Origin of the sequence: Nevskia sp. (genome assembly GCF_051860985.1) — a bacterium.
In the GTDB taxonomy this organism is placed as follows: Bacteria; Pseudomonadota; Gammaproteobacteria; order Nevskiales; family Nevskiaceae; genus Nevskia.
Genome location: NZ_JBIMKV010000021.1, coordinates 1 through 57,201 on the forward strand (window position 1 = coordinate 1; position 57,201 = coordinate 57,201).

The following is a 57,201-nucleotide window of genomic DNA, read 5'->3' on the forward strand; positions in this document are numbered from 1 at the left end:
ATTGGTGAGAACGCCCCGAACTCATTCATTCAGGGCTGGATTCCGGGCAAGGTGCTGAATTACGTGTTCGGCGCCACCCGGGTGCTGTCGGGCACCGAGAACTGGATCGGCGCCGACCAGATCATCCTGCTCTACGAGGTCGGCGCCACCCAGGTGCTGAACCTGCCGAAGTTCGACCAGCTGCAGATCGAAGGGCCGGGTGCGGCCTACACGCATGCCTCGGCCGGTGCCGACGGCTCGGGCGCCGATGGCTCGCGTCTGGCCTGCTCGACCAACCCGAGCTGCACCGTCGGCCCGGACGGCCTGCGCTTCAACCCGTTCCAGGCCAAGCGCAACCAGTTCGCCCATTCTTTCGCCGGCGGCTACCGCGTGGTCGGCCGCATCAGCTATGAATCGGTGCTGCCGGGCATCAGCGTGCAGCCGCTGTTCATCTTCCAGCACGACGTCTACAACAACTCGCCGGGCCCGGGTGCGAACTATGTCGAAGGCCGCATCCAGCTGAATTCGGTCGTCGAGATCCGCTACGAGAAGTCGGCCTCGTTCTCGATCGCCTACAACATGTACACCCGCGGTGGCGGCAACAACCTGTACCGCGACCGCGACAACATCGGCTTCTTCCTGAAGTACCAGTTCTGACCGAGCTTCCCGCCATGCGCCTTCCGAACGCTTCGCTTTCCGCCCTGCTCCTTGCCTGCGCCCTGGCGCCGCTGTCCCTGCTGGTTCGGGCCCAGGACGAGCCCGCTGCCGAACCTGCGGCGGAGGAAGCGGCGGCAGAAGGCGAGGCGGCCGCCAGCCCCGAGGCCGCTGCACCGGCCGTCACGCCCCGAGCCTCGGAGATGGCGGTGCGGGCGGTCAACAATCCGCTGCTCAAGGTGGTCAGCACCGGCAAGCGCTTCGTGGCTGTCGGCGCGCGCGGCCACATCCTGGTGTCGGCCGATGCCAAGGACTGGAAGCAGGTGGCTGCGCCGGTCGATGCGCTGCTGACCAGCGTCACCTTCGCCGATGCCGAACACGGCTGGGCGGTCGGCCATGACGCCAGCATCCTCGCCACCACCGATGGCGGCAGCACCTGGACCTTGCAGAACTTCCAGCCTGACCTCGGCAAGCCGCTGTTCGACGTGCTGTTCTTCGACCCGCAGAACGGCCTCGCTGTCGGCGCCTACGGGCTGATGCTGGCGACTCACGACGGCGGCGCCAGCTGGGCCCAGGTGGCCGCCAATGCCGTGACCGGCGAAGAGCGCCACATCAACGCGATGGCGCGCCTCGGCGACGGCAGCCTGATGGTGGTCGGCGAAGCCGGCCTGATCGGGGTCAGCCGGGATCGCGGTGAAACCTGGACCAAGGTCGCCGGCCCGTACGAAAGCTCGCTGTTCTGCGTCATCGCCGCCGGCAACAAGGGCGCGCTGATCGGCGGTCTGCGCGGCAACTCGTTCTTCACCGCCGATGTCGAGGGCGGCCACTGGAAGAAGATCGACACCGGCACCGACCAGTCGCTGTTCGGCATCGCCGCGCTGCCGGGCGATCGGATCGCGATGGTCGGCCTCAACGCCACGCTGCTGATCTTCGACGCCGCCGGCAAGACCCGGCAGGTGCCGATCAGCGACCGCAGCGGCAACAAGCAGACCGACACACTGTCGTGGCTGCTGCCGACGCGCGACGGATCGGTGCTGCTGGTCGGCGATGCCGGCGTCCAGCGCCTGGACGCCGCGAAGTTCTGACCGTCATCCGCGCGCGCCAGCGACGGATCGCGCCCGCCTCGGGTGAGGAGCGGCCCGCCGTGAACGCAGCTCGCCTGCCGGCAGCCGGTGCGGCCCTGGCCGCCTGGCTGATGGCATTGCCGCTGCTGGCCTCCGGCCAGCCGCTGCCGGAGCCGGAATCGCTCCGGCAGACGACCGAGCCGGCAACCTCGCTGCCGGCCGAACCGGTGCTGCCATCGTCGCCTGATCCTGCCGCGCCGCCGCCGGCCGAGCCGGTCACGCTGGCCGTGCTGCGCGAACGCCGTTTCCACCAGCTGTGGTCGGCCTTGCCGGTATCGGCGGAACCGGCCGAACGGGTCGAAGTGGCGTTGGCAGATATCCGTCGACTGCTCGCAGCCGGTCAGCCGTGGCTGGCGGCGCTGCAGGCGGCGCGGCTGGAAGCCGACCTCGGCGAGCGGCCTGGGGTCGCCGCCGTGCTGGCGACCGCCGCTGCCCGCTGCGGCCTCACCGGCATCGCGGTGTCGGCGCTGGCGCGCGCCGCCGGTGCCGAGCGCCTGGCGCTGGCAGAGGCGGTGCTGTCGGTGGCCGAACGGCGGCTCGCCGACGGCGAGCCGGATGCCGCGCTGGCAACGCTGCGCGCACTGCCGGTGCGGCTGGAACGCCGGCAACGCCATCGTCTGGCGCTGCTCAAGGCGCGCGCCCATTTCGCCCGCGACCGGCCGCTCGAGGCCGCGCAGGCCTTGCAGGCGGCCGAATTCGATCCGCTGCGGCTGGTCGGCGCGCCGCTCGATGACCGCCTGGAAGCGGCGGTGCTGCAGTACGACCTCGGCATCGCGCTGATCCGCAGCGGGGCCGCCGCCCGCGGCCATGCGCTACTGGAGCGGCTGGGCCGCAGCGACAGCATCGGCGACGAGCCGCCGGCGCAGGCCTTGCGCGATCGCGCCAATCTCGGGCTGGCGGCGGAATTCCTTGCCGCCGGCCAGGGCGCGACGGCGCGCGCGCTGTTCGAGCGGGTGGCGCTGGAAGGGCCGTACTCGAACCGGGCGCTGCTCGGCATGGGCTGGGCGTCGCTGGGCCCGCAGGGTGATCCGCAGTCGGGCGGGCTGAATCTCGACGGCGACGGCACCCGAGCGACGCCGAAGTTCGTGCTGCGGGTGATGCAGCGGCGGCGGCTGATCGATTGCGAGAACTACAACCGGCGGGCGCTGGCGCCGACCGAGCTGTGCCAGCGCCAGCTGCGCTTCGAACGCGCGCAGGTGCCGGAGCGCGCCGAATCGCTGGCCGAGGAAGCGATCGCGGTCTGGCAGGAGCTGAGCGCCCGCGAGCCGCGTGATCCGGCGGTGCGCGAAGCTTGGGGCGCGCTCGGCCATGCCGCAGCCCGCGCCGGCCTGCGCGCCGCCGCGATCGCCGGCTACGAAGCGGCTGCCGAGCGCCTCGAAGCGGCGCTGGCTGACAACCGCGCCGCCGCCAGCCGCTTCGCGGCCGAAGGTCTGGCGGCCGGCTGGGCGGCGCTGTCAGCCGACGGCGCGATGACGGCCGGGCTGGCGCCCGGCGCGCCGTTGCCGGTGGCGGCGCTGATCGGCTTCGAGGCAGCGCTCGGTGTCGACGCCGCCCCGCCGTCGCCGCAGCGCCAGCCGCTGCTCGCCGAGTTGCTGGAGGCGCGCGGCCTGCAGGCAATGTCCGGCGATGACCCGGCGCTGGCCGCATGGCAGGACGCGCAGCAGCAGGCGCTGGCGCGGACCGTTGCCGAATCGCTGGACGCCGAGCAGCGGCAGCTGGGCCGCTGGCTGGCCTCGGTGCGTGCCGGCCTGGCGACGCTGTCTGATCCGAGCTTCGTGCTGCCGTCGCCGGCTGCCGCGCCGCGCTGAGACCGCGCGTCCGTTCCGGCTTACAGGTACGGCGAGAACAGCCAGCAGATCGCGTCGCGGCTGCGCGCCAGGCCGGATGCCCGGTCCAGTTCGGCGAGGCTGCGCGGCCGGCACTGGTCGCGCACGGCATCGAAGTGCTGCAGCAGGTCGCCGGCCAGCTGCTGGCAATAGGTTTCCACCACCAGCTCGAAGTTCAGCCGCAGGCTGCGCGGATCGAGGTTGGCCGAGCCGATGTGGGCGTAGTAGTCGTCGACCACCACCAGCTTGGTGTGCGCGAACGGTGCCGGCCGCAGGTGGATGCGCACGCCGTGCGCCAGCAGCTCGCGCTGCCAGCGGCGGCTGGCCCAGTCGACCCAGCGCAGGTTGCTGCGCGCCGGCAGGATCAGTTCCACCGCCACGCCGCGCAGCGCCGCCGCTTCCAGCCCTCGGGCCAGCTCCGGCATCGGGATGAAGTACGGCGTCATGATGCAGACCCGCTGGTGGGCGTTGGCGAGCGCCGCCAGCAGCACCAGTTCCAGCCGCTCGACTCCTTCGTTGGGCCCGGCGGTGATGACCCGGCAATGACTGCGGCCGGCAGCGGCGATCGGTGGCCCGGAGCTGGTCAGCGCGGCGGCGTCGCGACGGCCATGCCAGTCATCGTCGAACGCCTGCGCCAGCTGGACGGCGATCGGCCCGCGCAGGCGGAAATGCAGGTCGATCAGGCCCTGCTTCGGCTTGCCGAGCACGGTGTGGTCGCTGATGTTCATGCCGCCGGTGAAGGCGAGGCCGTCGTCGACGATCAGCAGCTTGCGGTGGTTGCGCAGGTTGACGTGCGGCAGCGGCAGGAAGCGCCGCGCCAGCTGGAATGGAAGCGCCGGGTCGGCACGCCGGCCTGCAGCAGCAGCGCCGAGGCGCGCGGGAAGTAGTACAGGTCGCCGACGGCGTCGATCAGCACCCGCACCTCGACGCCCCGCTGCTGCGCCGCCACCAGGGCGGCGACGAACTGCGCGCCGACGCCGCGCCCGGAAAAGATGTAGCTGGCCAGCCAGACGCGGCGGCGCGCGCCGGCGATCGCCGCCAGCATCGCCGGATAGGCCCGGTCGCCGTTGTGCAGCAGATCGATGCCGTTGCCGGCGGTCAGCGGCCGGCCGGTCATCGCGCCGCCGATGCGCACCAGCTCGCGCAGTTCCTCGGCGATCACGCCCGGCAGCAGCGCACTGAGGCCGGGCGGCACGGTGTCGTCGCCGGCGCCGTGGACTGGCTGGGCCTTCGGATTGACCCGGTTGGTGCCGAGCAGCAGGTACAGCAGCGGGCCGGCGATCGGCGCCAGCAGGCAGGCGGCGATCCAGCCCCAGGCGGCGCGCGGATCGCGGACATTGAGCAGCGCATGCCGGGTGGTCAGCAGGCCGAGCGTCGAATGCAGCAGGGCCAGCGCCCAGGCGAGCTTGTCGACCGGCAGGCTCATCATGTCGGGCGGATGGAGATTTCCGCCGCCAGCGGCAGATGGTCGGAGCGGGCCTGGGCCAGCGTGTCGAGCCGGTGCAGCTCGATCTGCGGCGACAGCAGGATGTGGTCGATGCTGCGCGTCGGCGCCCAGCTCGGAAAGGTAGCCGGCGTGCGTTCCGGCAGCCAGAAGCCGGCCGCCTGCAGCGCCGGATGGGCGCGCAGCAGCGCCGGCTCGGCATTGAGATCGCCGACGATCACCGACGGTCGGTCGCGGCCGGTCTGCGCCACCAGGTAGTCGAGCTGCCGCTGCTGCGTCTGCCGGCCGAGCGACAGGTGGGTGACAAAGATTTCCAGCGGCCTGAGGCCGCCCGGCAGCTGCAGGGCCAGCTGCAGCGCGCCACGGCCGCGGATCGGGCCCGGCAGCGCGTGCTCGGCGATCACCTGCACCGGCCAGCGGCTCAGGTAGCCGAGCGCATGGCGGGCGAACGGCTTCAGGTTGCGGGTGATCGCCAGGCCGTGCTGCGGGAAACCGGCGGCGGCGGCCAGGTAGGCCATCTGGTCGACGAAGCCGGTGCGCAGGGAGCCGGCATCGGCTTCCTGGATGGCGACGAAGTCGTGGTCGCGGATCAGCACGGCGATGTCGTCGAGCGCGCCATGCGGGTCGCGGCCGGGCAGCGCGTGGCGCCAGGCGCGGGTCAGGTAATGGCGGTACTGCGCCGTGTGCAGGCCGACCTGGATGTTGAAGCTGAGCAGCTTCAGGCGCGGCGGCGCAGGCGGGAGCGAGGTCGGCGGCGTGGTCATCGGCAGCGCGGGTGGCGGTGCCGACACCTTATGCGAATTCGCCGCGGCTGCGGGCTGCTGCTCAGCGCCGCCGCTGGTACAGCAGCAGCGCGTGGCCGGGCGAAGTCGGCAGCACGGTGCCGCTGCCGCGAACGCAGGCGTAGGCCGAGGCCAGTTGCGGCGTGCCGTCGGCGGCGACCGATTCGCTGAAGGCGAGCAGGGTCAGGTCGGCGCCGGGATGGGCGCGCATGAAGCCGACCAGTGCCACGAAGGCCGCGCCGTGGCCCATCGCGAAACGGTGGCGATCCGCTTCCGGCACTCGCGGCCGGCACCAGGCGGCGAGGTCGGGAAAGTTGCTGAACTCCCGCCATTCCAGTCCGGGGTGGGCGGGCAGCCGTTCGGGCGACGGCGGGTTCGGGTATTCGAGGATTCGGGAAGTCGACATGCGCGGCTGCGCTCTCGCTGGAAGTCGTCCGGAATGCACCGGGCCTTCTCATCAAGACGAAATTCCGCGACAAAAACGGTCATCGCTGCCGGCGATTTCCTCGGCCGGCTGCCGAACGGCAGGCCGGAACGACTGGCCAGAACGACGAAACCCGGCACGGGGCCGGGTTTCGCGGTGCTGCCGGTGCCGGTACCGCCTGCGAGCAGGCGGCCGGCAGTTGCCTCAGATGCGCGCCTCGATGCCGAAGGCGGCGAAGCCCTTGGTCTCGAAGTTCTTGCGGAACATGTCGCGCAGCTTGGTCGCCGTGGCGTCGTAATCGGCCGGGTTCGGCCAGGTGTTGCGCGGGTTGAGGATGGCGGCATCCACGCCCGGGCAGGACTTCGGCATCTTCAGGTTCAGGATCGGCTGCACCTCGGTCTCGACGCTGTCCAGCTCGCCGTTCAGCGCGGCGTTCAGCAGCGCGCGGGTGACCTTCAGGCTCATCCGCTTGCCGGTGCCGTACGGGCCACCGCTCCAGCCGGTGTTGAGCAGGATGCAGCGCGACTTGTGCTTCTTCATCTTGTCGGCCAGCAGCTTGGCGTAGACGTTCGGCTTGTGGGCCATGAACGGGCCGCCGAAGCAGGCCGAGAAGGTCGGCTGCGGCTCGGTCACGCCGACTTCGGTGCCGGCCACGCGGGCCGTGAAGCCGGAGACGAAGTGGTACATCACGTCTTCCGGTTCCAGGATCGAGATCGGCGGCAGCACGCCGAAGGCATCGGCGGTCAGCAGCACGATGGTTTCCGGATGCGGGCCCTGGCCGTTCGGCATGGTGTTCGGCACCACGCTCAGCGGATAGCTGAAGCGGGTGTTCTCGGCGATCGAGCCGTCGTTCAGGTCCAGCTCGTCCGGATGGCACTCGGCCATCGTCTTGCCCGGCAGCGGCGGCACGTTCTCGATGATCGTGCCCGGCTTCGACAGCGCTTCGGCGATCACCGGCTCGGCGGCCTTGTCGAGGTTAATGAGTTTGGCGTAGCAGCCGCCTTCGAGGTTGCACAGGCCGTTGTCGGACCAGATCGTCTCGTCGTCGCCGATCAGGCGGCGGCTGGCGTCGGCCGACAGCGTGGTCTTGCCGGTGCCCGAGAGACCAAACAGGATTGCGCCGTCGCCCTTGGCGCCGACGTTCGCCGAGCAATGCATGCTCAGGCGGCCCTGCTTCGGCAGCAGGTAGTTGCCGACCGTGAAGATGGTCTTCTTGTTGACGCCGCAGTAGTCGGCACGGCCGGCGACGATGCAGATCTGGTTGCGGGTGTCGATGATCACCGCCGCTTCGGCGCGGCTGCCGTCACGTTCCGGCTCGCAGACGAAGCTCGGCACGTTGAGCATCGTCCAGCGTCGGGCATCGACATCCTTCACGCCCGGCAGGTTCTTCGGGAACATGTTGTCGCAGAAGAACGCGTGGGTGGCGTACTCACCGACGAAGCGGTACGGCACCGCGAAATCGGCGTCCGAACCCATGAACAGGTCCTTGACGTACAGCGTCGCTTTCTTCTCGTTCAGATGGGCGACGACGCGCTTCAGCAGGCCTTCGTACTTGGCCGGGTCGTAGGGCGTCAGATCGGCCTTGAACCAGATCTCGTCGGCCACTTCCGGCCACTTCACCGCGAAGGTGTCCTTGGTGCGCCGGCCGGTGCAGTCCGGATCGGTGTAGTAGACCAGCGGGCCGTTGACGCCCAGCTTGGTCGCGAACGCCTTCTGGGCATCGGACGGACCATCCCGCGAGACACGGCCGCGATCGTTGGCGATGGCCTCGTGGAAGAGCTGCTCCTTGCTGAGCTCGTACTTGTAAGTGACGGTTTTCAGACCGAACAGCTTTTCCAGATCGGCCTGAAAGCTCGGCGCAGCGCTTGTGTGATCAACCATGGATTTCGTTACCACCATTCGCGAAGGGAGGGGTAGCGGCACCGCGACGGGTACCAGCGAGTGCCGGCATTTTACGGAAACTCGGCTGTCTGGGGGTCGAGGGGGCAAAATTTTTGTGCGAATGCACAAATTAGGGGCCGCTTTTCGCGCCTTCAGCGCCCCGGCAGCGTGAATCCGGCGACCGATTCGCGCAGCTTGCCGGACAGCGTGTTCAGCGCGCCGACCGCCTCGGAGGCCTCGGTCGCCGAATCCGAGGTCTGCAGCGCCAGCTGCTGGATCGACAGCATGGTGTCGGCGATCCGCGTGGCGGCGGCCGATTCGCCGCGGGCGGCGGCGGCGACGCCCTCGATCGAACGCGCCAATTCCAGCGAGGCGGCCTCGATGCGGGTCAGCGCCTGGCCGGCTTCCTCGGCCGACTGGGCGCCGGCGATCACATGGGCGGTCGAGCGTTCCATCGAGGTCACCGCCTCGTTGGTGTCGGCCTGGATGGTCTTGACCCGCGTCTCGATCTGCCGGGTCGACTGCGAGGCATGCTCGGCCAGCTGCTGGATTTCCACCGCCACCTGTTGGAAGCCGCGTCCGGCGTCGCCTGCCCGGGCGGCCTCGATCGAGGCGTTGAGCGCCAGCGTGTTGGTCTGCTCGGCGATGTCGTTGATGGCCTCGACGATGGTGCCGATCTCCTGCGATGACTCGCCGAGCCGCTTGATCCGCTTGGCGGTGTCCTGGATCTGCTCGCGCAAGGTCGCCATGTGGTGGATCGTCTGGCCGACCGTGCCGGCGCCGCTGCGGGCGGTGCGGACGCTAGCATCGGCGTCCAGGGCGATCGTTTCGGCGCGGCCGGCCACCGTGCGCAGCGAGGTGCTGGTGGCGGTGATGGCGGCGGCGGCGTCAGTGATTTCGACCGACTGCTGTCCGGACGCCGTCTGCACCCGGACGGCGATCGCGCGCGTGCCGGCGGCGGCCGCCGTCAGGTCGACTGCCGTGCGTTCGATGGTGCCGACCAGCCGGCGCAGCGTCTGCACCGTGGCGTTGATCGAATCGGCGATCGCGCCGGTGAACTGCTCGGTCACCGTCACCTCGATGCGCAGGTCGCCGTTGGCCAGACCGGTGATCTCGTCGAGCAGCCGCATGATCGCCTGCTGCTGGCGGGCCTCCAGTTCGGCGGCGGCCCGGGCGCGCTCGCGCTCGCCGGCCAGCCGGCTGCGCAGGAACAGGCCGAGCGCCGCCAGGCTCAGCAGCACGCCGGCCATGCCGACCCCGGAGACGAGTCCATCGACCGGCGCCAGCACGCCCAGCAGCGCGGCGCAGGCGATCAGCAGGCCGAGCGTCACCAGTCCCAGCGTCTGGCGGTCGCGGCGGTTCATGCGTAGGCCGGCTCGCCAGGCAGGCCGAGCAGCAGGTGCACCTGCACCAGCAGGTCAGCCGGCCGCAGCGGCTTGCTGAGGTAGCCGCGCGCACCCTGGCGCAGTGCCCAGTGACGGTCGGAGACCTGGTCCTTGCTCGATACCACCAGCACCGGAATCATCGCCGTCAGCGGATCGCGGCTGAGCTGGCGGGTGGCCTCGAAACCGTTGATGCCCGGCATCACCAGGTCCATCACCACGCAGTCCGGCCGGTGACTGCGCACCAGGCGCAGCGCTTCGTCGCCGGAGGTTGCTGCCAGCACCGTATGGCCGACCGCCTGCAGCGCCTGCGTCATCCAGGCCTGATCGGTCGGGGAGTCATCGACCACCAGCACGCGTGCCATCGCCGTCTGCTCATCCGCATGCCCCGCAGCGCAGGGCTTCGGCAGCGTTTTACCCGCGCCACACCCGCGTTGCACGGCCCGGGAAGCGCGTGCCGATGAAAGGCGTATTGCGTCCGACGCTGTTCATCTGCGCGGCTTCCAGGCGCCATTCCTGCGACGGGTCGATCAGGCACAGATCGGCGGGCGCGCCGATCGCCAGACCGCGCGCCGGCAGGCCCAGCACCTGCGCCGGCCCGCGCACCAGCCGGCTGGCCAGGGTCAGCGGGCTCAGCAAGCCCTGCTCGACCAGCTGCAGGCCGAGCGGCAGCAGCGTTTCCAGCGCCGAGATGCCCGGCTCGGTCAGCGGCAGCGGGTTGGTCTTGGCGTCGCGCTCATGTGGCTGGTGATCGGAGCAGATCGCCTCGATCAGGCCGCTGCCGACGGCGTCACGCAGCGCCTCGCGATCGGCTGCCGAACGCAGCGGCGGCAGCACGTGCGCCATCGCGTTGAAGCCTTCCAGTGCGGCATCGGTCAGGAACAGCTGATGGGCCGCGACATCGGCGCTGATCGGCAGGCCGCGCGCCTTGGCGGCGGCCAGCAGTTCGACGCCCCGGGCGCTCGACAGCCGGCCGAAGTGGACCCGCGCGCCGGTGTCCTCGACCAGCGAAATCCACTGGCGCATCGCCACCGCTTCGGCAGCCACCGGGATCGACGCCAGACCGAGCCGGGTGGCGACCGCGCCTTCGTGCGCGCAGCCGTTGTTGGCCAGCGCAGCATCGAGCGGCACCACGTGCACGGTCATGCCGAGACTGGCGGCGTACTCCAGCGCCCGCCGTGCAACCAGCGCGTTGGCGACCGGCGCCAGCCCGTTGGTGACGCCGACGCAGCCGGCCGATTTCAGCGCGCTGATCTCGGCAAGCGCATCGCCTTCCAGGCCCTTGGTCAGCGCGCCCAGCATGTAGACGTAGGCGCCGCCGGCGGCCTTGGCGATGCGGTTGACGCGGATCACCACCGCCGTGTTGTCGATCACCGGCTTGGTGTCCGGCGGCAGGCACAGCGCGGTGATGCCGGCGGCGAACGCGGCATTCGATTCCGAGCGCATCGTGCCTTTCTGCGTGGCACCCGGATCGCGGGTGCGGGCGCAGAGGTCGACGATGCCGGGCATCAGCCACAGGCCGCTGCCGTCGATGACCTCGTCGAACGAGCCGCTGGCGGCATCGACGATGACGCCGTCGCGGAACGCGAGATCGCCGCTGGCATCGGTGCCGGCCTGCGGATCGAGGCGGCGGGCATTGCGGATCAGGACGCTTTTCATGGGTTGGGAATTCCCTGCCATCCCTGGCGCGACGGAGGCGCTCACTGGCCGGCCCCGGCTCGGCCATCCATGGTCGAGCGTTCGGAATCGCCGCGAGCAGTGCCCGCAAAGCGCGTGTCCTCACCCAAGATCATCGCCATCACCGCCATCCGCACGGCAATGCCGTGCTCCACCTGTTCGAGGATCAGCGAGCGCTCGCCGTAGGCGACATCGCCCTCGATTTCCACGCCCCGGTTGATCGGCCCCGGATGCATCACCAGCACCTCCGGCGGCAGCTTGGCCAGCCGCGCGCGGGTCAGGCCGAAGTCGCGGTGGAACTCGCCGGTCGACGGCAGGAAGGCGCCGACCATGCGCTCCTTCTGCAGCCGCAGCAGCATGATCACGTCGGCCCCTTTCAGCCCCGAATCGAGATCGTTGAACACGGTCACGCCCATGTCCTCGATGCCAGCCGGAATCAGCGTGCGCGGGCCGACCACGCGAATCTCCTTGGCGCCGAGCGTGCGCAGCGCATGGATGTCGGAGCGGGCGACGCGCGAATGCAGGATGTCGCCGACGATCGCCACCGTCAGCTTCGAGAAATCGGGCCGGTGGCGGCGGATCGTGAACATGTCGAGCAGCGCCTGCGTCGGATGCGCGTGGCGTCCGTCGCCGGCGTTCAGGATCGCAACCTCGGGGGCGGCGTGCTGGGCAAAGAAATGCGCCGCGCCGCTGGCCTCGTGGCGGATCACGAACATGTCGACCTGCATCGCTTCCATGGTCTTCAGCGTGTCGAGCAGGGTTTCGCCCTTCGACGTCGAACTGGCGGCGATCTGCAGGTTCAGCACGTCGGCCGACAGCCGTTTCGCGGCCAGCTCGAAGGTCATGCGGGTGCGCGTCGAGGCTTCGAAGAACAGGTTGACCACGGTCTTGCCGTGCAGCAGCGGAAACTTGCGGCCGCGGCTGTTGCGGCTGTTGGCGAACTGTTCGGCGGTCTCGAGGATGTCGGTCAGCAGCGGCTTCGACAGTCCTTCGATGCTCAGCAGGTGGCGCAGACGGCCGTCTGCGGTCAGTTGCAGCGTGTCACTCATGTGGGATCGGGCAGGGCGAAAAAGCGGCTGCGATCGCCGCCGAGGAACTGTTCGAGAATCAGGCGCGCGGCCACGCCGTCGCGCTCGCCCTTCTGCACCTTCTTGGCCTTGCGGCCGTCGGCGCGTGCCTGGCGGATTTCGTCGTCGGCGGCGCGCGAACTCAAGCGCTCGTCGACCAGAAAGACCGGCGTGCGGTAGCGGCGGCTCAGCTCGGCAGCGAAGGCGCGGGCCGGCGCGGTGATGCGCTGCTCCTCGCCATCGAGGGTGATCGGCAGGCCGACGATCAGCGCCGCCGGCCGCCAGTCGGTGATGCCGCGGCCGAGCGCGGTCCAGTCCGGCTCGCGGCCGTTGGCGATCGCCGGCAGCGGCCGCGCCAGCTTGGTCAGGTCGTCGCCGACCGCCATGCCGATGCGCTTCAGGCCGTAGTCGAAGGCGAGGTAGACATCGGTGCGGCGGGTGGCAGGCCGGGCGGGTTCGACCGCCGGATCGGGGCTGGAATCGGCTACGGCTTCAGGCATGTCCGGCGCGGCTCGCAAGATGGGAGATATCGACGCCGATCAGCCGCGTTGCGGCGATCCAGCGCTCGGCGGCTGGCGTGTCGAACAGCACCCGCTGTTCGACCGGCGCGTTCAGCCAGGCGTTGTTGAGGATTTCACTTTCCAGCTGGCCTTCGCCCCAGCCGGCATAGCCGAGCAGCACCATGTAGGCGCTCGGGCCTTCGCCGCGGCCGATGGCGCCCAGCACGTCGCGCGAGGTGGTGATGTAAAGGTTGTCGTCGACCCGCAGCGTCGAATCCCAGCCGCCGGGCGCGGTGTGCACGACGAAGCCGCGCTCCGGCTGCACCGGCCCGCCCCAGAACACGATCGGATCGCTCGGCATCGCCTCGTGGTCGACGCCGATCTGGTCGAGCATGTCGGACAGCCGCAGGTCGGTCGGCCGGTTGACCACCAGGCCCAGCGCGCCCTTTTCGGAGTGCTCGCAGAGCAGGGTCACCGACTGCCGGAAGTTGTCGTCCTCGAGGCCCGGCATGGCCACGAGAAACTGGTTGCTGAGGTAGCTGTCGTCGCCCATGGCGGCAGTATCTTGGCAGGTTCGCCGACTGACAAGGCGTTCAGCGGCAGGGTGCGGTCAGCGGTTGGCGAGGCGCCGCTCGATCGCGTCCACCAGCAGGCCGCCGATGTCGGTGCCGAAGGCAGCGTCGATCTCGCGGGCGCAGGTCGGGCTGGTGACATTGATCTCGGTGAGGCTTTCGCCGATCACGTCCAGCCCGACGAACAGCAGGCCGCGGCGCAGCAGTTCCGGGCCCACCGTTTCGGCGATCCGCCGCTGCGCCGCCGTCAGCGGCCGCGGCTCGCCGCGCCCGCCGGCCGCGAGGTTGCCGCGCGTTTCGCCGCCCTGCGGAATGCGCGCCAGCCCGTACGGCACCGGCACGCCATCGACGACCAGCACGCGGGTGTCGCCATCGACGATCGCCGGCAGGTAGCGCTGGGCAACGATGGTGCGGCGGCCGTTGTCCGAGAGTTGCTCGATGACGCTGCCGAGGTTCAGGCCATCGGCGCCGACCCGGAAGATGCCGCTGCCGCCCATGCCGTCGAGCGGCTTGTAGATGACATCGCGATGTTCGGCATGAAAGGCGCGCAGCGTGCGTTCGTCGCGCGAGAACAGCGTCGGCGGGCACAGGTCCGGGAACCAGGCGGTGAACGCCTTCTCGTTGCAGTCGCGCAAGGACGCCGGCCGGTTCACCACCAGCGCGCCCTGCGCCTCGGCGCGCTCCAGCATGTAGGTGGAGGCGACGAATTCCATGTCGAACGGCGGGTCCTTGCGCATCAGGATCGCGTCGAGGCTGCCGAGCTTGATGACTTCCGGCTCGCCGCCGAAGTCGTACCAGTGCTTGCGGTCGTCGAACACCGTGACCGGCCGGGTACGGCCGTAGGCGACGCCGTCGCGCAGCCAGAGATCGCCCTGTTCGAGGTAGCGCAGCGCCCAGCCGCGCTTCTGCGCCGCCAGCATCAGCGCCAGCGTCGTGTCCTTGTACGGTTTGATCGACCCGATCGGGTCCATGACGATGCCGAGGGTTTTCATCGGGGCGCGCGGGATGGGATGGCGGGCGCATGGTACCGGATGGCTCCGGGACAGCCGCGGCGCCGGCCGGCGATACTGGGCGGCGATGTCGCCCGACCCCGAATTCCAGCTGCCGCCCGGCCAGACGCTGACCGACCGTTTCCCGGTGGTCGGCGAAACGCAGCCCGCGCCCGGCTACGGCGAGGACGATGTGGTGATCGAGGTCGCCGGCTGCGTCGATCGGCCGCTGCGGCGCACCCTGGCCGAACTGCGGCAGCAGCCGCAGGCCGAGCGTCGCGCGGCCATCCACTGCGTGACCGGCTGGTCGCGGCGCTCGATCACGCTGCGGGGCTGGCCGCTGGCGACGATCCTGGCGCCGGCCGGCGTGCAGCCGGAGGCGGCGTTCGTGCGCTTCGTGGCGCACAGCACGCGCCGTCACGACACCTCGCTGCCGCTGGCGCTGGCCCTGGCCGACACCTGGCTGGTCACCGAGATCGACGGCCAGCCGCTGAGCGTCGAGCACGGCGGGCCGCTGCGCACCGTCACGCCCGGCCGGTATTTCTACAAGAGCCTGAAATGGCTGGCGAAGATCGAGCTGCTGCAGCACGATCAGCCGGGCTACTGGGAACGCGAAAGTGGCTACGACAATGGAGCGGATTACCTGATGGAAGCGCGTTTCGACGCCCGCCGCGTGAGCCGCCCCGAAGACGTGGCGTCGTTTCGTTCGGCCACCGATTTCTCCGCCTGGCGCGGTCGCGTGCTGCTCAAGGCCCGGCTGGGCGGCTGGCAGCCGAAGACCGTCGACCTGTCCGGCATCCAGGCCAAGGCCTGCTCGCTGCGCAACGCCCGACTCGCGGGTGTCCGCCTGCGCGGGGCCAACCTGAGCCTCAGCAATTGCGAAGGTGCGGACCTGCGCGGTGCCGACTTCACCGGTGCCGATCTGGAAGGCGCGAGCTTCGCCGGTGCCGACCTGCGCGACGCCGTGATGACCGACGTGGCCTTGTCGGCGACCCGCTTCTTCCGCGATTTCGCCAACGGCCGGCGGCTGGCGGCGCGGGTCGAAGGCCTGCGTCTGCTGCGGCCGCAGGGATTGCTGGAAACGCAGGCGGCTTTCCTGCGCGAGGCGGGTGTGGTCGGTGTACCGGCATGAGTGCCTCGCCGCTGCGGTATGCGAGCCTGTCGATTGCCACCGCCGTCGTCGTGCTGGGGCTGAAGCTTGCGGCCTGGAAGGTCAGCGGCTCGGTCGGCTTGCTGTCGGATGCCCTGGAAACCCTGACCAACGTCGGCGGCGCCCTGATGGCGTTCACGATGCTGCGCATCGCGCTGCAGCCGCCGGACGCAGCACATGCCTACGGTCACGGCAAGGCCGAATATTTCTCCTCCGGCTTCGAGGGCATGCTGATCTTCGTGGCGGCGGCGATGATCGCCGTCGAGGCGATTCCCCGGCTGACCGATCCGCAGCCGATCGAAGCGCCGGGGCTCGGCCTCGGCATCGCGGTGCTGGCCAGCTTGATCAATCTGGTCGTTGCCCAGATGCTGCTGCGGGCCGGCCGCCGCCTGCACTCGGTGACCTTGGTCGCCGATGGCCGCCATCTGATGACCGACGTCTGGACCACCGTCGGGGTGCTGGTCGGTCTGGCCATCGTGGTGCTCAGCGGCTGGCTGTGGATGGATGCGGCGATCGCGCTGATGGTCGCCGCCCATGTGCTGTTCGAGGGCTTCAAGCTGATCAGCGAAGCCGCGCACGGACTGATGGACAGCGCCTGGCCGGCCGAGGAGCAGGCCCGGCTGCTGGCCGTGCTCGACCGCTTCCGGGTTGACGGCGAGGTGGACTTCCACGCGATCCGCACACGCCGCGCCGCCGCGCTGCACTTCGCCGATTTCCACGTGCTGGTGCCCGGCCGCTGGACCGTGCAGCGCGGCCACGACCTGATCGAGCAGATCGAGGCGGCGCTGGCGGAGCAGTTCGAGCGGCTGATCGTCAGCACCCACTTGGAGCCGTCCGAAGACCCGCGCTCCTACGAAGGGCGGCCGCTGCACCATTCGTGAGGCCGATCCGCCCCTTGGCGTGACCCCGGATGCCGGCGGCAGGTGGGAACCCCGCGCGGGCGGCTCTTCTACAATGCGGGCCCCGCAATGCCGCTGAAGCTGCCATGACTGTCGTCGATTTCGCCTCGCTGCCCCGTCTGCTCGGTGCCCACTGCACGGTCGACCCCGACCGCCTGAAGCGCTACGAGATTCCCGAGCGCGGCGAGCCGGGCAAGGCCAGCGGCCTGGTCGTGCCGCGATCGGAGGCCGAGGTCGGGCAGCTGCTGGCAACCTGCAGCGCCCACGGCATCCCGCTGGTCATCAGCGCCGGCCGTACCGGCCTGGTGGAGGCGCAGCGGCCGGAAGGCGAATGCGTGCTGAGCCTGGAAAAGCTCAACCGGCCGCTGTCGTTCACGACACCGGACGGCGAGCGCTTCCGTTTCGACGAGAGCGCATCGCCGGAAGCCGCCGCCGATGCGCTCGGCGCCTGGTGGCGCGGCCTCGGCCAGCCGCCGGCCCACGACGGCGTGCTCGAAGTGCAGGCCGGCATGGCGGTCGACGCCGTCAATCTGATCCTTGCGCCGCTCGGCCTGATGTGGCCGATGGAGATGGGCTCGTCGAGCGCGGCCAGCGTCGGCGGCTGCATCGCCAACGCCTCGGCCGGCGCCAACGCGGTCTGCTACGGCACGGCAGCGCATCTGGCGATCCAGGCGTTCGGTTACAGCGGCGACGGCCGCGAGGTCGTCAGCGATGCACCGGCCTGGAAGCCGGTGCCGGCCGATGTGCTGGCGATCAATTCGGCGCAGCCGCGCCCGGAATGGGGATTGATCGGCACCCAGGGCGTGCTCGGCGTGATCACCCGCGCGACGCTTCGCGCCTATGCGATCCCGGTGCAGCGCGAGGCGGCGCTGATCCCGGTCGCCGACATGCCGGCGGCGATGCGCATCCTGGCGGCGGCGCGGGCGCTGTTCGGCGACGATGTCGAGGAATTCGAGTTCATCGGCAAGCCGGCGCTGGAACTGGTGCGCGAGCTGAAGGGCGAGGCGTTCCGCTCGCCGCTGGCCCGTCACGAGGCACCGTACTACCTGCTGCTGCAGGTGAAGTCGCACAAGGCCCATGTCGACCTGGCCGGCATGCTCTACGAATTCTTGGCCGACGATGTCGGCCTCGCCGAGGACGACATCGGCTACGCGCCGCTTAAAGTCCTGAAGGAAATCCGCCACTCGATCACCGAGGCCAGCAACGCGCGGATGCGCAAGCTCGGCGGCGGCCGGCTGAGCTTCGACACCGCCACCCCGGTGGCCGTGTTCGGTGACTACCTGAAGGTGCTGGAGCAGGAGCTGCGCGCCGAATTCCCGCAAGTGGCGCTGATCGCCTTCGGCCATGCCGGCGTCGGCGGCGCCCACCTGCATGTGCTCGGCTCGCCGGAATCGCCGGCGGCGGTCCATGGCAAGGCGCTGACCCGCATCCTGTTCGACGTCACCCAGGATTTCGGCGGCACCTTCAGCGCCGAGCACGGCGTCGGCTCGAAGTGGGGCAGCGAGTTCATCGCCCGCGCGCCGAAGGCGGTGCAGGAGGCGCTGGTCGCCGCCAAGCGCCGCCATGATCCGCAGCTGACCCTGAGTCCGCGCAATTTCGCGCTGGAGCGTCTCTTGCAAGCCTGACGCCCGCGCGGCTGGTCCGCCGGCGCTGCGCCCGTCGATGCGGGAACGGCGTCGGCGGCCGTGCCTGCCTTTCGATCGAACAAACACCTGATTCCATGAGCGCCATCCTGCTGCTCGCGCTGTGCCTGGGCATTGGCCTGGCCATGGCGCGCCACGAACGCCTGCCGCCCGGTGCGCCGCAGGCGCTGAACTTCTGGATCGTCAACATCGCGCTGCCGGCGCTGATCCTGGTCGAGATCCCGAAGCTGCATTTCTCGCGCGAGCTGCTGTTCCCGGCGCTGGCACCATGGCTGGTGTTCCTCGGCGCGGTGCTGATCTTTCCGGTCGTCGGCCGCCGGCGCGGCTGGAGCCGAGGCACCATCGGCGCGATGGTGCTGACCTGCGGCCTCGGCAACACCGCCTACATGGGGCTGGCGATGGTCGAGGCGCTGAAGGGCGCGGCCTTCGTGGGTCCGGCGGTGATCGCCGACCAGTTCGGCTCGTTCGCGGCGCTGTCGATCGGCGGCGTGATCGTCGCGGCGATCTACTCCGGCGCGCCGCCATCGATCGGCGACATCGCCCGCCGCATGCTCGGCTTCACGCCGTTCCTGGCGCTGATGGTGGCGCTGGCGATCTGGCCGCTTGGCGGCCTGCCGGAGGTGCTGCAGACGGTGCTGACCCGCATCGGCCAGACGCTGACGCCGCTGGCGCTGTTCTCGGTTGGCCTGCAGCTCAAGTTCAGCGGCATCGGCGCCCAGTGGAAGACGCTGCTCGGCGGGCTCGGCTGGAAGATGGCGATCGCGCCGGCGATCGTCTTCGGCGCGGCCTGGGCGCTCGGCCTGCAGGGCCCGATTCCGGTCGCCGGCATCCTGCAATGCGCGATGCCGCCGATGGTCACCGCCGGCATCCTGGCCGAGCAGTACAAGCTCGATCCGCTGCTGGCCAACCTGGTGGTCGGCGTCGGCACCTTGCTGTCGCTGGCGACGCTGCCGCTGGCCGCCGCGCTGCTCTGAGCCGCGCGGCGAGGCCAGCGGCGCGGCTTTACTTCGCAGCGACCGGCGCGGCCTGGGCGTCGAGTGCCGTCTTCAGATCGTGCGAGCGCTTGATCAGGTACTGGCGGATCGCCTCGACCTCGTCCAGCGAGAAGCGGCCGGCGAACGACGGCATGCCGCGATCGGCCTTCGCGCCGGCAACGATGCCGGCGAAGATCGCGTGCTTCTCCGGCGTCAGGTAGCGCAGGTCCGGAATCACGCCGCCGCCGACCGCGTTCAGGCCGTGGCAGGGGGCGCAGGCGCCGAGGAACAGCTCGGCACCACGGGCCAGCGTCTTGGCATCAGCCTTCACTTCCTGCAGTTCCGGCAGCGGCACCGCCTCGTGCTTCGGCGCCGGCAGGCTGGCCTTGCCGCCCAGCTTGAAGCTCAGCACCCGCGCTTCCGGCCGCACCTTGGCGTAGTTGGCGATTGCGCCGCCGATCAGCGGGAACACGCCGCCCCAGCCGGCCATCACGCTGATGTACTGCTCGCCGTCGATCTCGTAGCTGACCGGCCCGGCCATGACACCAGAATTGGCTGGCGATTCCCAGAGCTTCTCGCCCTTGTCGGCCGACCAGGCGACGACCCGCCCGTCAGCCGTGCCCTGGAACACCAGATTGCCGGCGGTGGCCAGGGTGCCGCCGTTCCAGATGTTGGCGTGGGTCTGGCTCCAGACCTGCTTCTGGGCGATCGGGTCCCAGGCCACCAGCCGGCCTTTCAGCGAACCGGCGATCTGGGCGACCACCTTGTCGTCATCCGGCAGCGGCAGGTCGCCGCCGATGTTCCAGACGCCTTCGCGATTGTCGAAGCCGGGCGCCTTGTGCGGCGCCATCAGCGAGGCGACATCCTGCACCGGGATGTAGACCAGACCGGTCTTCGGGCTGAACGACATCGGCTGCCAGTTGTGGGCGCCGAACGGCCCCGGCGCGACGATCTTGGCTTCCTTGCTCCAGTCGGCGACCTTCTGGTCGACCACCGGCCGGCCGGTCTTCAGATCGACATGGGTAGCCCAGGTGGTCGGCGCGAATTTCTCCGCCGACAGCAGCTGGCCGGTCTTGCGATCGATGACATAGAAGAAGCCGTTCTTCGGCGCATGCAGCAGCACCTTGCGTGGCTGGCCCTGGAACTCGACATCGGCGAGCACGATGTTGGCGCAGGCGTCGTAGTCCCAGTTGTCGTTCGGCGTTTCCTGGTAGTGCCAGGCGTATTCGCCGGTGGCGGCCTTGACCGCGACGATCGAGGAGATGAACAGGTTGTCGCCGTCCGGCTCGCCGCGTTCCAGCTTGTTCCAGCTGACACCGTTGCCGGTGCCGAAGTACAGCAGGTCGGATTCCGGGTCGTAGGCCATGCCGTTCCAGACCGTGCCGCCGCCGCCCTGCTGCCAGTACTGGTCGCCGGTCCAGGTCTTGCGCGCCATCGTCATCGCGGCGTTCTCGTCCGGCTTCTTCGGATCGCCGGGCACGGTGTAGAAGCGCCAGGCCAGCTTGCCGGTGTCGATATCGAAGGCCGACACATAGCCGCGGGCATTGAATTCGGCGCCGCCGCTGCCGACCAGCACTCGTTTGCCGATCAGCAGCGGCGAGCCGGTCAGCGCGAAGGTGCGGCCCGAGCCATCGCTGGCGTCGGATTCCCAGGCCTTGCTGCCGTCGGCGGCGTTGATCGCGACGATGCGGCCATCGAAGGCGGCGACGAACACCTTGCCGTGGCCGATCGCCACGCCGCGGTTGACCACATCGCAGCAGGCGTTGCCGGACTTCGCGCGATTGACCTGCGGATCGTACTTCCACAGCAGCGCGCCGGTCTTGGCGTTGATCGCGTAGACGATGCTGTAGGCACCGGTGGTGTACATCACGCCATCGGCGACCACCGGCGTGGCTTCGGCGCCCCGGTCGACATCGACCTTGTAGGTCCAGGCCAACCCGAGCCCGCCGACATTGCCGGCGTTGATCTGCTCGAGCGGACTGTAGCGCTGCTCGTTGTAGCCTCGGCCGGTGCTGAGCCAGTTGCCGGGCTCACCATCGGCGGCGGCGATGCGTGCGCTGTCGACCGTCTTGCCGGCCGCCGTGGCGTTGGCGACCGTTGCCTCGGCGGCGGCGGGGGCGGCGGCTTCCCGCTTGCAGCCAGCGGTGAGTGCCGCAAGGCCGGACAGGATCAGCAGGGGCAGGGCAAGCGTCGGTTTCATGGACAGGTTTTCCGGACAGGGCGGGGCAGTCGGCGCGACTGGCGCGAGACAATAGCCGAGCCGCGCCGACAAAGCCCCCACCCAAAAGAGAGGGGTGATGACCGGGCCGCCGACCCCGGCGTTCAGGCGACGCGCAGACGTGCCTCTCCGGCCTCCACCGGTACCGGGCGCGAATGGCCGCGACAGGCCTGGAACGGGTCCCAGTCCGGACCGTGCTCGGGAAGCGCACTGCGGTCCGCAAGCACACGGCCTTCCCGGAACTCCTGCAGCAGGTCGCGGCCGAGGATCGCCGACGCGGTGCCGACGCCGCCGCGCAAGGTGAACGCGACGCCGTACAGGAAGCTGGTCGATGCGCCCGCCAGGTACAGGCCGGCGATCTCGGTCTTCACCGACAGCCGCCGGAACGGGCCGATCTGGTCCTTGGCGTTCTCCGGGCCGTAGGGCATCCGCGACAGCGTGAAGCGCTCGTGGGTCAGCGGCGTCGCGGACTCCTGCAGCAGGATGTGGCCGCGCAACTCCGGCAGCGCGCGCAGGGTGCGCTCCAGCAGCACGCCTTCGATCTCGGCCTTGCGCTGGCGATAGACCGGCGACCACTTGTAGCCGGTGCCGGCCATCGGATCGCCGCCGCCCCAGAACCCGTAGTCCGCCGGCACGGCGCAGAACATCTCGATGGCGCTATAGCCGGGCGGGCCGTAGTGGCGCACGCCGCCGGTCTTGAGCGTCGGCGAGCTGATCGCCAGCCAGCCCTTCGGGTCCCACTGGCCGCGATCGAGCAGGTCGAAGGTGGTCTGGATGTCGTAGCGGTCGTGCAGGATGACGTTGGTCGCCGGCCGCGTCTTCGACAGATCGATGTCGGCGCCGAGATACATCGAAAAGATCGAGTGCGGACGGCGGAAACGTCGAATCCGGTTGCGCGTGCGCGCGCTCAGGTGGCGCGGCTCGATCAGGTCCTGGAAGGTGCGGTGGGCATCGGCGTTGCTGACCACCACGTCGGCGCGCAGGCGCTCGCCATCGACCAGGGTCACGCCCTGCACGCGGCCGGCCTCGATGTCGATCGACCGCACGCGGGTGCGCGTCCGCACCTGGCCGCCGTGGGCGCGGATCACCTCGACCAGGTTGGCGGCCAGCACCTGGCCACCCTGGGTCGGGAAGAAGGCGCCGGACTTGAAGTAGTGCTGCAGCAGTACGGCCACCAGCAGGGCCGGCGTCTTGTTCGGCGGCGTGTTGTGCAGGTGCACGAGCGACAGCAATGCGGCGCGCGCGTGCAGCCCGAGCTTGCAGCGGTCGAACAGGTGCCCGATCGGGAACTCGAGCCCACGCGCGATGGCGAGCGCTTCCAGCGGTCGCTTGAGCAGCGGCAGTATCACGCCAACGGAGTGCGGCACGTCGTTGATCCGGTCCGCGCCCTCACCGATATAGCGCAGCTCCTTGACGCATTGGGCCAGGCCGTCCGCGTCCTTGGGGAAGCACTGCCGCAGATTCTCGGTGAGGCCGTCCCAGCTCGCCGGTACCCGGAACTGGTGCTCGGGGAAGGTCACCGTGTCTACGCCGGTATCGTCGAGGCGCGACCAGGCGATGCGGTCCTCCACACCCAAGCCGCGCAGCACGGTGGCAATGGTGCCGTCGGAACCCGGCAGACAGCCGCCGACGTAGTGGACGCCGCAGTCGAATTCCCAGATGCCCTTGCGCCGGAACGTCTGTGAGCAGCCGCCGACGATCTCGTGCTGCTCCAGCACCAGCACGGACTTGCCGGCGGCGGCCAGGCAGGCTGCGGTCGACAGGCCGCCTAAGCCCGAGCCGACGACGATCGCATCGAGCTTGCGCGGCCGTACCGCCGTGTCGGCGCCGGCCGACAACGCGATGTCGAGCAGCGCCAGCCGATCGGTGAGCTTGACGCGCGGCCGTCCCGCAGCTGTACCCGCCGTCCGTTCGGCGTGGTCGATCCGCTGCCAGTGCGCGTCGCGCACGAGCTGCGGCTGCCGCTCCGCCAGCAGGCCGGCGACCTCGTCACGACCCGGCCTGCGCGCGGTGCCGATCCGCTGCGCGGCGACGTCGTCGAGCAGCGCGCGGACCGTATCGAGCGCGCACTTACGGTTGGAGCCGATGATGCCGCTGGGGCCGCGCTTGGCCCATCCCGCGACATAGAACCCCGGCTTGGCTTGGCCGTGTTCGAGCACCCGTCCATCGAGGTTGGGCACGACGCGCGCCTGATGGTCGAACGGCAGGCCCGGCAGTTCCGTACCGGCGTAGCCGACTGCGCGCAGCACGAGGCCCGCTTCGATGTCGTGGCGGTCATCGGTGGCGGCGGCGTGCCAGCCGCCGCGCGCGTCCCGCACCAGTTCATTGCGGGCGACGCGCACGCCGGTGACCTTCTGCTCACCGAGCACCGCGAGCGGCGATTCGAGAAAGCGCAGGACGATGCGGCGCCGGCCCGGCGTTGCCGGCCGCGCGGCGAAACCCCGCAGCAGTTCGAGCTTGCGCAGCGCGACGGCATCCGCGCCCTGCTGCCGGGCGTCCTCGGCCGACGGCAGCGCATCGGCATCGACGATCACGTCAACGTCCGGCAGGTGGCCGAGTTCTTCGAGCTCGGGCGAATTGAAGGCCGCCTGCAGCGCGCTGCGGCGGCCGAGGATCAGCACTTCCCGGACCTGGCTCGCCCGCAGCGCGGACAGCGCGCGGTCAGCGATGTCGGTCCTGCCGAGGGCGTTCGGATCGGACACGAGGATGCGCGCCACATCGAGCGCGACATTGCCGTTGCCGACCACCACCACGCGTTCGTGGGAGAGGTCGAAGCGCAGGTCTGCGGCGTCGGGGTGGCCGTTGTACCAGGCCACGAATTCTCGCGCCGAGCAGGACCCCGGCAGGTCTTCGCCCGGAATGCCCATCGGGCGGTCGCCAGCCGCGCCCTGCGCGAACAGCACCGCGTCGTACCACTGGCCCAGCTGGGTCACGCTCACCTCGCCGCCGACCTGCAGGTTGCCGAAGAAGCGGAATTCCTCGCGGCTGGCGACGCGCGCGAAGACCTCGGCGATCTGCTTCTTTTCGGGATGGTCCGGCGCCACGCCACCGCGCACCAGGCCCCAGGGCGTCGGCAGACGATCCAGTACGTCGACTTCGATCGGCGGCTTGCTCAGATGGACCATGCGGCCGTCGACCCAGGTGCCGGCAGGACTGCCCAGGAGGTGGGACGCGGCATACATGCCGGCGGGTCCGGAGCCGACGATGGCGATGCGCAGCGTGCGTTGGGTTTCAGCCATGACGGGGCTCCGCGAAGTGGGCGGCGTTCATCTGGACGGCGGCCTGCCAGCGCGCGGGCAGCTGGTCGGCAGCGAAGACCGCGCCGACCGGGCAGGCCTCGACGCAGGCTTCGCAGTCGATGCAGCGCGCCGGATCGATGTACAGCTGTTCGGCCTTCAGGAACGCCGGATCGTCCGGCGTCGGCCCGATCGCGCCGACCGGGCAGACCTCCACGCAGGAGTAGTCGGCGATGCAGGGTGATGCGATCACAAAGGTCATGCGGTGACTCCTCCAGGCGAACGGGTGAGCCGGAGGGTCCTGGCCGTCCGGTCTTTGCATAACAGTGTTATGAACCGTATAACGCTGTTATGAAACCTGTCAACCCACCGCTGGGCCGCAGCCGACTGCTCGACATCGCCGCCCATATCCTGGCCACCGAGGGCGCCGGCGCGCTGACCGTCCGCCGTCTGGCCAGCGAAATCGGCAGCTCGACGATGTCGCTGTACAGCCACTTCGCCGGCAAGAACGAACTGATCGAGGCGATCGCCGACGAGTTCGTGATCCGCTTCGGCGAGGCGTTGAAGTCCGTGCCGGTCACCGATGACCCGCTGTACGACTTCGTCTGCATGTCCCATCGCTACCGGTCGATTTCGCTGGAGAACCGCGACCTGTACCGGGTCGCGCTGGTCAGCGGCCGGCTGTCGATCGAGCGCGATGCGCCGCGCGGCATGAAGGGCATGTTCGACTACTGCGTCGGCGCGGTGGCGCGCTGCATCGCGGCCGGCGCGCTGACCATCGACGACCCACGCGCCGGGCTGCTGGTCATCTGGACCGGCGTGCACGGCCAGGTGGCGCTGGAGATGGAGCAGGTGTTCCCGGACGCCGCCGCAGCGGCGGGCGCATGGCTGAACTGCTTCAGGGCGATGCTGCTGGGTCTGGGAGCGGTGCCGGCCCGTGCGGATCGGGTGTTCCGCAGCGCCCGGCCGTATCTCGATGCCGGCAGCGGGCCAACTGCGGCGGCCGTCGACCCGGCAATCGCGCCGCAGCTTGCGCGCAAGCGTCAGCGCGGCGGCTGAGCGGCTCGCACAGCACGGCGCGCAGGGTCAGCGGGCCGGAAGAGGTTCCGGGCCAGTTGAGCGGTGAAGGAAGGGAATGGTGCCGGCAGCAGGGCTCGAACCCGCGACCTTCGCATTACAAATGCACTGCTCTACCAACTGAGCTATGCCGGCACGTTGCGGGCGAAAGTTTAGCCGAGTCCGTCCGCCGGTTTCTCTGATGAGCCGGACGCAGGCCGCGCCTGGGTGGCCGCCGGGCGCGCGCTGTCCGGGCCTTCGTCCGGCGATTTCGCGCATTGATCGATCCACGACTGGGCGAGGTAGCGAATTCCGGCGCGCTGTCATTAGAGTGCAACGCTTTTCTGACAGGCGCTGCGCGCCAGGACCTTCCGTTGAAACTGACCTGGGCCGCTCTGGCCATGACCCTGGCCGTTGGCGCCGTGGCGGCGACGCCGAAACCACCGGCTGCGCCTGCCATCGAACAGCCGGCACCGACTGCGTCGCGATTGGCGGTGCCGGTCGCAGTGCCCGTCCATCAGCAGCTGCGTCATCAGGGCGGCTGGATGGTCGACCGCGACGGGCGGGTGGTGATCCTGCACGGCGTCAATGCGGTCTGGAAACGGGCGCCGTACGCGCCGCCGGATTCGGTCGATGGCTTCACGGCCGCCGATGCCGACTGGCTGGCCGAGCACGGCTTCAACGCCGTCCGACTCGGGGTGCTGTTCGCCGGTGTGATGCCGCAGCGCGGCGTGATCGATCACGACTACCTCGACCGCATGGATCGGGTCGTAAAGCTGCTAGCGGCGCGGCAGATCTACGTGATGATCGATTTCCATCAGGACCTGTTCGGCGAAAGCTATTCCGGCGAAGGCTTCCCGGCTTGGGCGCAGCCGGCGCGCACCGATGGCCTGCTGCGGGCCGGCTTCCCGCTCGGCTATGTGACGCCGCGCGTCAGCCGCGCCTTCGATGGCTTCTGGAACGATCCGCAGGGCCTGCAGGCGGCGTATGCGCAGGCCTGGGTGGCGGTCGCCAAGCGCTGGCGCGATGCCGACTACCTGATGGGCTACGACCTGATCAACGAGCCTTGGGGCGGCAGCCACTGGCCGGTTTGCGCGCGGCCCGGCGGCTGTGCGCGCTTCGAGCTGGACAAGCTGCAACCGCTCTACGAGCAGGTGCTGGCCGGCATCCGCGCGGTCGATCCCGACAACATCGTCTGGCTGGAGCCGCAGGTGCTGTTCGAATTCGGTGCTGATTCGCACCTCGGCAGCCGGCCGATCGCCGATCCCCAGCTGGGCCTGTCCTGGCACAACTACTGTATTGCCGCGCCGCTGGTGAAGGCGACCGGCGCGGCCGAGTCGCAGACCTGCAGCAAGCTGTCGCGGCGCGTCTACCGCAATGCCGACACCGTGGCGCGGCGGCTCGGCTCGGCATCGGTGCTGAGCGAATTCGGCGCCAGCGACGACGCCCCGGACATCGCCCGGGTGGCGGGCCGGGCGGACGAGCATCGGGTCGGCTGGATGTACTGGTCGTACAAGGACTGGGGCGATCCGACCACGCAGGGGCAGGGCACCGGCGCGCAGAGCATGTTTCAGCGCGACACCGACCTGGCCTCGGTGAAGCGCGCCAAGCTGATGGCGCTGGAACGGCCGTTCCCGCAGGCGATCGCCGGCGTGCCGCTGGACTACGGTTTCGATGCCGCCAGCCGCCGCTTCACGCTGCGCTATTCGACGACGCTGGCCTCCGGCCGCAAGGCGCCCCGCGATGCCGTCACGCTGATCCACGTGCCGGCGCTGCACTACCCGGACGGCTACACGGTGCAGGTGCAGGGCGGCCGCGTGGTGTCGGCGGCCAATGCGCGCCAGCTGCGGGTGATCGCCGACGAGCGCGCCACGGAGGTGACGATCCGGGTCACCGAGCGCCTCGACGGCCACGCCAGCTTCTAGGCCTCCATCGGCAGCGGCGGCGGCGTGCGCTTCTGCAGACGCCGCGCCAGCGGCCGTTCTCATCGCGCTGCACCAAGACAGTGATCGCTCGTCGCACCGGTGTGCGCTGAGGCCGGCTGGCTGCCGTCCTGCGTACGGTGGCTCGGACGAGGCGCGCTGACAGCAGCTGATCGTTCGTCATCGCGGATTCTTCAAGCGATTGAATCGGAGAAGAAAAAGGCGAATCAAAATGCGTCTTCAAGTGCCTGACACAGCCGATTCCTGCGTCATAACCGGCTGGCATATCGTTTGCTACACCTGTTTTCATCAAGCCGCGACGAGACGGCCAGTGGTTCGGGTTGGATGAATTTGCAGGCCGTGAACGGGGCGAACTGACATGGGTACTTTTACGCTGCTGGCGTCGTCGACGGCGTTTGCGCCGGAAGAACTTGAGGCAACGCGTCCACCGCTGTCGGTTGACGCAGTGATCCGCGAAAACCATGGGGCCCTGCTGAACTTCCTGCGTCGCCGCATGCGGACGCCGGAAGATGCCCACGACGTGGCGCAGGAAGCCTATGTGCGGATGATGCAGTACGAGGGTGCGCGCAACATCCATTCGCCGTCCTCGCTGCTGTTCCGGATCGCGACCAACGTCGCCAACGATTTCGCGCGCGCCGATCAGTCCCGGCGGGTTCAGGACCAGTGCAACATCGATGACCACGAACTGGCCTCGCGCGAGCCCACGGCCGAGCAGCACATCGCCGGCGCCGAGGATCTGGCTACCTTGCTGTCGGCGATCCGCCAGCTGCCGCAGAAGTGCCAGCAGGTGTTCCTGCTGAGCCGCGTGAAGCACATGACCTATCCGGAGATCGCCCGGCACTGCGGTATCAGCGTCAAGATGGTGGAGAAGCACATCAGCCACGCGCTGGCGGTGTGCATGAAAAAGGTAGGTGACAACGACCGTCACCCGTCTTTCAGGAAGTAGCCCGAATGCGCTGTTGATGCCGGCGGCCTGATTCCCCGCCCCGGCGTTCACCGCAGCGGCCGGCGCAGCCTGCCTGCGTCACCGCCGCGTCTCGTCGGCCGGTGGCTACAGGCCCTGCGCCAGGCCCCGTGCCTGGCCGGGAATGCGCCATGGACGGCGCGAGCAATGCTGGCCTGCATCGCCGTTGTCTGCAGGCGATGGCAGAATTGGAAGATGAACAGCCCGACCTCCACGCAGTTGCGCGACGAAGCCGCCCAGTGGGCCGCGCGTCTGGCGTCCCCCGCCTGCACGGCCGAGGAACGTCGCGCGGCGGAGCTGTGGCGTGCCCGCAGCCCCGCGCATGCCGAGGCCTGGACGCTGGCCACGCGGGTCGAGGACGGCCTGTCGCAGCTGGCACGCGATCATGCCGACCTGCTGGCGATGGCCGATGCCGCGCTGCTCGACAGCGCCGCGCCGCGCGCCGGCCGGCCGCGCTGGCAGGCGGTGGCGCTGGCCGCCGGCGTGGCCGCTGCCGGCGTGTTCCTGACCACGCTGCTGGTCGGCCGCCATGGCGCCGACGACACGGCAACCTACGAAAGCGCGAATACCGTCGACGGCCGCCAGAGCCTGGTGCTGGCCGATGGTTCGAAGGTCGAGCTCGACGTCGGCAGCGCCATCGAAGTCGAACTGCGCAGCGATGCGCGTCGCGTCGCGCTGCTGCGCGGGCGCGCGCTGTTCCAGGTGGCGCACGACAGCAGCCGGCCGTTCTCGGTCGCGGCAGGCGAAGGCCGCACGGTGGCGCTCGGCACCCGCTTCCAGGTCGATCTGCGCGGCGATGCCGTGGCGGTGACGCTCGCCGAAGGCGCGGTGTCGGTGACCGGCACCGGTGATCTCGAAGGGCGGACCGAGCAGCTGCAGCCGGGCGAGGAACTGCGCTACGGCAGCCGCCCGCAGGCCTGGACCAAGCGCAGCGTCGACCTTCAGGCCGCCACCGGCTGGGAGCGCGGGCGGCTGGTGTTCCACGGCGCGCCGCTGGCCGAGGTGCTGGCCGAAGTGAATCGCTATGTCGATCAGCCGCTGCGCATCGCCGATCCGCTGCTGGCCGGCCTGCCGGTCAGCGGCAACTTCATCGCGGGCGACAGCCACCTGGTGGCGTCCGCGCTGGTGCAGACCTTGCCGATCAGCGCCGAAGAACAGGGTCGCGAGATCGTGCTGAGCCGCCGTCCCGACTGATCCGCCGCGCTGCGCAACGCAGGCCCGGCCGCCATGCCACGCATGGCATGAAGTGTGCGTTTGTTCACTCCGTCACGTTATTGCATCGTCCCCACGCGCCATCGCTGCGGCGGTTAGCCGGCGGCGGCGCCGTGGGGCGGGCGTGACATCGCGCCTGACCGGCGCGAATCCAGGGATGGCGCAACGCTGATCCCGTCTGCAAGTCGGTACAGGGTAAAGCGACGCGCATCCGTCCAGAGTTGATCGACGAAGGATTCGGATACCGGGTGTCGCGCATGTGCAGCAGGACGGATCGACGGGAGGGCTGGCGTTTGGTGTTTCGCGCGTCGCTGACCGCATCGCTGCTGGTCTGCTCGGGCACCACGCTCGCGGTGGACGACATCGCGCCGATCGCCTCGGCGCGGGCGGAGACGCGCAGCTACGACATCGGTGCGACCTCGCTGGCCGAGGCGCTGGACCGCTTCGGCGAGCAGAGCGGCCTGCAGGTGGTCTATCCCGACGGCATCACCGACGGCCATGACAGCGCCGCGCTGAGTGGCCGCTACAGCGCCGCAGAGGCGCTGGGCCGGCTGCTGGCCGGCAGTGGCCTGCGGGTGCTGTTCGCCAACCCGCAGACCGTGGTGATCCTGACGGCCGCTGCCGCCGATGCCGCCACGGCTGCCGGCAGCGACGACGAGGGCGGCCGCCGCGTGCAGACCGTGCAGCTCGGCACCGTGCATGTCCGCGACGTGCGCCGCACGCTGCCGCAGGAGGCCAGCCGCTCGGCGTTCGGCTTCGACAAGCCGCTGCTGGAGACGCCGCGCTCGGTGTCGTTCATCAGCAAGGAAACCATCGAGCTGTTCGGCCTCGCCTCGGTCGAGGACCTGGTGCGCGTGGTGCCGGGCGCGTTCACGCCGTCGCGCTTCGGCATTCAGGGCGGCATCGACGTCCGCTCGGTGCCTGCCGATACCTTCTTCCGCGGCATGAAGCGCGTCTACCTGCAGGGCCACGTCAACAGCGTGCTGTCGGCGAATGACTCCATCGAGGTGGTGCGCGGTCCGCCATCGCCGATCTACGGCATGGGCAAGGTCGGCGGCTACACCAACGTGGTGCCGCGCACGGCGCGCGCCAGCGATGGCCGGCTGGTCACCGAGGACCAGGGCTTCGTGCAGCTGGTGGCCGGCAGCTACGACCTGCGTGAAGTCAGCTTCGGCATCGACGGCCCGTTCAAGATCGGCCAGCGCGCCGGCGGCTATTCGGTCTACGGCGCGCTGTCGACCGCCAACGCCTACGCGCGCGGCGTGCCGAACGATGCCCAGCTGCTGCAGCTGTCGTCGAGCCTCGATCGCGTCGCTGGCCGCTTCCGCATCGAATCCGGTCTGGCGCTGCAGCGCTCGATGACCGCCGGCGCATTGATCGGCCGCTTCACGCAGGCGGTGGCCGACAGCGGCCGCTACGTGAAGGGCTCGCCACTGGTGAATCTCGATGCCAACGGCAACGGCCGCATCGGCTTTCTGGAAATGCATCGCGGCTCGCCGGTCGCCGGCACGGTCAGCGTCGTCAACCAGCCGCTGGTGCAGATCTTCCCGTGGCAGTACGACGGCAACGGCCAGCCGCTGCGGCTGGACCAGTTCGCCAGGGTCGCCGGCATTCCGCAGACGCTGTACGACTATCTGGTCGCCCATCCGGAAGCTGATCCCGGCGGCCTGCTGCGCGCGCAAGGCGTGGGCGGGCCGCTGCCGATCTCCGGCTCGGTGCCGATCGGCATGGCGCTCGATCCGCGCACCACCGGCTACGGCAAGCTGGACATCCGCCGCTTCGCAGCCTACGAGCGGCGGCTGGAAGCCGATCTGGCCACTGCTTATGTCGATCTCGTCGACGACGCCGATCCCGACTTCACGATCAAGAACCAGCTGTTCTTCGATTCGATGAACCAGTTCAAGGAGTCCGAGCAGCCGTTCGGCACCGACCAGAATCCGCGCATCTGGGAAGACAAGCTGACCGTCACCCGCCGCCTGAAGGCGCTGCCGTCCTGGCTCGGCATCAACATGCTGGGCTCGCTGAACTACCGCAGCACCTATGCGCCGATTTCCCAGTGCTTCGGCGACTACAGCAACAACCGCAGCGATGCCACCGCCCGCGACTGGCGCGACGACAACGCCGGCATGACACCGAACACGACGTTTTCGGTCTGCACCGCCAATGCCGATCTGCAGGACGACGGCCTGCCGTATACCGTGCACGGCAAGTCGAAGCTCTCAGAGATGGGCGCCGCCGCCTTGTTCGACATCGACTTCGCCAGCGGCACCCACCTGCTGGCCGGCTACCGCATCGATGGCTCCACTGCACGCAATGTGGAGTACGCCGGCACGCTCAACACCACGGCCGGCACCTCGGCGAATCCCGGCGTCTTCGCCAGCCGCGACATGACGGCCAAGGGCTGGGACGACGGCACCTCGTGGAGCATCAGCCTGTCGCAGCATCTGCCGGGGCCGGTGGTGCCGTACGCGACCTATGCGCGATCGAGCCTGATGCTCGACAACAACATCAACCGGGTCAGCAATACCCAGATCGAGCTGGGCCACATCGGTGCCTCGCGGTTCATCGAGTTCGGCGTCAAGACCAGCCTGTTCGACGGCCGGCTGTTCATCAGTTCGGCTGCGTACGAGCAGCGCCGTGTCAGCGTCAACAGCGTCGGCGATCCGAGCCTGGCCAACACCGAGGTCGCCGGCACCCGCACGCGCGGCTGGGAAAGCGAGCTGAAGTGGGTGCCGACGCGCAACTTCCTGATGACGCTCTACGCGCTGAACCAGAAGACCTATTACACGCCGAACCGCGGCGGCAACATCCAGGTCGATGCGCGGGCGCTCGGTTTCCAGGATGTCGTCGATCCGGCGACTGGAGAGGTCATCTATCCGGCCGAGGCCTTCCTGTACGGCGGCCGTGCGTTCGTGGCGCTGCCACCGGGGCTCGATGCCTATCGCGAGAAGCAGGGCAATCCGAACACCCAGCTCGGTTTCACCAGCCAGCTGCTGCTGCGGCCCGGGCTTGGCATCACGCTGAGCGGCAACTATCTGTCCAGTGTTTCGGCCGGCCGTCTGCAGCTGACCGAACTGCCGGAAGCGCGCGTCTTCAATGCCGGGCTGTTTGCCGAATGGCGCAAGTGGAGACTGAAGGCCGACGTCTTCAATCTCACGCATCAACGCTACTTCCGCGCCCGCAATGGCGACACCCTGGCCGACGTGCCGGTGTCGGCGCTGCCGGGCCGACGATTCCAGTTCACCGTTCGCCGCGAGCTGTAGTTCCGCGCCACCCTCCGCAGCACATGCGGGGTAGGGTGGCCCGCCGCATTCCCGTCAGATGAGCAGGGACGCCACACACGAATCGCACGTGTGCGGCGCCCGCCAGACATCCACGGGGAACGCCATGCGCAGCCGCAGAAAGCTACGGAAATCCGGCCACACCCTTCGTGCCGCCACGAAGGACCTCACCGCCGCTCTCGCCATCCTGGTCCCGACCGGCATGGCCTACGCCCAGTCCACCACGCCGCCGGAAGCGCCGGTGACGCAGGAAACCGCACCGCCCGGCGAAGCCTCGGTGCTCAGCGACATGGTGGTCAACGCCAGCGCCATTCCGTCGATCGCCAGCGAGGCGGTCGGCGGCGCCGGCTTCGCCAAGCCGCTGCTGGAAACGCCACGCGCGGTGTCGCTGATCAACGAGGACACGCTGAACCTGCTCGGCATCAACGCGATCGAGGACATCGTCCGCGCCGTGCCCGGCACCTACACGACCACGCGCTACGGCCTGCAGGGCGGCATCAACGTGCGCGGCATTCCGGCCGACGTCTACTGGCGCGGCATGAAGCGCATCACCGCGCAGGGCCATTACCGCACCGATCTGTCGTCACTGTCGTCGATGGAAATCGTCAAGGGTGCGGCGCCGCCGATCTTCGGCCTCGGCCGCATCGGCGGTTACGTCAACCAGCAGCCGCGTTCCGGCGGCAAGGCGCAGACCGGCTCCTACCTCACCGATCTCGCCGGCTTCGTGCAGGGCGTGGTCGGCTCCTGGGACAAGCTGGAAGCGACCACCGGCGTCGGCGGTCCGGTCGATGTCGCTGGCAAGCAGGGCGGTTTCTATACCTACGGCCTGGTGGAGAACTCCGGCTCCTGGGTGCGCCAGGTCAATGTCCGGCAGCGCCTGCTGCAGTCGGCACTGAGCCTGAACAACATCGGCATGTTCCGCGTCGAAAGCGGCTTCCAGGCGCAGAACTCGCAGACATCCGGCGGCTACATGAACCGCGTCACCCAGAGCCTGCTCGACAACGGCCAGTACGTGCGCGGCAGCCCGCTGGTGAATCTCGACGCCGGTGCTGGCGCCAATCTCGATGGTCTCGGCGACGGCTTCATCGGCCAGCGCGAACTGCACGCGAACTCGCCGGTGGCGGGTGCCGTGTCGGCGGCCAACCGGCCGCTCGACCAGCGCTTCGCATGGCCGAAGTGCACCGGCGCGAACGCCCAGTTCGCCGGCCCCGGCGGCTACTGTCTGCCCGGGCATTTCCCGGTGCAGCCCGGCATTCCGGATTCGCTGTTCGCCTATCTGGAAGCCAATCCGAACAAGGACCCGACCGGGCAGGTGCGCGCGGCACGCTCGCTTGGTGCCGGCGTGACGCCGGTGTCCGGCACGCTGCCGGTCGGCTTCTTCCTCGATCCGACCACCACCGGCTTTGCCGACGTCGACTATCGCCGCAACGGCTCCTACGAGCGTTTGCAGAACGCCAATGTCGGTCTGGCCTGGTTCGATCTGGTGTACGACACCGATCCGGACTTCACGATGAAGATCCAGACCTTCACCGACAACCTCGACACCTTCAAGGATTCCTACCTGCCGTACGGCGAGAAGCAGGGCATCCATCGCTTCGAGGAAAAGTTCACCGTCACCCGGCGGCTGCCGGAGAAGTGGATGCCAGGCTGGGTCGACGTCAACACGCTGACCTCGATCAACTACCGGCGTACCGCTGGCTACATCCGCAACTCCAATGGCGACTACGACTATCGCCAGGACGTGCTGCGCGGCGACCCGCAGTACGGCGACGGCCAGCACTATCCGAACACCAAGTTCGCCAACCAGCTCAATGATCCGTCGTGGCGCACCGGTGCGCCGGCGGAAGGCGAGCGGCGCAGCGTCTACGACGAATTCGGCGCTGGCCTCATGTTCGACGTCACGCTGTTCAAGAACACCAGCCTGACCTTCGGCGGCCGCTGGGACGGTTCCACGGCGCGTGACATCGAATACGCCCACAACAACCAGCAGAAGCCGGGCCTGGCCAACTCCTGCAACCTGCCGGGCAATGCCCTGGCCGCACCGACCTCCGCGCAGATCGCCGCATCGGAGCAGCAGCTGCTGGTGCTGACCTCCGGCCGCTGCGACTACGGCCCGAGCTGGGACGATGGCAAGACCTGGAGCATCAGCCTGTCGCAACAGCTGCCGTACGGCTTCCGGCCGTACTTCACGATCGCCGATGCCTCGGTGATCCTCGATGCCTCCAACAACATCGTCGCCAACACCGTCGTCACCGCGCCGGGCGGCCATATCGGCCGCTCCAAGCTGTCGGAAGGCGGCATCAAGGGCAACTGGTTCGGCGGCAAGCTGTTCGCATCGGTGGCGATGTACCGGCAGCTGCGCAGCGATGTCTCCAATCCGGCCGATCCGACCGCCGGTGCCGATTCCTCGGCCACCAAGACCCGCGGCCTGGAACTGCAGATCGATGGCAACCCGACGCGCAAGTTCCACATCGGCATGTACTTCGTCGGCCAGCATCAGAAGTACGTGTTCAACACCAACTCCCAGCTGCAGCTGAACGGCCGCCAGCTCGGCTTCCAGGACATCCTCAACGCCGACGGCTCGGTGCTCTATCCGGCCGAAGCCTTCCTGTACGGCGGTCGCGTGCAGCTGGTGATGCCGGCGGAAATCGGTGCCCTGTATCTGGACCGTGTCGGCGAACCGCGTTACCAGACCGGCATCAACATGGACTACAAGCTCGGCTACGGCTTCGCCTTCCACGTCGACGGCCAACGCTTCTCGTCGTTCTATCTCGATCGCACCAAGCTGGTGAAGCTGCCGCAGTCGTTCACGATGAACACCGGCATCACCTTCGACCGCAACCGGCTGCACCTGAAGCTCAGCGGCTTCAACGTGCTGGATCAGCGCTACTTCCGTGCCGGCACCGGCGATACCAACGTCAACCTCGTCTCGGTGATGCCGGGGGCGGCGGTGCAGCTCCAGGCCAAGCTCGACTACTGAACGCAAGCCGGTGTCCCGCCGGCCGGCGGGACACCGGTCCATCGAAACCCCGCCTGCAGCGGCTGCGCTGCAGGTCCAGGACACGACAGGCAGGTGAAACCATGACTCTCAAGTTGAAGACACTGAGCGGCGCGACCGCAGCCGCCTTGCTGTGCGGCCTCCACTTCGGCGACATCGCCCAGGCAGCCGATACCCCAGTCAAGGCCGCGATCGGCGAGCAGGCGAAGGCGGAGGAATCCGGCCGCAGCTCGCAGAAGCGGATCGACGAAATGGACGATGCGGTGGTCGGCATCGTCGCCAGCTACCGGCAGGCGCTGACCGAGACCAGCAGCCTGAAGGACTACAACGACCAGCTGGCGGTGCAGACCGCTTCGCAGGACCAGGAGATCGCGGCGCTCAACCAGCAGCTGTCGGAGATCGACAAGACCGCCCGCGAAGTGACGCCGCTGATGTCGAACATGCTGGCCACGCTGGACAGCTTCGTGAAGCTCGACACGCCGTTCCTTCCCGACGAGCGCAGCAAGCGCATCAAGGGCCTGAAGGAAATGATGGCGCGCGCGGACATCTCGGTATCGGAGAAGTACCGCCGCATCGTCGAGGGCTATCAGATCGAGATGGAGTACGGCCGCACCCTTGAGGCCTACCAGGGCAAGGTCGGCGACAAGACCGTCGACTTCGTGCGCGCCGGCCGCGTGGCGCTCTTGTACCAGACGCTCGACGGCAAGGAGACCGGTTACTGGGACGCCGATGCCAAGTCCTGGGTGGTCGACAACCGCTACGAACTGGATGCCAAGACCGGGCTGAAGATCGCCAAGAAGCAGTCGGCGCCCGACTTCCTCGTTGTTCCCGTGCACGCCCCCGTGGAGGCCAAGTAATGTCCCGCAAGAACGTCAACGGTCGCGTGCTCGCGACCGCGCTGGTCACTGCCGCGCTGGGTCTGGGCGCGCTGATGTCGCTGAACGCCCAGGCAGCACCGGCCACGCTCGATGAACTGCTCGAGCAGACCAAGACCGTGCGCCAGCGCGAAGAGCAGCTGAATGCCGAGCGCGAAGCCAAGTTCAAGGCCGAGGTCGACAGGCAGTCGGCGCTGATGGCCGAGGCGCAGGCGGAGCTGGGCAAGCAGCGCAAGCGCGGCACCGATCTGGCCGCCGCCTTCGACGCCAACGAGAAGAAGATCGGCGAACTGCAGGCGCAGCTGGAAGCCCGCAGCGGCAACCTGGGCGAGCTGTTCGGCGTGGTCCGCCAGGTGTCGAACGATTTTTCCTCGGTGGTCCGCACCTCGATGATCTCCGCGCAGTTCCCGGAGCGCGAAGCGTTCATGAACGAGCTGGCGGCCACCAAGGCGGTGCCGTCGATCGCAACACTCGAGCGCTTCTGGTTCGAGCTGCAGCGGGAGATGACCGAGAGCGGCAAGGTGGTGCGCTTCAACACCCAGGTGGTCACGCCGGGCGGCGCGCCGAAGGACGCCACGGTGGTGCGCGTCGGGCCGTTCAACGCGATGGCCGATGGCAAGTTCCTCGCCTATCTGCCATCCGAGAAGTCGCTGGCGGTCATGGCCCGGCAGCCGGACGAGAAGTTCCAGGACGCTGCCAAGGCGCTGCAGGACAGCACCAGCGGCTACGCCAAGACGGTGGTCGATCCGACGCGCGGCGTGCTGCTGACCATCTACTCGCTGCGGCCTGACCTGATGGAGCGCATCGAGAAGGGCGAGTCGATCGGCTACGTGATCCTGCTGGTCGGCTTCATTGGCGCCGCCCTGGCGATCTTCCAGTTCGGCTACCTGCTGAAGGTCCGCGCCAAGGTGCTGGCGCAGCTGAAGAACGTGCAGCTGCCGAAGCTCGACAACCCGCTGGGCCGGGTGCTGGCCTCGTTCACCGGCAGCAGCGCCAAGAAGATCGAGGAAGACGCCGAGATCGTCGAGCTTCGCATTTCCGAAGCGGTGCTCAAGGAAGTGCCGAAGCTGGAACGCTTCCAGGCCTTCCTGCGGCTGGCGGTCGCTGCCGGCCCACTGCTGGGCCTGATCGGCACGGTGGTCGGCATGATCATCACCTTCCAGTCGATCACCGAATCCGGCTCCAGCGATCCCAAGCTGATGGCCGCCGGCATCTCGCAGGCAATGATCGCCACGGTGCTCGGCCTCGGCATCGCCATTCCGCTGCTGTTCGCCAACGCCTGGCTGACCTCGATGTCCAAGGCCATCCTGCAGGTGCTCGACGAGCAGAGCACCGGCCTGCTGGCCGGCATCCTCGAGAAGGAGGAAGCCCGCCGTGCTTGAACTGATCCTGGCGCCGATTTCCGCTTTCACCGAGATGATGAGTCTGGGCGGCGAAGTCGTCGCCCTGATCTTCGCGGCCTGCGTGGTGATGTGGTCGATTGTGATCGAACGCTGGTGGTACTTCTTCGGCGTGCTGCCGAAGCAGTCGAAGAGCCTGCTGGCCAGCTGGAATGCGCGCAGCGAGCGCTCCAGCTGGCGGGCCCACCAGATCCGCAAGGCGATGATCTCCCGGCTCAACGCCGGGATGTCGACCAACCTGCTGCTGCTCCGGGTGCTGGTGCCGCTGTGCCCGCTGCTCGGCCTGCTCGGCACGGTGACCGGCATGCTCGCGGTGTTCGACGTGATGGCGGCCCGCGGCTCGGCCGACGCCCGCTCGATGGCCAACGGCGTCTCCGAAGCCATGATCTGCACGCTGACCGGCCTCGCCGTGAGCATCACCGGCCTGTATCCGAGCTTCTACTTCCGTCGCCGCGTGGCGATGGAGACCGAGCGGCTGTCGGACCAGTTCCAGTTCTGAAATCTACTGACCGAAAGCGGGGAACCAGCTCATGCGCCAGCGCAAGCGCGGCATCGTTCACATGGAGGAGAGCACCGGCATCGATCTCGCGCCGATGCTCGACTTTGTCCTCAACCTGCTGATCTTTTTCATCATCACGGCCGTGTTCCTGAAGGAAGTCGGCATCACCGTGAGCCGGCCGAATTCTTCCACGTCGGCCGAGAAGAGCGAGAGCAGCAGCATCGTCATCCTGATCGCCGCCAATGGCGAGATCACGGTCGATCGCAAGGTCGTCGACCAGCGTTCGGTGCGCGCCAAGATCGAAAGCCTGCACGCCCAGAAGCCGGATGACCCGGTGGTGGTCGCCGCCGACCCGGGTGCCGCCACCGGCATCCTCGTCGACGTCATCGACCAGGTCCGCCAGGGCGGCGTGCAGGCCGTGTCGATCGCGCCCACCAAGAGCTGACGCCGCACCGCGCTTCCTCCACCACGCGTTACCGGGAGTTCCGTCGCCATGATGTCCAGACGCCACGCCGAAGAATCCGAGGAGACCGGCATCGATCTCGCGCCGATGCTCGACTTCGTGCTCAACCTGCTGATCTTTTTCATCATCACCACGTCCTTCGTGAAGGAGTCCGGCATCCAGGTCACGCGCCCGCAGGCGCTGACCGCCGAACACAAGGACAGCGGCAACATCCTGATCGCCATCCGCCCCAACGGCGACATCTGGATGGACAAGCGCCGCATGGGCATCGGCGAGATTCGCGGTGCCATCGAACGGCTCCACATCGAGCGCCCGGACGACACCGTGGTGATCATCGCCGACAAGGAATCGCAGACCGGCGTGCTGACCAAGGTGATGGACCAGGTCAAGCTCGGCGGCATCGGCGATGTCTCCATTGCCGCCGCTCCCCCGGCCTGAAGGAGAACGCCATGGCACCCGCAACCACGACCGCGACCGAGTTCGAGCTGAACCTGCCGAAGGCCAGCTTCGGCACCCGCTGGATGACCGCACTGTGCACGTCCATCGTCACGTCGCTGCTGTTCTTCTGGCTGATGTACGCGGTGATCCACGTCAGCGGTCACGGCGTCAACAAGGTGGAGAACCTGCCGACCATCGATTTCGTGCGCCTGAAGCGCGACAGCGCGCCGGAAGCCACCGAGCGGCGCAAGCCGCCACCGCCACCACCGGCGAAATCGCCGGCACCGCCGTCGAAGATGAAGATCGATGTCGACGTCGCCGCACCATCCGCCGGCATCGGCATTCCGACCAACCTCGGCCTGCCGAGCAGCATGTCCGCCGGCACCGGCGGCGGCACCGGCAGCCTGGCCGGCGCGATGGACAGCGATCTGGTGCCGCTGCAGCGCATTCCGCCGACCTATCCGGCAGATGCGCGGCGCGGCGGCATCAATGGCTACGTGCTGATCGATGTCACCGTCAACCCGGACGGCAGCGTCCGCAAGGCGAGAGTCGTCGAGGCCAAGCCGAAGGGCCTGTTCGAGGCGGCCGCCGTGACCGCCGTGCAGAAGTGGCGCTTCAAGCCGAAGACCGTCGACGGCAAGGCCGTCGAGTTCCACGGCGTGCAGCGCATCGAGTTCAACCTGAGCGCCGCGGAGTGATGACCATGAGCTACCAGCATCCAGCCACTGCAATTGCCGTCGCCACCCGCGTCCAGGGCTGGCACCGGCTGATGGCCCTTGCCGCCGTCGGCCTGGCCACCAGCGGCGCGGCCCTGGCGCAGAGCCCGAATCCGCAGCCGGTCCGGCAGACACCGGCCCAGATCGCTGCCGCCAAGGAAGCGGCGATGATCGCGGCCGGCGTGCGCGCCGAGTGCCTGCCGTCGAAGCAGAAGGCAACCGCCAACATCAGCGAGGATCTCGTCGAGGACCTGCGGGAAGCGTCCGTACTGCTCGGCGAGAAGAAGACCGATCTGGCGATCGACAAGCTCAAGAAGCTGGTGACCAAGGGCGAGGACTACGACAAGGCGGTGGTCCACTACAACCTCGGCATCGGCTACTCCGAGAAGAACGACCTCGCCGCGTCGGCCTCGTACTTCGCCAAGGCGCTGTCCTACAACGCGCTGTCGCTGCAGCAGAGCGAGCAGCTGCGCTTCAACCTCGGCCAGCTCTATGTCGCCAGCGGTCAGTTCGACGCCGGCATCGAAGCGCTGCGTGACTACATGGCCAAGGCCTGCAATCCGGTGTCGCCGGATGCCCACGTGTTCCTGGCCAGCGCGCTAGCCGAGCGCAAGCGCTACCCGGAAGCCCTGGCCGAGGTCGACATCGCGCTGGCGGCCAGCAAGGTCGTCAAGGAGTCCTGGGTGCAGTTCAAGCTCGGCCTGCTCTACGAGGCCAAGGACTACAAGGGCTCGGCGGAAACGCTGCTGCAGCTGATCGCGGTGAACACCGGCAAGGCCGACTACTGGAAGCAGCTGGCCGGCGTGCTGCTGCAGATGGAAGACAGCACCCAGGCGGCGGCGGTGCTGGCGCTGGCCGAGCGGCAGGGGATGCTGGCCAGCGCCGACGACATCCGCAATCTCTACAACACCTACATGATCATCGGCGAGCCGCAGAAGGCCGCGCAGCTGATGGATCAGGCGATCGCCGACAACAAGCTGCCGCTCGACGAGAAGAACCTGGAGTCGGTGTCGAACGCCTGGATCAACGCCCGCGAGACCGCCAAGGCCGAAGCCACGCTGAAGCAGCTGGCGGCGATGGCCGAGCGCGGCGAGTACTACTTCCGCCTCGGTGCGATGTACGGCGATCAGGAGCGCTGGAAGGATTCCCGCGAAATGCTGGAGCGGGCGCTGGAGAAAGGCGGTCTGAAGAAGCCCGGCGAAGCCTGGTTCCGCATTGCTGTTGCCCACTACGGCGCCAACGACCTGAAGGGCGCGATCGCGGCGCTGCAGAAATCGGTGGCCTATGACGACACCCGGGCGCAGGCCAGCGAATGGCTGCGTTCGCTGTCGACCCAGCCCGCACCGGGCGCGGCGCCGGATGCCTCGGCAGCGCGCGATGCGGGGGCGGCCACCGTGGCCAGTCGCGCCGACTGAGCCTTTCGGCCGCTGCGGTGGCCGTCAGCCCGCCACGGCTGACGGCCACCCGGCGGGCCATCCCGCCTGAATCCCTTTGACCGGCGCGCCCCGTGGCGTGCCGCAGGGCCCGGCTGTGCCCGGGTCACCCGCCGCTGCACGCCTCACCGGAGCCATCGCGATGAAAGCCGCATCCAAGCTCAAACCCCTGTCGCTGGCGCTGGCGACCTGCGCTGCTCTGGCCGCCGGATGGACCGCCACACCGGCGGCGGCGCTGGAACTGGAGTCGGCGTCCATCGCCGACCTGCAGGCGGCCATGGCATCCGGTGCGCTCAGTGCCGAAAAGCTCGCCGGCCTCTATCTCGCCCGCATCGAGGCCTACGACCAGAAAGGCCCGGTGCTGAATACCGTGATCACGCTCAACCCGAAGGCGCTGGAACTGGCACGGGCGCTGGATGCCGAGCGCAAGGCCGGCAAGCTGCGCGGCCCGCTGCACGGCATTCCGATCGTGCTGAAGGACAACTTCGACACCGTCGACCTGCCCACCACCGGCGGCAGCCAGCTGCTGAAGGGCTCGCTGCCGCCGGACGATGCCTTTGTGGTCAAGAAGCTGCGCGCGGCCGGCGCCATCGTGCTGGCCAAGGTCAACCTGTCGGAATGGGCCGGGGGCGGCGGCAGCGTCAGCGGCGCCACCGATCCGGAAGTGATCAAGGCCGGCACGGTGCCGAACGGCAGCAGCTCGATGGGCGGCCAGACCCGCAATCCGCACGATCTGGCGCGCGGCCCGTCCGGCTCCAGCGGCGGCACCGGCGCGGCGATCGCCGCTGCCTTCGCGCAGTTCGGCCTCGGCACCGACACCGGCGGCTCGGTACGCGGGCCGTCGTCGGCCAATGGCATCGTCGGCCTGAAGCCGACGCTCGGCCTGTTGAGCCGCGACGGCATCATCCCGCTGGCGCTTTCCTTTGACACTGGCGGGCCGATGGCGCGCAGCGTCGAGGATCTGGCGGTCGCGCTCGGCGTGATGACCGGCGTCGATCCGGCCGACCCGGCCACCGCGAAGAGCGCCGGCCGCGCCGAGCAGGACTACCTGAAGTACCTGAAGCGCGGCGCGCTCAAGGGCGCGCGGATCGGCATCGCGCGGGACTTCATGGGCAAGGACGCCGGCACCGATCTGGTGATGGCGCGCGCCATCGAGATGCTGCGGCTGAAGGGCGCGACGGTCGTCGACATCAAGTACCCGGAGTACCTGCTGGCCGCCAAGCAGCCGCTGCTGACGCTGATGATGTCGTCGGAGTTCAAGGCCCAGATCACCGACTACCTGAAGACCACCGGCCCGGCCTATCCGAAGACCTTCGAGCAGGTGGTGGCGCTGTCCAACGATCCTAAGACCGGCTACCGCGCGCCGGAAAAGGCCTACGCGCTGAAGTACACGGCGTCGATCGCCCTGCCGCTCGACGACCCGCGCTATCTCGCCGCCAAGAACCAGGGCCTGCCGGCGATCAAGGCCGGCATCGATGCGCTGTTCGCGGCCGACAAGCTCGACGCCATCGTTTACCCCACATCGCCGAAGCCGGCGACCCTGATCGGCGAACCGTCGGCCGGCGGCCTGTCGGCAACCAGCTTCGCCAACGAAACCGGCTACCCGGATCTGATCGTGCCGGCCGGCATCACCCCGAACGGCCTGCCGGTGACGATCTCGTTCTTTGGCCCGGCCTGGAGCGAGCCGAAGCTGCTCGGCTACGGCTACGACTTCGAGCAGGCCACCAAAGCCCGGGTGCTGCCGAAGACCACGCCACCGCTGCCGGGCGACAGCCTGGCGATGCGCAACTGACGCGGGGGCCGGCCGATGACCCGCATCCCGATGTCCTGTCTGACGGCCCGCCTGACGCGCCGTCCGCTGGCTGCGCTGGCGGTTGCTGCAGCGCTGGCCTGCGTGAGCCCGGCACAGGCCTCGCTCGACCTGGCCACCGCCAGCATCACCGAGCTGCAGGCGCTGATGACCGGCGGCAGCCTGAGTTCCGAGCAGCTGGTGCGGCTTTACCTGGCCCGCATCGAAGCCTACGACGGCAAGGGGCCGGCACTGAACAGCGTCATCACGCTGAACCCGCGCGCGCTGGCCGAAGCGAAGGCGCTGGACAAGGAGCGCCGCGAAAAGGGTCCGCGCTCGCCGCTGCACGGCATCGTGCTGCTGGCCAAGGATGTCTTCGACACCCGCGATCTGCCGACCTCCGGCGGCTTCAAGCCGATGGCCACCTCGCAGCCGGATCGCGATGCCTTCGTCATCGATCGCCTGCGCAAGGCCGGCGTGGTGATCCTCGCCAAGCTCAACCAGTCGGACTGGTACGGCGTCGCCGCGCCCGGCGGCAGCTCGCTGAAGGGGCCGGTGCTGAGCCCTTACAACGCGAAGAAATCGACCGGGGGTTCGAGCAGCGGCACCGGCTCGGCGATCGCCGCCTGGTTCGGCACCGTCGGCCTCGGCAGCGATACCACGGGCTCGATCGTCATCCCCAGCACGCTGGCCAATCTGGTCGGCATCTCGGCGACCCACGGCCTCGTCAGCCGCACCGGCATGATGTGGAGCAGTCCGTCGCAGGAAAGCGGCGGGCCGATGTGCCGCAGCGTCGCCGACTGCGCCGCCGTGCTCGATGTCATCGCCGGTTATGACGCGGCCGATCTCGCCACCCAGACCGGCATCGGCAAGCTGCCCGAGCGGTCTTACGCCAGCTTCGTGTCGAAGACCGGCCTGAAGGGCGCGCGCCTCGGCGTGCTGCGCGAGATGGTGCGCAGCGGCCCGGTGCACGAGGAGGGCCGGGCGCTGTTCGAGCAGGCGATCGCCGATTTCAAGGCGGCCGGCGCGGTGATCGTCGATCCGGTCGACACCGGCCTTGGGCTGGCCGACAGCCAGACGCTGGCCGATGCGCCGCGCTACGAGGTCGCCACCGCGATCGACGCCTACCTGGCCCGGCTGCCGGCCAGCGCGCCGATCCGCAGCGTTGCCGAGATGATCGCCAAGGGCGGGGCGCTGGTGAAGCCGCGCATCGTCGAGTCCTACCAGTACGGGCCGATCGACCACAGCCCGGAACTGCTGGCCGCGATGAAGCACCAGACGGTGATGCGCGAGGCGCTGACCGGGCTGATCGACCGGTACCAGCTCGACGGCCTGATCCTGCCGTACCGCACCGCGCTCGCCGACGACTTCAAGGCCACGCCGAACCCGCCGGCCGCACCGGGCGCGCGCAGCGAGAACCGCAACGCCATCGCCTCCTATACCGGCCTGCCGACCATCGTCGTGCCGGGCGGCTTCTTCGCCTCCGACGGCATGCCGTTCGCCGTGCAGTTCCTCGGCAAGCCGTTCACCGAGCCGACGCTGATCCGGCTCGCCAGCGGCTACGAGGCCGCCACCCATCACCGCCGGGCACCCGCCGCGACGCCGCCACTGGCCGGCGAAACGCTGCTGCCCTGATCGCCTGCATCCACCGCCGCTCCCCTTCGAGGAACCGCTTCCCATGACGCCGCTCAAGCAGTCCGCCCTCGCGTTCGCCTTCGCGATCGGCAGCCTCACCCATCCCGCCCAGGCCGCCAGCCTGAATCTCGCCACCGCCACCATCGCCGACCTCCAGGCCGCCTACGGCAGCGGCAAGCTCAGCGCCGTGCAGGTCACCCAGGCGTACCTCGCGCGTATCGAGGCCTACGACCAGAAAGGCCCGGTGATCAACAGCGTGATCACGCTGAACCCGAAGGCGCTCGACGTCGCCAAGGCGCTCGATGCCGAGCGCAAGGCCGGCAAGGTGCGCGGCCCGCTGCACGGCGTACCGATCGTGCTGAAGGACAATTTCGACACCTTCGATCTGCCGACCACGGCCGGCTCGCAGCTGCTGAAGGGCTCGATCCCGCCGGACGATGCCTACGTGGTCAAGAAGCTCCGGGACGCCGGCGCGATCATCGTCGCCAAGGTGAATCTGTCCGAGTGGGCCGGCAGCGGCGGCAGCGTCAGCGGCGCCACCGATCCGGCGGTGCTGAAGGCTGGCGCGGTGCCCAATGGCAGCAGCTCGATGGGCGGCCAGACCCGCAATCCGCATGACCTCACGCGCGGCCCGGCCGGCTCCAGCGGCGGCACCGGTGCGGCGATCGCGGCGGTGTTCGGCCAGTTCGGCCTGGGTTCCGATACCGGCGGCTCGGTGCGCGGCCCGTCGACCGCCAACGGCATCGTCGGCCTGAAGCCGACTCACGGCCTGATGAGCCGCGACGGCATCGTGCCGCTGGCGCTGTCCTTCGACACCGGCGGCCCGATGGCGCGCAGCGTCTACGACATCGCCGCTTCTCTGACCGTGATGACCGGCGTCGATCCCGCCGATCCGGCCACCGCCAAGAGTGCCGGCCACATCGAGCCCGACTACACGAAATTCCTGAAGACCGGCTCGCTGAAGGGCGCGCGGATTGGCTTTGCCCGCGACTTCACCGGCAAGGACGCCGGCACCGATGCGGTGATGACCGCCGCCGTCGCCAAGCTCAAGGCGCTGGGCGCGACGGTGGTCGACGTCAAGTACCCGGACTACCTGATCGCCGCCAAGCAGCCGATCTACAACCAGCTGGTGTCGACCGAGTTCAAGGCCCAGGTCACCCAGTACCTGAAAACCACCAAGCCCGGCTATCCGAAGAGTTTCGACGAGGTGGTGGCACTGTCGAACGATCCGAAGACCCAATTCAAGTCGCCCGGCAAGGCGTACGCGCTGAAGTACACGGCGTCGATCGCCCAGACGCTGGATGACCCGGCCTATCTCGCAGTGAAGAACGAGCAGCTGGCGGCGGTGAAGTCGGGCATCGATGCGATCTTTAGCAAGTACAAGGTCGACGCCATCGTCTATCCGACCTCGCCGAAGCCGGCGACGCTGATCGTGCCGGACAAGCCGCCGCAGCCGACCGCCGGCACCGACAGCGCCACCAGCTTCGCCAACGAGACCGGCTATCCGGATCTGATCGTGCCGGCCGGCATGACGCCGGACGGTCTGCCGGTGGCGATCTCGTTCTTCGGCCCGGCCTGGAGCGAGCCGAAGCTGCTCGGCTACGGCTACGACTTCGAGCAGGCCACGCACGCGCTGGTGGAACCGAAGCACACGCCGGCGCTGCCCGGCGATGTCCTGACCTACTGATCCGGGAGCCCTGACATGAAGACCATTCCCGCGCATCGCGCGCTGCTCTGTGGCATCGCGCTCGCCTTCGGCCTGTCGAGTGTCGCCGAGGCCAAGACCTTCGAGCTGCAGAACGCCGGCATCGAAGACATCCAGGCCGCCGTCGATGCCGGCGCGCTGAGCTACGAAAAGCTGACCCGCCTGTACCTGGCGCGGATCGCCGCCTACGACAAGAAGGGGCCGTCGCTGAACACGGTCATCACGCTCAATGCCAAGGCCATCGAGACCGCCAAGGCGCTCGATGCCGAGTACAAGAAGAAGGGCCGGCGCTCGCCGCTGCACGGCATTCCGGTGCTCGCGAAGGACAACTACGACACCGCCGACATGCCGACCAGCGGCGGCGTGTTCCTGCTGGCCAAGTCGGTGCCGTATCAGGACGCGCCATCGATCAAGCAGCTGCGCGAGGCCGGCGCGATCATCCTCGCCAAGGTCAACATGGACGAGTTCGCGCACGGCGGCATCGGCTTCAGTTCGCGTCTCGGCCAGACCCGCAATCCGCATGATCCGCGCCGCCATCCGGCCGGCTCCAGCGGCGGCACCGGGGCCGGCCTGGCCGCCTGGTTCGCGCCGGTGGGGCTGGGTTCGGATACCGGCGGCTCGATCCGCGGGCCGTCGTCGGCCAACGGCGTGGTCGGCATCAAGCCGACCAATGGCCTGATTTCGCGCACCGGCATCATGCCCTGCGTGCTCAGCTTCGATACCGGCGGGCCGATGGCGCGCACGGTCTACGACGCGGCGGTGACGCTGGGCTTCATGACCGGTGTCGATCCCAAGGACCCGCTGACCAGCGGCAGCGCCGGGCTCGGCTACAAGGACTACACGACGTTCCTGAAGAAGGACGCGCTGAAGGGCGTCCGCGTCGGCGTGATCCGCGATCTGGCCGGCACCGATCCGGAAGTCGACCGGGTGTTCGACGAAAGCCTCGCCGAGCTGGAAAAGCTCGGCGCGGTGCTGGTCGAGGACGTCCACTACCCGGCGATCGTCATGCAGAACCGCGCCGTGGTCATGGAGCCGATGCGCGCCGAGGTGAAGGACAACTACCTCGACTATCTGGCGACCTTGCGGCCGGGCTTTCCGAAGACCGTCACCGAACTGGCCGAGAAGGGCATCAAGCTGACCGCGCCGCAGGGCGAGTTCCAGCCGCATCCCAGCGTCTACACGCGCTTCAAGGCGCTGGGCGAACGGCCGCCGCTGACCGCGCTGAGCTACACCTCGGCCAAGCAGTACGCGATGCCGGCGGTGCGCGGCGCGGTGCTCGGCCTGATGGAGGAAAAGAAGGTCGACGTGCTGGTCTATCCGACGCGCTCGCGGCAGCCGGAAATCATCGACCCGCTGACGCCCTACATCGTCGACCGGCCGCCGACGCCGTCGCTGACCAGCATCGCCAATGTCACGCAGTTCCCGGACGTCATCGTTCCTGCCGGCATCACCCGCGACAAGATGCCGGTGACGATCTCGTTCTTCGGCCCGGCCTGGAGCGAACCGAAGCTGCTGGCCTACGCCTACAGCTACGAGCAGGCGACCCGGCACCGGGTGGCGCCGGCCACCACGCCGCCGCTGCCCGGCGAGCGTTTCGAGTACTGAGGTTGAGATCCCGGCATCCGGTCATCACGGCGGGAAATGGCCCCGCGCGGATCGGATGCCGGCTTTTTGTTGCCGATCGTCGTGCACGCCGGCCACTGCGTGGATGACGCCGATACGAGGCTCGCCATGACCGGCCAGATGACACGTCACGTCACACGCCACATCTCACGCCCACTCCGCCGTCCGATCGCAGCAGGCCTGCTGTTGCTGGTTACCGGCGCCGCACAGGCGGCGACCCACACCTACGTTGCCAAGGACTACTACACGACGTTCTCCGGCGCCCATCCGGTGGCGCTGAGGATCAAGCCGGGCGACCGGGTGATCACCAAGACCATCGATGCCGGCGGTGCCGACTGGAATGGCGTCACCGTGGCCGGTCGCGGCAATCCGGAAACCGGGCCGTTCTTCATCGAGGGCGCGGAGCCGGGCGACATGCTGGTGGTGCGGCTGGAGAAGATCGAGCCGAACCGCGGCACCGCGTTTTCCGGCTCGCTGCTGGCGCCGTACACGGTCGATCCGGCGGCGATCGCCGAGCGCGTCGACCGCGAGCCGAAGCGGGTGATCTGGCTGATCGACAAGGACAAGGGGCGGGCGCGGCTCGAGGACGCCGCGATCCAGCCGGGCAATCTCGAGCTGCCGCTGAATCCGATGCTCGGCTGCGTCGGCGTCGCCCCCGAGCGCAAGCAGGCGATCGCCACCAGCACGCCCGGCAACTTCGGCGGCAACATGGACGTGGGTCTGCTGACACTTGCTTGGGTCGCTGCGGCGGAGGTCGTTTGGGCCCAGTGCAATGAGCGAGGAGCGGCCATGGTGGTTCCATGGTCGTGACGAATCGAAGCAGCAATGGGCCCAAACGGCCCCGTCCCGAAGGGCTGCGGCCAAAAAATCGCCAGGACTTCGTTGCGAACCTTGGCCATAGGTTGCTATGGCCTGCGGTTCGCGCCTCGCCTGGCGATTTTTTGACCTGCAGCGCAGCGACCCAAACAAGCGTCAGCAGACCCTTAGCCGGTGTCGTGGCCGGTGCCACGGTGATGCTGCCGGTATTCGAGCCGGGCGCATTGCTCTACATCGGCGATGGCCACGCCCGGCAGGGCCACGGCGAGCTGGTCGGCAGCGGTCTGGAAACCTCGATGGATGTGCAGTTCTCGGTCGAGCTGGTCAAGCAGAAGCCCATCGCCTGCCCCCGGCTGGAGAACGACGACTACATCATGGTGCTGGGCAGCGCCCGGCCGCTGGGCGAAGCGCTGCAGCACGCCAACAGCGAGCTGCAACGCTGGCTGATGGCCGACTACGGCTATACCGAGCGCGGCGCCCAGCTGCTGATGGGGCAGGCGGCCGAACTGGAGATCGCCAACGTCGTCGATCCGGCGTTCACGGCGGTGGCCAAGATGCGCAAGTCGCTGCTGGTCAGGCACTGATGCGCGACGCCTGCTCCGCGTCGCACCCGCAGCGCTGAGCTTGGGGAGCCGATGACGGCGCCGCGGTCGCCCATTGCGGCCGCCGCCTGCGGATAATCGGCGTTCCACTCGTTCATCCGGTGCCTGCCGATGTCGTCCGTCAAACCGCCGCTCGGTCCCGCCACCCGCCTGTGCATGTCGCTGGCGGCGCGGCCCGGCCGCTTCGGCACCCGCTTCCACAACCGGCTCTACGAGCTGCTCGGGCTGGACTACGTCTACAAGGCCTTCACCACCACCGACCTGCCGGCGGCGATCGGCGGCGTGCGGGCGCTGGGCATCCGCGGCTGCGCGATCTCGATGCCGTTCAAGGAAGCGGTGATCCCGCTGCTCGACGGCCTCGACAGCTCGGCGGCGGCGATCGACAGCGTCAACACCATCGTCAACGACGACGGCCGCCTGACCGGCCACAACACCGACTACACGGCGATCGTCAGCCTGCTGGCGCAGGCCGGCATCGGGCCGGACACGCCATTCCTGCTGCACGGCGCCGGCGGCATGGCCAAGGCGGTGGCGGCGGCGCTGCGCGATCGCGGCCACCGCCACGGCACCATCGTCGCCCGCAACGCGGCGCGCGGCCGGCCGCTGGCCGACAGCTATGGCTACCGCTGGACGCCGGACTTCGACGGGGAAACGGCGTCGCTGCTGATCAACGCCACGCCGCTGGGCATGGCCGGCAGCGCCGACGCCACGCGGCTGGCCTTTCCGGATGCCCTGATCGCCGCTGCCGACACGGTGTTCGATGTCGTGGCGCTGCCGGTCGACACGCCGCTGATGCAGGCCGCGCAGCGCCACGGCCGGCGCTGCATCTGCGGTGCCGAGGTCGCGGTGCTGCAGGCGCTTGCGCAGTTCGTGCTGTATACGGGCGTGCAGCCTTCGGCCGCCCAGGTGGAAGCCGCCGCCGCCTTTGCCCGCGCGGCCTGAGCAGGAGCAGCGGCACGCTGATCCGCACGGCGCTGGCCGGCCGGCACGGGCCGTGCTTGACTGGCGCTCATGAACAGGCCTGCCACCGACGCGATCGCCCACAACTGGCTTGACGATGCCCAGGCGCTGGTCACCGGCGCGCTGTTCGTCGCGCTGGGCATGACCATGTTTGCCCATGCCGGCCTGCTGACCGGTGGCGTCGCCGGCATCGCCTTCCTGATCAGCTATGCCAGCGGCGGCAGCGTGGCGCTGTTCTTCTTCGTGCTGAACCTGCCGTTCTTCGGCCTGGCCTGGTACCGGCTCGGGCCGCTGTTCACCGCCAAGAGCTTCATCGCCGTGGCGCTGGTGGCGGTCTGCACGGCGCTGGCGCCGAAGGTGGTGCGCTTCGAATTCCTGGACCCCTGGCTGGCCTCGGTGCTCGGCGGCTTCCTGATCGGCTTCGGCCTGCTGGCGCTGCTGCGCCACGGCGCCAGCGTCGGCGGCGTCAACATCGTCGCCCAGTGGCTGCAGCAGTCGCGCGGCTACAGCGCCGGCAAGGTGCAGATGACCGTCGACGTGCTGGTGGTGCTGGCCGCGCTGCGGCTGGTGCCGCCGGAGCGGGTGCTGCAGTCGGTGGTCGGCGCGCTGGCGATCGGCGCGATCCTGGCGCTGAACCACCGGCCGGGGCGCTATCTCGGCGTCTGAGCCGCCAACGCAGGCGGGCTGCGCGATGCACCGGGGGGATCGGGCGGCAGCCGCGTCTTGCAGATCAGGCCCGTCACTGCCCGAGTCGCCCGCCATGTCCGCATCGTCTTGCCGCCGCCGGCTGTTCCGCAGTCCTGTGCCGCTGAAATCGGCATGGCGATGGCGACTATTGCGATCGCTGCTGACCACCGTGCTGCTGCTGGCCGGCAGCAGAGCGTCGGCCGCCGCCGCACCGCGCGTGGCGGTGACCTGCCTGCCGCCGGGCGCGGCGGCCACCTTCGTGCTGCTTGATCCCCAGCACGGTCGCCTGCAGGTCGACGGCGGCGCGCGCGCCGACCGCCGCTACAGCCCGGCCTCGACCTTCAAGCTCGTCAACACGCTAATCGGCCTGGAAACCGGCGCGGTCGACAGCGTCGACCAGGTGCTGCCTTATGGCGGCCAGCCGCAGCCGCGACCTGAATGGCAGCACGACATGTCGCTGCGCGAGGCGATCCGGGTCTCGGCGGTGCCGATCTATCAGGAACTGGCGCGCCGCATCGGCCTGGCGCGGATGACGGCGATGCTCCGGCGGCTCGACTACGGCAACGGCGAGATCGGCAGCGTCGTCGACCGCTTCTGGCTGCAGGGGCCGCTGGCGATCTCGGCGGTCGAGCAGGTGCAGTTCCTGGATCGCCTGCTGCGGCAGGCGCTGCCGCTGCGCCCGGCGCATGTCGAGGCGCTGGAAGCGATCACGCTGCAGGCGGAAAGTGCCGACCACGCGCTGCACTACAAGACCGGCTGGTCGACGGCGACCCGGCCGCAGATCGGCTGGGTGGTGGGCTGGCTGCGGCGCGGCGATCAGCGCCAGCCGTTCGCACTGAACATGGATATCGCCGGTGAGGAGCAGCTGCCGCAGCGCTGGGCGCTGGCCCGGAGGTGCCTGGTCGCGCTGGGCGCGCTGCCGGACGGCGACTGAGCGGGCCGCAACGCACGAGGGCCGCATGTTGCGGCCCTCGTGGCGGATGCGGCTGGATGGCGCGCGGTGGCGCGTTCAGCGGTTCCAGCAGTTGCCCGGCTGGTCGTTGATCGCGACCCAGAAATGCTGGTTGCTGCGCAGGTTGCCGTAGCCGCGGAAGCCCCAGCCGCCCGACGGGTTGTCGTGGAATTCGGCCATCCGCCAGCCGCTGCCGAACGAGGTGCTGCACAGCTGATCGCCGGTCGCGCGGGAGCGCAGAGCATCGCCGTAGATCGGCAAGGTGGCCGACAGATGGCCGCCCAGCCAGCCGTCGTAGAACTCCCCCGGCGTGGCTGTGTACGGCGGGCGCGGCGAGCCGTCGTTCTTTACGCACAGCACCGGCAGGATCGCCTTGCAGCTCATGTCGCCCTGGTAGGGATTGCAGCCGTCGGGGGCGCCGCCGTTGCAGTTCACCGAGTCGATGCCGAGCGTGCTGTCGTGCGAGCGCTTGGTCCAGGTCATGCCCTTGCCGCCGGCGGCGTCAGCGGTTGCCGCCACGCACAGCGCGGCCAGCAGGATGTAGCGAATGCTTTGCATGGTGTTCTCCTTGATCGGGGTGGATTCGGTGCTGCGGACCGAACATTGACAGGAGTTTAACTTTGCGGCGACACCGCCCGTGGTTTTCACCACAGGGGCGAACGCGGGGGCGGCTCAGCGCAGCGGGCCGAAGGCCGGCGGCGGCAGGCGATGCCGGGTCGCCGATTCGTAGGCGGTGGCGACGCGGATCAGCACGGGTTCCTCGCCCTGGCCGGCGAAGAAGGTGATCGACACCGGCAGCGGATGCTTCAGCGGCTTTGGCTTGGCATTCGGCGGCAACACCGCGAGGTAATCGCTGCGGTCCTCGTTGAGCGCATAGACCGGTTCGACGATCGTGCGGGTGACGCCGGCCGGCACCACCACGCGCGGGATCTGGAAGAACGGCGTGATGCCGTCGAGGCTGATCGCGCCGACGTTCGGGCCTTGGATCTTCGGCGTCGGCACGATGTTCTCGGGATGCACGAAGACATCGATCCTGTTCTCGTACATGACCCGCAGCAGGGCCAGCCGCGCGATGTGGCTGCGCGCCAGCGCATCGGCCTTGCCGGCCTGCTGGTGGCCCTGCCACTGCGCCCAGTTGCGGGCGCCGGCCAGCGACTTGTCTTCGCGGAACATCGCGTGCTCGACCCAGTCGGCCCAGGTCCTGATCCGCGCATCGCCGCGCTGCTGAAGGTAGCGGTCGATGTCGAACGCGAAGTCCGCGCACAGCGCGGGCTGGCAGGGGAGCGCGCCGAAGCTCGCGAAGTTGGCGATGTTCACCGCATCGGTCAGCGGCGCCGCGCGGCGGGCCAGCTTCAGCAGGTAGTCGTAGGACGTCACGTCGTGGCCGGGCACCGCGAACAGCGGCTGGCCGTCCTTGCCGCGCCGCTGGAAGATTTCCGGCATCGCCCAGGGCAGCAGTTCCGACAGCGCGTCGCCGAAGTGGTAGGCGACATCCGGCACCGCTGGATCATCCGGATAGCCGCTGGCGCGCAGCTCGACCAGCTCGGCACCGAGCTGGTCACGCAGCACGCGCTTGATCTCGCCGTCGATCTGGTCGGAGATCGCCACATGGTTGGCGGTCTTCTTGACCATGTGCTCGCGCACGATGGCGATGCGCAGCCCGCGCAGCGGCGCGGCCGCCGGCGTCGCGGCCACGGCGTTGACGATGGCGGCAGCGTACGGCTGCGCCGGCACCAGCGCCTTCGGCACGGCGGTGAAGGCGTCGCGGCGGTCGTAGTAGCCGTCGACCGGATCGCGCAGCGCATCGAACACTTTCACGGCATCGACCAGCGTCCGCGCGTGGATGCCGGCGCGATCGTTGAACCACTGGTAGCCGATGCCGCCGTTGTCCGGCAGCAGGCCCTTGGTGGTCAGCAGGCTGGCGATGCCGTTGCGCGACGCCGGCCCCTGGCAGGACGCACCCGACTGCTCGCAGATGCCGATCGCAACGAGATTCGCCGCCACCGCGACGCCGGAGCCACCGCTGGAGCCGCGCGAAACGCGCTCGGTGTCATAGGGATTGCAGCTCTGGCCGCCCCAGCTGCCCATCGTCTGGCCGCCGGCGACCAGGTTCTTCGTGGCCTTGTTCGGGCCGCCCGGATCGCCCGGGCCGCCGTTGAATTCGTGGGCCACCGATTTCGCGTAGATGATCGCGCCGCGCGCCCGCAGCCGGGCGACGATGGTCGCGTCGGCCGGCGGTGCGTCCATCGCGAAGTGCACGTCGTTGTTGGCCGTGGTGCGCATGTCGCGGGTGTCGTAGACATCTTTCACGGCGACCGTGATGCAGTACATCGGCAGCTGCGCCAGATCCGGCTGGCGGCCGTACTGGGCATCGAGTTCGGCGGCCCGCTCCAGCGCATCCGGCTGCTGGCGGAACGCTTCGCAGACCGCCGGTGCATCCTTCGGCAGCGGGCCTTTTGACGGATGGCGATCGAAGTCGCCCTTGCAGGTCACCGAGCGTTCGCCGCGCAGGTTCAGCGTTTCCAGCGCATTGAGCTGACCGGCGTCCGGCAGGCCGACGCGCATGCCGGTCTGCGTCATCGCCGCCGGGTCCGACACCGTGTGCGCCATCTGCCCGTACTCGAGCGGCAGGCCCTGGTAACGGCCGAGGTCCGGAAAGATCGACGAGGCCTTGACCGTCGCGGTCGGGAACGCCAGCGCCTTGCCAGCGCGGACATAGCCGCTGGCGGCGGCGATCTTCCGGCCATCCGGCGTCACCAGCGCTGTGCAGACACCGTTGTAGGCGCGGGCGCGATCGAGATAGGCCTGCACGATGTCGCGGCAGCTTGTCTTGCCGCTGCTGATCGCGGCCTGGGTGTCGGCGATCGTCGCTTCGACGACCTCGAAATCGGCGGCGCCGCTCGCCGTGCTGGTAGCCGCCAACGCCAGCAGCAGCGCAGTGCCGATGCCGGCGAGACGGCGGGCGGGCGTGGGGCGGGTTGCTGCGCGAGACCTGTTCAAGACGGCGCTCCGGCATGCGCTGGCCGAAGCGGCCATGACCCTGGCTCAGACGGCTGGCATCAGCCGGCCCCCACCATCAATCGCATTGTCCGGAGCGATCCGCGCCGTCCAACCGGCGCGCGTCCCGGCCCGCCAGCGGTCAGGGCAGCGGGATCGGCTCGATGCTGAGGTCGTAACCGATGGTGTGGCTGGCCAGCCCGACGCCGAGCGGCAACGGCATCGGCAGGAAGCCGCCGGCAGCCTGCAGCACGGTGCCGGTGCCGACCTTGGCGGTCTGCGCCGTGTAGCGGCCTTCGATTGCGTGCGTGACCACCTGGTTCTCGACCCGGAACAGGCGCGCCGCCGCCGCTGGAAACTTCAACAGCGGGCCGGTTGCCACGGTCGTCGTGGTCAGCCGAGTGCGCGGACCGATCGCCCGGGTCTTGCCGTTGCGGGTGCCGAGCAGCGTCTTCACGCTGACCTCCACCATGCCCAGTTCGACCCGATCGCCGAAGCCGAGCGTCGTGAAGCCGGCCACGGTGGCCGGGCTTTCGGTGATCGCGCCCAGAAAGATGCCGTAGGCCTCGATGCCCGTCGCCTGCAACGCCACCGGTGGCACCACCTCGACGAAGGCGATCAGCTCGTTGCTCGGCCGCCCTTCGCTGCCCACGGCGCATGACGAGCCGGAGACATGCACCGACGCCCGCCGGCCGTTGCCGGGAAACGCGAAGCCCGGCGGCAGCAGGCCGGCGAACTGCGACGCCGAATAGTTCAGCAGCACCGTCTGCTCCTCGCAGTCGCCGAAATAGAGAAAGCCGGCAGGTACCTGCAGCGGGGGCCGGGCGTGAGCGCCCGGAGCGGCGAACGCAAGGACAGCGACAGCGAGCAATCGGATTTTCACGGCAAGGCTCCGGGCGGCGGGGAGTCGTTTGCGGTCGCCGATTCCGGCATTGCGCCGGCGCATCCACGGCCGCGTTCGTCGATCGCCTGCTTCGGCGGTCGGCGGAAGCAAAGGGAGTGCGAAAGCCTGGAACATTCCGCTCCCGCAGGCCAGCGAGGGCCGCGCTCAATCCTGCCGGCACCGTTGCAGGTCGGCGGCATCGGGCGCGGACGCCCACCGTCGAGAACCGTCCCGACAGGCAGGATCACCACCGGCTGCCGAGCGCACGCGAAAGACCCTAGTCCAGGAACGATTTCTTCACGGTCAGCCCGCCGGAGGTCTGGTCGCCCAGGCGGGCGCGCGACAGGGTGCGGCCGATGCTCAGGCTCAGCCAGGTGCCGCGCCCCAGATGCAGATCGCCGCCGATGGCGAGCTTCAGGTAGTTGTCGCGGTCGCCGTTGCGGAAGGCGTCGAGCAGCAGCGCGGCTTCCAGGTTGGCGCTCCACGGCGCGGTGCCGCCGCGCAGGCGGGTCGACACGGCGAGCTGGTCGGCCGTCACATAGCGGCCGCCGGCCTGCGGGTCTGGCAGCGGTTCGCCGTGCCGCCACAGCAGCTGGCCGAGCACCTGCGCGTGGCGGCCGAGGAACGACGGCGTCCAGTCCGGCTGCGTGCCCAGCGCATCGAAGCCGTAGGCGGTGGTCGCGAAGGCGACGAAGCCGCGCGGTTCCAGCGCGCCGACGCCATTGGCCAGCGTGCGGAAGGTCGGCGACAGGCCGATCGCATGGCCGGTGGCGTTCCAGGTGTAGGCGGCCACTTCCGGATCGTCGCGGCAGTCGCGCATGCCCTGCCGCGCCAGCACATGCAGTTCGGCGCG

The 57,201-nt window shown here is 69.1% G+C and carries 48 protein-coding genes and 1 tRNA gene (1 of these 49 only partly in view); 29 read left to right on the plus strand and 20 right to left on the minus strand.

The genetic code is table 11. From position 1 onward, the window contains the following. The 3 genes from ACTIGJ_RS17025 to ACTIGJ_RS17035 all read left to right on the plus strand — a co-directional run. A partial coding sequence (locus ACTIGJ_RS17025; protein ID WP_439641519.1) for a DUF1302 family protein occupies positions 1–636 on the plus strand: 636 nt, incomplete at its 5' end. 14 nt (positions 637–650) lie between these two features. Continuing rightward, positions 651–1,718, plus strand: a complete 1,068-nt coding sequence (locus ACTIGJ_RS17030) for a WD40/YVTN/BNR-like repeat-containing protein (RefSeq protein WP_439641520.1) — start codon at positions 651–653, stop codon at positions 1,716–1,718. Between the two features lie 59 nt (positions 1,719–1,777). After that, positions 1,778–3,565 (plus strand): hypothetical protein, encoded by a 1,788-nt coding sequence (locus ACTIGJ_RS17035; protein ID WP_439641521.1) that lies wholly within the window; start codon positions 1,778–1,780, stop codon positions 3,563–3,565. 20 nt (positions 3,566–3,585) lie between these two features. On the opposite strand, the gene ACTIGJ_RS17040 is transcribed toward ACTIGJ_RS17035, so the two are convergent. The 12 genes from ACTIGJ_RS17040 to gshB form a co-directional block, all read right to left on the minus strand. Next, entirely contained in the window at positions 3,586–4,311 is a 726-nt protein-coding gene (locus ACTIGJ_RS17040; protein WP_439641568.1) for a phospholipase D-like domain-containing protein, read from the minus strand. A 32-nt stretch (positions 4,312–4,343) separates the two neighbouring features. Further along, entirely contained in the window at positions 4,344–5,012 is a 669-nt protein-coding gene (locus ACTIGJ_RS17045; RefSeq protein ID WP_439641522.1) for a PLDc N-terminal domain-containing protein, read from the minus strand. Next, entirely contained in the window at positions 5,009–5,791 is a 783-nt protein-coding gene (locus tag ACTIGJ_RS17050; RefSeq protein ID WP_439641523.1) for an endonuclease/exonuclease/phosphatase family protein, read from the minus strand. The genes ACTIGJ_RS17045 and ACTIGJ_RS17050 overlap by 4 nt, the downstream gene beginning before the upstream one ends. A 61-nt stretch (positions 5,792–5,852) precedes the next feature. Continuing rightward, on the minus strand, positions 5,853–6,215 hold the full coding sequence (locus tag ACTIGJ_RS17055; protein WP_439641524.1) for a hypothetical protein: 363 nt from the start codon (positions 6,213–6,215) through the stop codon (positions 5,853–5,855). Positions 6,216–6,437: 222 nt separating this feature from the next. Then, positions 6,438–8,114 (minus strand): phosphoenolpyruvate carboxykinase (ATP), encoded by a 1,677-nt coding sequence (locus ACTIGJ_RS17060; RefSeq protein ID WP_439641525.1) that lies wholly within the window; start codon positions 8,112–8,114, stop codon positions 6,438–6,440. Positions 8,115–8,266: 152 nt separating this feature from the next. Further along, on the minus strand, positions 8,267–9,478 hold the full coding sequence (locus ACTIGJ_RS17065) for a methyl-accepting chemotaxis protein (protein ID WP_439641526.1): 1,212 nt from the start codon (positions 9,476–9,478) through the stop codon (positions 8,267–8,269). After that, positions 9,475–9,861: a response regulator gene (locus tag ACTIGJ_RS17070; RefSeq protein ID WP_439641527.1), complete on the minus strand. Its 387-nt coding sequence runs from the start codon at positions 9,859–9,861 to the stop codon at positions 9,475–9,477. The genes ACTIGJ_RS17065 and ACTIGJ_RS17070 overlap by 4 nt, the downstream gene beginning before the upstream one ends. Positions 9,862–9,910: 49 nt before the next feature. Further along, positions 9,911–11,155 (minus strand): dihydroorotase, encoded by a 1,245-nt coding sequence (locus tag ACTIGJ_RS17075; RefSeq protein ID WP_439641528.1) that lies wholly within the window; start codon positions 11,153–11,155, stop codon positions 9,911–9,913. 41 nt (positions 11,156–11,196) lie between these two features. After that, positions 11,197–12,222 (minus strand): aspartate carbamoyltransferase catalytic subunit, encoded by a 1,026-nt coding sequence (locus tag ACTIGJ_RS17080; RefSeq protein ID WP_439641529.1) that lies wholly within the window; start codon positions 12,220–12,222, stop codon positions 11,197–11,199. Further along, positions 12,219–12,740 (minus strand): Holliday junction resolvase RuvX, encoded by a 522-nt coding sequence (gene ruvX / locus ACTIGJ_RS17085; protein WP_439641530.1) that lies wholly within the window; start codon positions 12,738–12,740, stop codon positions 12,219–12,221. Before ruvX ends, ACTIGJ_RS17080 begins: the two co-directional genes overlap by 4 nt. Continuing rightward, on the minus strand, positions 12,733–13,293 hold the full coding sequence (locus ACTIGJ_RS17090; protein ID WP_439641531.1) for a YqgE/AlgH family protein: 561 nt from the start codon (positions 13,291–13,293) through the stop codon (positions 12,733–12,735). The genes ruvX and ACTIGJ_RS17090 overlap by 8 nt, the downstream gene beginning before the upstream one ends. A 57-nt stretch (positions 13,294–13,350) precedes the next feature. Next, positions 13,351–14,304 (minus strand): glutathione synthase, encoded by a 954-nt coding sequence (gene gshB, locus ACTIGJ_RS17095; protein WP_439641532.1) that lies wholly within the window; start codon positions 14,302–14,304, stop codon positions 13,351–13,353. Between the two features lie 85 nt (positions 14,305–14,389). Here gshB and ACTIGJ_RS17100 point away from each other — a divergent pair, with 85 nt between their 5' ends. The 4 genes from ACTIGJ_RS17100 (at position 14,390) to ACTIGJ_RS17115 (ending at position 18,967) form a co-directional block, all read left to right on the plus strand. Continuing rightward, entirely contained in the window at positions 14,390–15,433 is a 1,044-nt protein-coding gene (locus tag ACTIGJ_RS17100; protein WP_439641533.1) for a molybdopterin-dependent oxidoreductase, read from the plus strand. Further along, positions 15,430–16,332: a cation diffusion facilitator family transporter gene (locus ACTIGJ_RS17105; protein ID WP_439641534.1), complete on the plus strand. Its 903-nt coding sequence runs from the start codon at positions 15,430–15,432 to the stop codon at positions 16,330–16,332. Before ACTIGJ_RS17100 ends, ACTIGJ_RS17105 begins: the two co-directional genes overlap by 4 nt. A 104-nt stretch (positions 16,333–16,436) precedes the next feature. After that, the gene (locus tag ACTIGJ_RS17110) at positions 16,437–17,975 is read left to right on the plus strand and encodes an FAD-binding oxidoreductase (protein ID WP_439641535.1); all 1,539 of its coding nucleotides are present in this window, start codon (positions 16,437–16,439) and stop codon (positions 17,973–17,975) included. A 95-nt stretch (positions 17,976–18,070) separates the two neighbouring features. After that, entirely contained in the window at positions 18,071–18,967 is an 897-nt protein-coding gene (locus ACTIGJ_RS17115; protein WP_439641536.1) for an AEC family transporter, read from the plus strand. A 28-nt stretch (positions 18,968–18,995) separates the two neighbouring features. Here ACTIGJ_RS17115 and ACTIGJ_RS17120 read toward each other — a convergent pair whose 3' ends face one another. The 3 genes from ACTIGJ_RS17120 to ACTIGJ_RS17130 form a co-directional block, all read right to left on the minus strand. After that, positions 18,996–21,167 carry a PQQ-dependent dehydrogenase, methanol/ethanol family gene (locus tag ACTIGJ_RS17120; protein WP_439641537.1) on the minus strand — a complete coding sequence of 724 codons (2,172 nt, stop codon included), beginning with the start codon at positions 21,165–21,167 and terminating at the stop codon, positions 18,996–18,998. Positions 21,168–21,289: 122 nt separating this feature from the next. Next, on the minus strand, positions 21,290–24,424 hold the full coding sequence (locus ACTIGJ_RS17125) for an FAD-dependent oxidoreductase (protein WP_439641538.1): 3,135 nt from the start codon (positions 24,422–24,424) through the stop codon (positions 21,290–21,292). Next, positions 24,417–24,683 carry a 4Fe-4S dicluster domain-containing protein gene (locus ACTIGJ_RS17130; RefSeq protein ID WP_439641539.1) on the minus strand — a complete coding sequence of 89 codons (267 nt, stop codon included), beginning with the start codon at positions 24,681–24,683 and terminating at the stop codon, positions 24,417–24,419. The genes ACTIGJ_RS17125 and ACTIGJ_RS17130 overlap by 8 nt, the downstream gene beginning before the upstream one ends. Positions 24,684–24,772: 89 nt before the next feature. Here ACTIGJ_RS17130 and ACTIGJ_RS17135 point away from each other — a divergent pair, with 89 nt between their 5' ends. Continuing rightward, complete coding sequence (locus tag ACTIGJ_RS17135) at positions 24,773–25,480, plus strand: TetR/AcrR family transcriptional regulator (RefSeq protein WP_439641540.1); 708 nt, start codon at positions 24,773–24,775, stop codon at positions 25,478–25,480. A 77-nt stretch (positions 25,481–25,557) separates the two neighbouring features. On the opposite strand, the gene ACTIGJ_RS17140 is transcribed toward ACTIGJ_RS17135, so the two are convergent. Continuing rightward, positions 25,558–25,633 (minus strand) — tRNA-Thr (locus tag ACTIGJ_RS17140). 218 nt (positions 25,634–25,851) lie between these two features. Between ACTIGJ_RS17140 and ACTIGJ_RS17145 the strand changes: the two genes are divergently transcribed. The 21 genes from ACTIGJ_RS17145 to ACTIGJ_RS17245 all read left to right on the plus strand — a co-directional run bounded on the left by ACTIGJ_RS17145 (position 25,852) and on the right by ACTIGJ_RS17245 (position 52,450). Continuing rightward, complete coding sequence (locus ACTIGJ_RS17145; protein ID WP_439641541.1) at positions 25,852–27,402, plus strand: cellulase family glycosylhydrolase; 1,551 nt, start codon at positions 25,852–25,854, stop codon at positions 27,400–27,402. A 376-nt stretch (positions 27,403–27,778) separates the two neighbouring features. Continuing rightward, positions 27,779–28,366: an RNA polymerase sigma factor gene (locus ACTIGJ_RS17150; protein ID WP_439641542.1), complete on the plus strand. Its 588-nt coding sequence runs from the start codon at positions 27,779–27,781 to the stop codon at positions 28,364–28,366. Positions 28,367–28,579: 213 nt separating this feature from the next. After that, positions 28,580–29,578 (plus strand): FecR family protein, encoded by a 999-nt coding sequence (locus ACTIGJ_RS17155; RefSeq protein WP_439641543.1) that lies wholly within the window; start codon positions 28,580–28,582, stop codon positions 29,576–29,578. A 314-nt stretch (positions 29,579–29,892) separates the two neighbouring features. Next, positions 29,893–32,859, plus strand: coding sequence for a TonB-dependent receptor plug domain-containing protein (locus ACTIGJ_RS17160; RefSeq protein WP_439641569.1), 2,967 nt, complete (start codon positions 29,893–29,895; stop codon positions 32,857–32,859). A 124-nt stretch (positions 32,860–32,983) separates the two neighbouring features. Beyond that, on the plus strand, positions 32,984–35,857 hold the full coding sequence (locus ACTIGJ_RS17165) for a TonB-dependent receptor plug domain-containing protein (RefSeq protein ID WP_439641544.1): 2,874 nt from the start codon (positions 32,984–32,986) through the stop codon (positions 35,855–35,857). 101 nt (positions 35,858–35,958) lie between these two features. Then, complete coding sequence (locus ACTIGJ_RS17170; protein WP_439641545.1) at positions 35,959–36,732, plus strand: DUF3450 domain-containing protein; 774 nt, start codon at positions 35,959–35,961, stop codon at positions 36,730–36,732. Further along, positions 36,732–38,132: a MotA/TolQ/ExbB proton channel family protein gene (locus ACTIGJ_RS17175; protein WP_439641546.1), complete on the plus strand. Its 1,401-nt coding sequence runs from the start codon at positions 36,732–36,734 to the stop codon at positions 38,130–38,132. The genes ACTIGJ_RS17170 and ACTIGJ_RS17175 overlap by 1 nt, the downstream gene beginning before the upstream one ends. Further along, entirely contained in the window at positions 38,125–38,649 is a 525-nt protein-coding gene (locus ACTIGJ_RS17180) for a MotA/TolQ/ExbB proton channel family protein (RefSeq protein WP_439641547.1), read from the plus strand. The genes ACTIGJ_RS17175 and ACTIGJ_RS17180 overlap by 8 nt, the downstream gene beginning before the upstream one ends. Positions 38,650–38,680: 31 nt before the next feature. Continuing rightward, positions 38,681–39,094, plus strand: coding sequence for an ExbD/TolR family protein (locus tag ACTIGJ_RS17185; RefSeq protein ID WP_439641548.1), 414 nt, complete (start codon positions 38,681–38,683; stop codon positions 39,092–39,094). Positions 39,095–39,145: 51 nt separating this feature from the next. Next, on the plus strand, positions 39,146–39,550 hold the full coding sequence (locus tag ACTIGJ_RS17190) for an ExbD/TolR family protein (RefSeq protein WP_439641570.1): 405 nt from the start codon (positions 39,146–39,148) through the stop codon (positions 39,548–39,550). An 11-nt stretch (positions 39,551–39,561) separates the two neighbouring features. Continuing rightward, positions 39,562–40,248 (plus strand): energy transducer TonB, encoded by a 687-nt coding sequence (locus tag ACTIGJ_RS17195; RefSeq protein ID WP_439641549.1) that lies wholly within the window; start codon positions 39,562–39,564, stop codon positions 40,246–40,248. Between the two features lie 5 nt (positions 40,249–40,253). Beyond that, the gene (locus ACTIGJ_RS17200; protein ID WP_439641550.1) at positions 40,254–41,681 is read left to right on the plus strand and encodes a tetratricopeptide repeat protein; all 1,428 of its coding nucleotides are present in this window, start codon (positions 40,254–40,256) and stop codon (positions 41,679–41,681) included. Positions 41,682–41,841: 160 nt separating this feature from the next. After that, the gene (locus ACTIGJ_RS17205) at positions 41,842–43,491 is read left to right on the plus strand and encodes an amidase family protein (RefSeq protein WP_439641551.1); all 1,650 of its coding nucleotides are present in this window, start codon (positions 41,842–41,844) and stop codon (positions 43,489–43,491) included. A 15-nt stretch (positions 43,492–43,506) separates the two neighbouring features. Continuing rightward, positions 43,507–45,123, plus strand: a complete 1,617-nt coding sequence (locus ACTIGJ_RS17210) for an amidase family protein (protein WP_439641552.1) — start codon at positions 43,507–43,509, stop codon at positions 45,121–45,123. A gap of 43 nt (positions 45,124–45,166) precedes the next feature. Further along, the gene (locus tag ACTIGJ_RS17215) at positions 45,167–46,810 is read left to right on the plus strand and encodes an amidase family protein (RefSeq protein ID WP_439641553.1); all 1,644 of its coding nucleotides are present in this window, start codon (positions 45,167–45,169) and stop codon (positions 46,808–46,810) included. A gap of 15 nt (positions 46,811–46,825) precedes the next feature. Continuing rightward, complete coding sequence (locus ACTIGJ_RS17220; protein WP_439641554.1) at positions 46,826–48,433, plus strand: amidase; 1,608 nt, start codon at positions 46,826–46,828, stop codon at positions 48,431–48,433. 204 nt (positions 48,434–48,637) lie between these two features. Continuing rightward, positions 48,638–49,261, plus strand: a complete 624-nt coding sequence (locus ACTIGJ_RS17225; RefSeq protein ID WP_439641555.1) for a hypothetical protein — start codon at positions 48,638–48,640, stop codon at positions 49,259–49,261. A 185-nt stretch (positions 49,262–49,446) separates the two neighbouring features. Further along, positions 49,447–49,851 carry an acetamidase/formamidase family protein gene (locus ACTIGJ_RS17230; RefSeq protein ID WP_439641556.1) on the plus strand — a complete coding sequence of 135 codons (405 nt, stop codon included), beginning with the start codon at positions 49,447–49,449 and terminating at the stop codon, positions 49,849–49,851. 129 nt (positions 49,852–49,980) lie between these two features. Next, entirely contained in the window at positions 49,981–50,811 is an 831-nt protein-coding gene (locus tag ACTIGJ_RS17235) for a shikimate 5-dehydrogenase (protein WP_439641557.1), read from the plus strand. A 69-nt stretch (positions 50,812–50,880) separates the two neighbouring features. Then, a complete protein-coding gene (locus ACTIGJ_RS17240) occupies positions 50,881–51,495 on the plus strand; it encodes a YitT family protein (RefSeq protein ID WP_439641558.1) in 615 nt (204 codons plus the stop codon). Between the two features lie 169 nt (positions 51,496–51,664). Further along, complete coding sequence (locus ACTIGJ_RS17245) at positions 51,665–52,450, plus strand: penicillin-binding transpeptidase domain-containing protein (protein WP_439641571.1); 786 nt, start codon at positions 51,665–51,667, stop codon at positions 52,448–52,450. A 75-nt stretch (positions 52,451–52,525) separates the two neighbouring features. Here the strand turns inward: ACTIGJ_RS17245 and ACTIGJ_RS17250 are convergent, their stop codons facing one another. The 4 genes from ACTIGJ_RS17250 to ACTIGJ_RS17265 all read right to left on the minus strand — a co-directional run. Continuing rightward, positions 52,526–53,026: a flagellar hook-length control protein gene (locus ACTIGJ_RS17250; protein ID WP_439641559.1), complete on the minus strand. Its 501-nt coding sequence runs from the start codon at positions 53,024–53,026 to the stop codon at positions 52,526–52,528. A 114-nt stretch (positions 53,027–53,140) separates the two neighbouring features. After that, positions 53,141–55,468: an amidase family protein gene (locus ACTIGJ_RS17255; protein WP_439641560.1), complete on the minus strand. Its 2,328-nt coding sequence runs from the start codon at positions 55,466–55,468 to the stop codon at positions 53,141–53,143. 139 nt (positions 55,469–55,607) lie between these two features. Next, positions 55,608–56,348, minus strand: coding sequence for a hypothetical protein (locus ACTIGJ_RS17260; RefSeq protein ID WP_439641561.1), 741 nt, complete (start codon positions 56,346–56,348; stop codon positions 55,608–55,610). Between the two features lie 277 nt (positions 56,349–56,625). Continuing rightward, a protein-coding gene (locus ACTIGJ_RS17265) for a hypothetical protein (RefSeq protein WP_439641562.1) crosses the window boundary here: on the minus strand, positions 56,626–57,201 show its end. It continues 669 nt past the right edge of the window; only the last 576 of its 1,245 coding nucleotides appear in the window; its start codon lies beyond the right edge, outside the window — the gene reads right to left on this strand; the stop codon is at positions 56,626–56,628.

What these genes read in the sequence shown, in the direction of transcription:
- ACTIGJ_RS17030 (WP_439641520.1), top strand. Translation starts at nt 651, where the DNA reads ATGCGCCTTCCGAACGCTTCGCTTTCCGCCCTGCTCCTTGCCTGCGCC.
- ACTIGJ_RS17040 (WP_439641568.1), bottom strand. Translation starts at nt 4,311, where the DNA reads ATGAACATCAGCGACCACACCGTGCTCGGCAAGCCGAAGCAGGGCCTG.
- ACTIGJ_RS17045 (WP_439641522.1), bottom strand. Translation starts at nt 5,012, where the DNA reads ATGATGAGCCTGCCGGTCGACAAGCTCGCCTGGGCGCTGGCCCTGCTG.
- ACTIGJ_RS17050 (WP_439641523.1), bottom strand. Translation starts at nt 5,791, where the DNA reads ATGACCACGCCGCCGACCTCGCTCCCGCCTGCGCCGCCGCGCCTGAAG.
- ACTIGJ_RS17055 (WP_439641524.1), bottom strand. Translation starts at nt 6,215, where the DNA reads ATGTCGACTTCCCGAATCCTCGAATACCCGAACCCGCCGTCGCCCGAA.
- ACTIGJ_RS17060 (WP_439641525.1), bottom strand. Translation starts at nt 8,114, where the DNA reads ATGGTTGATCACACAAGCGCTGCGCCGAGCTTTCAGGCCGATCTGGAA.
- ACTIGJ_RS17065 (WP_439641526.1), bottom strand. Translation starts at nt 9,478, where the DNA reads ATGAACCGCCGCGACCGCCAGACGCTGGGACTGGTGACGCTCGGCCTG.
- ACTIGJ_RS17070 (WP_439641527.1), bottom strand. Translation starts at nt 9,861, where the DNA reads ATGGCACGCGTGCTGGTGGTCGATGACTCCCCGACCGATCAGGCCTGG.
- ACTIGJ_RS17075 (WP_439641528.1), bottom strand. Translation starts at nt 11,155, where the DNA reads ATGAAAAGCGTCCTGATCCGCAATGCCCGCCGCCTCGATCCGCAGGCC.
- ACTIGJ_RS17080 (WP_439641529.1), bottom strand. Translation starts at nt 12,222, where the DNA reads ATGAGTGACACGCTGCAACTGACCGCAGACGGCCGTCTGCGCCACCTG.
- ruvX (WP_439641530.1), bottom strand. Translation starts at nt 12,740, where the DNA reads ATGCCTGAAGCCGTAGCCGATTCCAGCCCCGATCCGGCGGTCGAACCC.
- ACTIGJ_RS17090 (WP_439641531.1), bottom strand. Translation starts at nt 13,293, where the DNA reads ATGGGCGACGACAGCTACCTCAGCAACCAGTTTCTCGTGGCCATGCCG.
- gshB (WP_439641532.1), bottom strand. Translation starts at nt 14,304, where the DNA reads ATGAAAACCCTCGGCATCGTCATGGACCCGATCGGGTCGATCAAACCG.
- ACTIGJ_RS17100 (WP_439641533.1), top strand. Translation starts at nt 14,390, where the DNA reads ATGTCGCCCGACCCCGAATTCCAGCTGCCGCCCGGCCAGACGCTGACC.
- ACTIGJ_RS17105 (WP_439641534.1), top strand. Translation starts at nt 15,430, where the DNA reads ATGAGTGCCTCGCCGCTGCGGTATGCGAGCCTGTCGATTGCCACCGCC.
- ACTIGJ_RS17110 (WP_439641535.1), top strand. Translation starts at nt 16,437, where the DNA reads ATGACTGTCGTCGATTTCGCCTCGCTGCCCCGTCTGCTCGGTGCCCAC.
- ACTIGJ_RS17115 (WP_439641536.1), top strand. Translation starts at nt 18,071, where the DNA reads ATGAGCGCCATCCTGCTGCTCGCGCTGTGCCTGGGCATTGGCCTGGCC.
- ACTIGJ_RS17120 (WP_439641537.1), bottom strand. Translation starts at nt 21,167, where the DNA reads ATGAAACCGACGCTTGCCCTGCCCCTGCTGATCCTGTCCGGCCTTGCG.
- ACTIGJ_RS17125 (WP_439641538.1), bottom strand. Translation starts at nt 24,424, where the DNA reads ATGGCTGAAACCCAACGCACGCTGCGCATCGCCATCGTCGGCTCCGGA.
- ACTIGJ_RS17130 (WP_439641539.1), bottom strand. Translation starts at nt 24,683, where the DNA reads ATGACCTTTGTGATCGCATCACCCTGCATCGCCGACTACTCCTGCGTG.
- ACTIGJ_RS17135 (WP_439641540.1), top strand. Translation starts at nt 24,773, where the DNA reads ATGAAACCTGTCAACCCACCGCTGGGCCGCAGCCGACTGCTCGACATC.
- ACTIGJ_RS17150 (WP_439641542.1), top strand. Translation starts at nt 27,779, where the DNA reads ATGGGTACTTTTACGCTGCTGGCGTCGTCGACGGCGTTTGCGCCGGAA.
- ACTIGJ_RS17155 (WP_439641543.1), top strand. Translation starts at nt 28,580, where the DNA reads ATGAACAGCCCGACCTCCACGCAGTTGCGCGACGAAGCCGCCCAGTGG.
- ACTIGJ_RS17165 (WP_439641544.1), top strand. Translation starts at nt 32,984, where the DNA reads ATGCGCAGCCGCAGAAAGCTACGGAAATCCGGCCACACCCTTCGTGCC.
- ACTIGJ_RS17170 (WP_439641545.1), top strand. Translation starts at nt 35,959, where the DNA reads ATGACTCTCAAGTTGAAGACACTGAGCGGCGCGACCGCAGCCGCCTTG.
- ACTIGJ_RS17175 (WP_439641546.1), top strand. Translation starts at nt 36,732, where the DNA reads ATGTCCCGCAAGAACGTCAACGGTCGCGTGCTCGCGACCGCGCTGGTC.
- ACTIGJ_RS17185 (WP_439641548.1), top strand. Translation starts at nt 38,681, where the DNA reads ATGCGCCAGCGCAAGCGCGGCATCGTTCACATGGAGGAGAGCACCGGC.
- ACTIGJ_RS17190 (WP_439641570.1), top strand. Translation starts at nt 39,146, where the DNA reads ATGTCCAGACGCCACGCCGAAGAATCCGAGGAGACCGGCATCGATCTC.
- ACTIGJ_RS17195 (WP_439641549.1), top strand. Translation starts at nt 39,562, where the DNA reads ATGGCACCCGCAACCACGACCGCGACCGAGTTCGAGCTGAACCTGCCG.
- ACTIGJ_RS17200 (WP_439641550.1), top strand. Translation starts at nt 40,254, where the DNA reads ATGAGCTACCAGCATCCAGCCACTGCAATTGCCGTCGCCACCCGCGTC.
- ACTIGJ_RS17205 (WP_439641551.1), top strand. Translation starts at nt 41,842, where the DNA reads ATGAAAGCCGCATCCAAGCTCAAACCCCTGTCGCTGGCGCTGGCGACC.
- ACTIGJ_RS17210 (WP_439641552.1), top strand. Translation starts at nt 43,507, where the DNA reads ATGACCCGCATCCCGATGTCCTGTCTGACGGCCCGCCTGACGCGCCGT.
- ACTIGJ_RS17215 (WP_439641553.1), top strand. Translation starts at nt 45,167, where the DNA reads ATGACGCCGCTCAAGCAGTCCGCCCTCGCGTTCGCCTTCGCGATCGGC.
- ACTIGJ_RS17220 (WP_439641554.1), top strand. Translation starts at nt 46,826, where the DNA reads ATGAAGACCATTCCCGCGCATCGCGCGCTGCTCTGTGGCATCGCGCTC.
- ACTIGJ_RS17235 (WP_439641557.1), top strand. Translation starts at nt 49,981, where the DNA reads ATGTCGTCCGTCAAACCGCCGCTCGGTCCCGCCACCCGCCTGTGCATG.
- ACTIGJ_RS17240 (WP_439641558.1), top strand. Translation starts at nt 50,881, where the DNA reads ATGAACAGGCCTGCCACCGACGCGATCGCCCACAACTGGCTTGACGAT.
- ACTIGJ_RS17250 (WP_439641559.1), bottom strand. Translation starts at nt 53,026, where the DNA reads ATGCAAAGCATTCGCTACATCCTGCTGGCCGCGCTGTGCGTGGCGGCA.